This window comes from Acidovorax sp. GW821-FHT09B03 (assembly GCF_059418305.1).
This window is the reverse complement of the sequence record NZ_JBWKPP010000018.1, coordinates 1-54,091: the sequence shown is the minus strand read 5'-3', so window position 1 is coordinate 54,091 and position 54,091 is coordinate 1. Positions and strand designations below refer to the sequence as shown.

Sequence of the window (54,091 nt, the reverse complement as noted above, 5' to 3'; positions counted from 1 at the left end):
GGCGGTGAAGATGGCCATCGCCACCTCGATGGCGACCATCGTCTTCACCTCCATCTCCAGCGTGCGCGCCCACCACCAACGTGGCGCGGTGCGCTGGGACATCGTGCAGCGCCTGGCACCCGGCATCGTGATCGGCGGTTTCGCGGCCAGCCTGGGCATCTTCGCCCTGCTCAAGGGCTCGTCGCTGGCAATCTTCTTCGCGCTGTTCGTGAGCTTCTCGGCCAGCCAGATGCTGCTGGACAAGAAGCCTGCGCCCACGCGCCAGATGCCGGGCACCGCTGGGCAACTGGCCGCGGGCGGCGTGATCGGGTTTCTCTCGGGCCTGGTCGGCGCGGGCGGCGGCTTTGTCAGCGTGCCCTTCATGACCTGGTGCAACGTGGCCATCCACAACGCGGTGGCAACCAGCGCGGCGCTCGGATTCCCGATCGCGCTGGCCAATGTGGTGGGCTATGCCATCGGCGGACAGTCGGTGCAGAACCTGCCGCCGGCCTCGCTGGGCTACATCTGGTTGCCCGGCCTGGCGGTGATCGCCGTGTGCAGCGTGCTCACGGCGCCGCTGGGCGCCAAGGCAGCGCACAAGCTGCCGGTCAAGCAGCTCAAGCGCGTGTTCGCCAGCCTGCTGTTCTGCCTGGCGGCCTACATGCTCTACAAGGGCATCACCAGCATCTGATCTGGCCGCACCGCGCGCGCGGCAGATCGCTCAGTCTTCGGGATCCGACGCGCGCTTGGCAGCCAGCGGCTGCGGCGCCGGCACGCCGGGCGGCGCCGCGACCGGGCGGCCCAGCAGGCGGCGGAAGTCCTCGGCCGGCAGGCCGGGGGCGCGCAGAAAGCCCTGGTAGTGGTCGCACTGCATCTGCGCGAGCACGGCGCGCTGCACCTCGGTCTCCACCCCCTCGGCCACCACCTCGATGCGCATCGCATGGCCCATGCTGATGATGGCGCTGACGATGGCCCGGTCGCCATCGTCGTCGGGCAGGCCGCGCACGAAGGACTGGTCGATCTTGAGCTTGTGGATGGGCAGCTTCTTCAGGTAGGCCAGGCTCGAATAGCCGGTGCCGAAGTCGTCGATGGCCAGGCTCACGCCCAGCCGCGCCAGTTCGTGCAGGCGCTGCTCCATCTCGGTGGCGTCCTGCAGCAAGATGGTCTCGGTCAGCTCCAGCTCCAGCAGCGTGGGCGGCAACTGGTGCACGGCCAACAGGCGCGTGAGCCGCTCCACGAAGTCGGGCTGGCGGAACTCGAGCGCCGAGACGTTGACCGACACCACGATGGGGTGGCCACCATGGATCCAGGCCGCGGCCTCGCGCACAGCCTGCTCCATGACCCAGGCGCCTAGCGTGACGATGTAGCCCGACTCTTCGGCCAGCGGGATGAACATGCCGGGCGAGACCGGGCCGAACTCCGGGTCGGTCCAGCGGATCAGCGCCTCGGCACCGGTGATGGCGCCGGTCGCCATGCTCACCTGGGGCTGGTAGTGCACGGCCATGCGCTGCTCGCCCAGGGCCTGGCGCATGGCGTGCTCCAGCTTCATGCGCGAGAGCAGGTTGGCATTCATCTGCGGCTGGTAGAAGCCGTAGCTGCCACGGCCGCGCTCCTTGACCTGGTACATGGCCGTGTCGGCCTGCTTGATGAGCTCGTCCAGCGAACTGCCGTCCTGCGGGTACAGCGCCATGCCGATGCTGCACTGGATGGAGAAGCCCATGCTGTCGAGCGTGAAGGGGCGCAGCATCTCATCAAGGATGCGGCGCGCCACGCTCTCGGCCACCACGGAATCGCCGCCGTGCAGGTAGATCACAAACTCGTCGCCGCCCAGCCGGCACAGCATGTCGGTCTGGCGCAGGCAGGTCTGCAGGCGCTCGGCCACCAGCTGCAGCACGCGGTCACCGAAGGGGTGGCCCAGCGAGTCGTTGATGATCTTGAAGCGGTCCAGGTCCAGGAACAGGATGGCAAAACCGGTGTCGCTCTGGCGTGCGCCCTGGATCGCCGTGTCCACGCGCTGCGACAGCAGCAGCCGGTTGGGCAGGCCGGTGAGCACGTCGCTGTAGGCCAGCTCTTCGATGCGCTTTTGCGCGGCATGCTGCAAAGTGAGGTCGCGCATGAAGCCGATGCTCTGCACCAGCCGGTCCTCGTCGTCGCGCAGCGCCACCCACGACAGCTGCACGGCGCAGTAGGCATCGTTCTCGCGCGGCAGCCACAGCTCGCCCTCCCAGAAGCCCTCGCGCGCCCAGCCGGCCTCCACCTGGGCCATGAAGTCGGCATCGGGCCCGCCGCCGAACAGCGAGGCGGCCGCAGCGCCTTCGAAGGCGCGCGCGGTCTTGCCCACCAGGCGCTCGCAGCCGGGGTTCATGCGCATCAGGCGGTGGTGGCTGTCGGCGATGAAGATCGCGTCCATGCTCGACTCGAACACCCGTGCCGCCAGGCGCAGGCTGGCCTGTACCTCGTGCTGGCGCGTGATGTCGCGAAACGAGTACACCCTGCCCACGGCGCGCCCCTGGCTGAACTGGGGCACCGAGCGGCGCTCCAGGCTCATGCCGTTGCGCAAGCCGAGGATGTCGATGCTCTCCTGCATGGGCTCGGCCACGATGGCGGCCAGGCGCTCGACATAGGTGGGCACGTCGGCCACCTGGTCGGCCATGTGGGCGAACAGGGCTTCATCGTCGCGCCGCACCAGCAGCGGGGCCGGCACGTTCCACAGCTGGGCCAGCCGCTGGTTGAAGGCGCGCACGCGCCCGTCCAGGCTGCACACCAGCATGCCGTCGGCAGCCGAATCGAGTGTGGCGCGCAGTTCGGCCAGCAGGGTTTCGAGCTCGCGCTCGGTGGCCTGCTGGTGGCTGCGGTCCACCATGGTGACCAGGAAGGCCGTGCCCCCTTCGAGCCGGGGCACGCGCGTCACGCGCCGCTCCACCGCCACCAGGCTGCCGGTGGAGTGCAGCACGCTGGTGTGGGAGTGGATGCCGTCGGCCACCACGGCTGCGGGCTGGCTCCAGAAGACCTGGTCCTGCGGCGTGGCTGCCAGCAGTGTCACGGGCGTGCCCTGCATGTCGGCGATGGACAGGCCCGTCAGGTGCTCGGCCGCCTGGTTGGCGGCCAGGATGTGCAGCGTCTTTTCATCGACGAGCCAAACTGCCTCCAGCAAACCATCGATCCATGCCTGCGGCAGCGGCCGGATCACGCTCCACCCTCTTCGGGGACGGGGGCCACGGCGCGCTCGAAGAAGTAGCAGATGCGCTTGCGCGGCGACAGGTAGTCGAGCGCTTCGCGCGGCAGCTGGGCGGGCTTGAGGCTGCGGCGGATACCGAGCTCGGGCACCGTCTCCAGGTCGAGGATGGGTGCCTCGTCCTTGGGCACACGCGGGTCGTGCACGATCACCTTGGGCCGAAGCGGCCGCGAAGAGTTGACCGAGGCCACGATGGCATAGCGGTCGTTGACCAGCTGCACGATGGAGCCCGGCGGGTACACCCCCATCATGCGGATGAAGGCCCCCAGCACGACCGCGTCGAAACGCGCCTTGTGCTGGGCGAAGATGACCGACAGCGCCTCATGCGGCGTCAGCCCGCCCATGCCGCTTCCGGGGCTGCACAGGCGGTCGTAGTGGTTGACCAGCGCCAACACCTGGCCGGGACGCGAGAGGTCGTGCGCCGTGAGCCGCATGGGAAAACCGCTGCCATCCACCATTTCATGGTGCTGGGCAATGGCCAGCAGCACCGGCTTGCCCAGGCCCATGCGGCCTGCCAGCGCCACGGACTCGCGCACATGGCCTTCGTAGCGGGCACGGTCGGGTGGCGGCATGTGGGGCTGGGCGTTCTTGAACGCATCGGGCAGGCGCATCTTGCCCAGGTCGTGGATCAGGGCCGCCACGCCCAGGTCCTGCAGGTCCTCGGCCTTCATGCCCAGGGCCTTGCCCAGCAGCAGGCTGACGACCAGCACGTTCACGGGGTGCAGCGCGCCAGGCTCGCCCACGCCTTCGGAGAGCAGGCGGATCACCGAGTCGCCATTGTTGAGCAGGTCGGTCACGCAGCCGGCCACCAGCAGCTCGCCATCGGTGCGGGCGCGCTCGGGGAGCTCCACCACCACCTTCTCCAGCTCCACGTAGCGGCGCGTGGCCTCGCCAAAGCGCTGGTTGCACAGGGCCAGGGCGCGGTTCTGCGCCTCCAGCAGCTGGCGGCGGCGGGCAGCGGCCTCGTCCGCAGCGGGGTCCGATGGCGCGGCCAGCGGAGCGGGAGCCGTCGCCTCCCGCGCAGCGCCAGGGGCATCGGCGGGCAGTGTTTCCTCGGGGCTGCCCACCGGGGGCAATGCCAGCTCACGCAGGTCGGGGTCGCTCTTCTTGGGGACGTAGCGCACCTCGGTCAGCCCCAGTTCGCGCAAGGTGGCGATCTGTTCGGCCGACGCCACCCGGAAGCTGCTCACCGGAAACGGATGGTGCATCCAGCCCAGGTCGAGCTGGATGTACATGCCGATGCGCAACTGGCGGATATCGATGAGGATGGACGAATTCACTTCAAACGTACGTGAGGAAACACGGCGGCACTTCTGCCACCATTGGTTACACCCATTATCTCCACTTCTGAACGCTTGTCTTGCCCCGCAATGTCATAGGACATACCCGCCATCCCAAGGCCGGCGGGGGCTGCGCGGCAATTTACCTCCTGGTAAAAACCCTGGGGCAGGCCATGCAGCGCACGGCACGCCCTGCCGCCCGTGGAGCCCCTCGCATCCGTGCAAGCACGTAGGACACGCAAAACAACAGTCCGGCAGGCCCCACCCGCCCCGTGGCCGGTGTATCACCGGCACCACAGCGAAGGCTTGTAGACCAGGTCCATCCACAGCGCCCAGCCGGCCGCCGCGCACAGCAGCCCCCCGGCCACGCGGGTGCCCCAGTCGGCCCGGGCCTGGTTGATACGGCTGCGCAGGCGCGACCAGAGCCAGGGCCCGCCCACCAGCCACAGGCCGCTGCCCAGGGCAAACAGCGCCATGGTGGCACCGCCCTGCACCGGCCCGCCACTGAGCGCGGCCACCAGCAGGGCCGAGTACAGCAGGCCGCAGGGCATCAGCGCCCACAGCAGCCCGGCCACGCCCACGCCACCCGCCCCCGCCGTGAGGGGCTGTACGCGCCGCCAGACCGAGCGGCCCAGGCCTTCAACCCAGGCCGGCTGGCGTGCCTGCACCATGAGCAGCAGGCCCCAGGCCATCATGGCCAGGTGCGCAAAGGTCCAGGCGGGCTGCAGCGCGGCCGTGCGCTGGGTGAGCCAGGCCAGGCTGTCCATCGCGGTCGCAGCGGCCGCGCCCAGAACGGCATAGCCCGCCACCCGCCCACCATGGAAAGCGATGGATCGCGTCAAGGAGAAGGATGGAGCGACAGGGGCCGCGGCAAGCCCGCCCCCGCCAGGCCCGGCCCAGCGAACGGGTTGCCCCCCACCCTGCCCCACCAGCGCCGCACAGGGCGCGGCACACATGGCCAGGCAGTGTGGGCCGCCGGCCAGGCCCATGAGCAGCGCGGTCCAGCCCAGGGTGGCCAGCATGGTCAGATGATCCGGGAGAAGCGGGCGCGGTTGCGGTCCGCTTGAAGATAGCGGTCGAACACCATGGCGATGCCGCGCACGAAGAACCAGCCCATGGCCGAGACGAAGATGCCCTCGTCGGTCACGCTGACCAGGCCCTGCTCCTGCAGGCCCGCCAGTTGCTCCAGCTCGGCCGCGAAGGTGCGCCTGAAATCGATCAGCCAGCCCGCCTCGATGGACTCGAACAGCAGCTCGCCCTGGCACATCAGCGCCATGATGACGGCGCGGCGCACCAGGTCGTCGCGGTTCAGTGCCAGGCCGCGCACCACGGGCAGGCGGCCCTGGTCCAGCAGGTCGTAGTACTCGTCCAGGGTCTTGGCGTTCTGGCTGTAGGTGGCGCCCACCCGGCCGATGGCTGACACGCCCAGGGCGATCAGGTCGCAGTCGGGCTGCGTGCTGTAGCCCTGGAAGTTGCGGTGCAGCCGCCCCTGGCGCTTGGCCACGGCCAGCGCGTCGCTGGGCAGCGCGAAGTGGTCCATGCCCACGTACACATAGCCCGCGTCCATGAACTGCTGCAGCGAGCGCGAGAGCATGGCCACCTTGGAAGGCGCCGCCGGCAGCTCCGCCGGCACGATGCGCCGCTGCGGCTTGAAGCGCTCGGGCAGGTGCGCGTAGGCATACAGGGCGATGCGGTCGGGCCGCAGGGCCTTGACCTGCTCCAGCGTGCGGTCGAAGGACTCGGGCGTCTGCCGCGGCAGGCCGTAGATCAGGTCCACGTTGACCGACTCGAAACCCAGGCGGCGCGCCGCCTCGACCAGCGCGAACACCTGCCCCGACGGCTGCACGCGGTGCACGGCCTTCTGCACGTCGGCATCGAAGTCCTGCACGCCAAAGCTCAGGCGGTTGAAACCCAGCTCGGCCAGCACAGCCAGGCGCTCGGCCGTCACGGTGCGCGGGTCCACCTCGATCGAGTATTCGCCGCCCGGTGCAAACGTGAAGCTGCGCTTGAGCACCGCCATCAGTTCGCGCAGCTTGTCGTCCGACAAGAAAGTGGGCGTGCCCCCGCCCAGGTGCAGCTGGCTCACCACCTGGCCCGTGCCGCAGTGGGCCGTGTGCAGCTCCACCTCGCGCGCCAGGTAGCGCAGGTACACGTCGCCCCGGTCGTGGTGTTTGGTGATGATCTTGTTGCAGGCGCAGTAGTAGCACAGCGACTCGCAGAACGGAATGTGCACATACAGCGACAGCGGCAGCGCCTTGCCCGGCGTGCCCGCCTTGCGCTGGGCCAGGGCCAGCACATAGTCGCTTTCGCCAAAAGCCTCGACGAAACGGTCGGCCGTGGGGTAGGAGGTATAGCGGGGGCCCGGCACGTCGAAACGGGTCAGGAGTTCGGGCGTCACAGCGGTCATGGGGAGCGTTTCCTTGTTGGATATGCACTTTGCCGCAGGCCTACGCCCCCGTCCTTGACCTGGATCAAGTGTTGCGAGGCCCACAGGGCCCACAATTTGATGCATGTCAGCCACCACCACGCTCCTTTCGCCGGATGCGATCCGTTCGCAACCTCCAACAGCTGCTGCGCCCATGAACCCGCTCACCATCAAAGTCGCCTGCTCCAACTGCAACCTGCGCGAGCTGTGCATGCCCGTGGGCCTGAACGACGCCCAGTTGGAACGCATCGACGAGATCGTGGCCACGCGGCGCAAGGTCAAGCGCGGCGGCACGCTGTTTCGCAACGGCGAGACCTTCACCTCGCTGTACGCCATCCGCACCGGCTTCTTCAAGACCTGCGTGGCCACCGAGGATGGGCGCGACCAGGTGACGGGCTTTCAGATGGCGGGAGAGATCATCGGGCTGGACGGCATCGTCAACGACCACCACACCTGCGACGCCGTGGCGCTGGAGGATGCCGAGGTCTGCGTGATGCCCTTCGACCGCATCGAGGAACTCTCGCGCGAGGTCACGGCCCTGCAGCACCACGTGCACAAGATCATGAGCCGCGAGATCGTGCGCGAGCACGGCGTCATGCTGCTGCTGGGCAGCATGCGCGCCGAGGAGCGCCTGGCGGCCTTCCTGCTGAACCTGGTGCAACGCCTGCATGCACGCGGTTTCTCGCAGTCCGAGCTGGTGCTGCGCATGACGCGCGAGGAGATCGGCAGCTACCTGGGCCTCAAGCTCGAAACCGTGAGCCGCACCTTCTCGAAGTTCGCCGAGGACGGCATCGTCGAGGTCAAGCAGCGCCATGTGCGCATCCTGGATACGGACGCGCTCAAGCGCATCGTGAACTCGCAGACGTGTAGCTAAAACATCAGCCCTGGACCTGCAGGCGGGCCAGCACCTCGGTCTTGCCGCTGCGGTCGGCCCGCAGGATCAGCGCCTCGCCCGAGCTGGTGTTGGTGCTGGCCAGATCGGACAGCACGAACATGTGGGTGAACCAGGCCTCGAAGCCACCGCGCCGTGCCGACGCGGCCACCAGCGCCTGGCGCAGCTCGCGCAGATGGCTGGCACCGGTAGTCTCCGGCGCGCCGCGCGGCGAACCCAGCGCGGGCCACACCTGGGGCGCGGCAAATGCCAGAGTAGCACTGTCGATGCAGCGGCACCAGGGGCTCGAAAGCACCTTGGACGGCTGCAACTGGCGCTCCCTGAACCACACCCCGGTGCGCCGTGCCTGCTCGCGCCCTTCTTCGCTGAGGTTGCGCTGCGTGCCGCAATCGCCCAGGCGAAACCCCGGTGGATCGAAGGTGCCCGGTGCCAGCGCATGGCGGAACGCAGCCACCACCCCGCCCTTGCGCAGCAGGGCATCGGCGTCGGAGTCCTGGGCGGCCCAGGCATGCAGCGTGGTCCACGCCAGCCCTGCGCCCAGCAGGGCGCGCCGGCCAACGACCGCCTCAGGCTGCGGGCTGGAAGGCATAGCCATTGCCCGATGCAGCCATGCGCCCGAATGCCGGGAACGGGAAGTGGAAGCCCCCCAGCATGGCCCTGCTGGCAGTAATGCGCTGGAACACCTCGCGCCGCACCTTGCGCGCGGCCTCGGCATCCATGTCGAAGGTCACGGCCCAGTCGGGGTTGCGTGCGAACAGGGCCGGCACATTGGTCAGGTCGGCCACGTAAAAGAAGTTCTGGCCGGCGGACTTGAGCTCGAACAGGGTGTGGCCCGGCGTGTGCCCATAGGCCGCCACGGACTGGATGCCTGGCGCCACTTCGGTGCCCGCGCCGAACTGCACCAGCGTGTCGGCCGGCATGGTTGCAAAAGTGCGGCGCACGTTCTCGAAGGCGCCTTTCATGCCTGCAGGAGCGGCCGCCATGCGGGCATCGTCCATCCAGAAGGCATGCTCGGCAGCCGGCACCAGCACCTTGGCCTTGGGGAAGGTCAGCGCGCCCGCCTTGTTGCGAATGCCGTTGATGTGGTCGCCGTGGTAGTGGCTGATGAGCACGGTGTCGATGTCATCGGCCTTCAGGCCTGCAGCGGCCAGGCTCTCCAGCAGCTTGCCGGTGGTAGGCCCGCCAAACTCGCCCAGGCCCGTGTCGATCAGGATTTTGCGCCCGCCTGCCACCACCAGGAAGGGGGTGTAGGGCACGTCGATGTAGTCCGTGGGCAGGCCCTGCGAGGTGAGCAGCGCACGCACTTCGGCAAGCGGCGCGTTCTTCACGAACTCCTCACCCAGCGGGCGGCGCGTGATGCCATCGACCAGCGCCACCACCTCCACATCGCCCACCTTCATGCGCCGGAAGCCGGGGTTGGGCAGGGTGGGCGTACCAAAGTTGGGCGCGTTCTGCGCCCACACGGGCACGAACGAGCCCGCCGCGTAAATGGCAGGGGCGGCAAGCCCAGCACCCAGAAAATGGCGACGTGACAGCATGAAACTCTCCGGTATTGAGTTGAACTGATGGGTTTTCAACTGTAACGGGGAGTGGCACGATGGCACCAGGCCCGGTGCAAACCAGTAGGGGCCATGGGGTCTTGCCAGGAGCGGGGTTCAGTCCAGGGTGATGCGCTGCGCCTTGATCAGCTTGTGCCACCGGTCCGTCTCGGTGCGGATCAGGTCTGCATACTGGGCCGGCGTGCTGGCCACGGGCTCGATGCCGAAGTCCACCAGCTTTTGCTTGACCGCGGGCTGGTTGATGGCGGCAGCCACCTGCTTTTGCAGTGCAGCCACCACGTCCGCAGGCGTGCCTGCGGGGGCGACGATGCCCACCTGGGCAGACGCCTCGACGTTCTTGAAGCCCAGTTCGGCAAAGGTCGGCACATCGGGCAGCTGCAGAAGCCGCTTGGCGCTGGCCACGGCCAGGGGGCGCACCTTGCCGGCCTTGATGAAGGCGCCGCCGGCGGCCAGGTCGACCATCATCGCGGGGATCTGGCCGCCGGCCAGGTCGGTCAGCGCGGGCGCAGCGCCGCGGTAGGGGATATGGGTCATGAACAGGCCGGCATCGACCTTCAATAGCTCCATCGCCAGGTGGTGCGGGCTGCCCGCGCCGGCCGAGCCGAAGCTCATGGCGCCGGGCTTGGCCTTGGCCTTGGCAACGAAGTCCTTGGCGTCCTTGAAGTCGGCGCCTGGGTTGACCACCAGGATCATCGGGAACCTGCCCATCAGCGTCACAGGCAGCAGGTCCTTGCTGGGGTTGTAGCTGAGCTTGCTGTACAGCGCGGGGTTGAACACCATGGTGCCGTTGTCGGCCGACAGGATGGTGTAGCCGTCAGGCGCGGCGCGGCCGGTCTCGGCGGCGGCAATCGCCGTGTTGCCCCCGGGCTTGTTGTCGATCAGCACCGGTTGGCCGATCTGCGTCGAGAGCTGCTGGCCCACCGTGCGCGCGAGAAAATCGGAACCGCCGCCCGCCGGGTACGGCACCAGCCAGCGGATGGCCTTGGCCGGGTAGGTTTGCGCGCTGGCCGGGGCGGCCCATGCCAGCAATGCCGGCAGGGCGAGCATTCCAGCCAACAAGCGTCGATTCTTCAACATGTCTGCACCTCAGGGGATTAATATCTGCGTGATGTTACTCCGCTATGCGTAATAAACCTGGGCAGCGTTTACCCTAGGTCCATCACCAAAACACCATGAGCACATCCCCTTCCACGGCCCGGGTGGCCGACCGCCGGCAACGGGTCCAGTCCGCCGAAATGGGGCTCAGCGTCCTCAAGGCGCTGACCCGCCTGGGCGGCGCGGCCAGCCTCACCGCCACGGCCGCCGAAGTCGATGAAAGCCCCGCCAAGGTGCACCGCTACTTGGCCAGCCTGTGCCAGCAGGGCTTTGTCGAACAATCGCCCACCAACCAGCACTACTACCTGGCCCAGGAGTCGATTGCCATCGGCCTGGCGGCCCTGCGCCAGTGCGATCCCATCCGCCTGGGCGAGGCCTCCCTGCAAAGGCTGCGCCAGGCACTGGAAGTCACCGCCTTCCTGGCCGTGATGGGCAACAAGGGGGCCACCGTGCTGCGCATGGAAGAGCCCACCCTGCCCGTCACGGTGAACATCCGCGCGGGCTCGGTGCTCTCCACGCTGTGGTCGGCCACGGGCCGGGTGTTCCTGGGTTTCTCCAACGACCGGCTGGTGATCGACATGGCCGAGCAGGAGCTGGCCGAGGCCTCTGCCGAGCGGCGCTCGCAGCTCGACGGCACCCGGCCGGTGGAGCAGTTGCGCCAGCAGGTGCGCGCGCGGGGCTGGGCCATGGCCAATGACTCGCTGCTCAAGGGCATCAGCGCCCTCGCCGCGCCGGTCTTCGACGCCACTGGCAATGTGTGCGCCTGCCTGACCACCCTGGGCGCCACGGGCGGCTTCGACCTGCGGCCCGATGGCGCCATCTGCCCCGCCTTGCTGCAGGAGGCGCGTCTCATCAGCCGGGCCATGGGCTACCAAGGCAACCCAGGGTAAACCCGAATCTTTGCAATCATATTGCGTAATACATTTACGCAAAAGGAGATTCACGATGACTGCCCCCGCCAACGCCTCCCGTTGCCCGGTCGACCATGCGGCGATGGCCGCCGCCCTCCAAAGCCCCACGGGCTGCCCCGTGAGCGCGCGCGCCGCGGCGTTCGACCCGTTCGCCCCCAGCTACCAGCAGAACCCGGCCGAGGTGGTGCGCTGGGCACGCGAGGAGGAGCCGGTCTTCTACAGCCCCGAGCTGGGCTACTGGGTGGTGACGCGCTACGAGGACGTGAAGGCGGTGTTCCGCGATAACCTCCTGTTCTCGCCCTCGGTCGCGCTGGAGAAGATCACGCCCGCGACGGACGAGGTGCTGGCCATCCTGAAAAGCTATGGCTTCGCGATGAACCGCACCATGGTCAACGAGGACGAGCCCGACCACATGGCGCGCCGGCGCCTGCTGATGGACGCCTTCATGCCCGAGCGCCTGATGGACTACGAGCAGCCCATCCGCGAGCTGGCGCGCAAGTACATGGACCGCTTTGTGGACAAGGGCCGTGCCGACCTCGTGGCGGAGATGTTCTACGAGATCCCGCTGACCATTGCGCTGCACTTCCTGGGCGTGCCCGACGAAGGGGCCGAGCAGCTGCGCCACTTTGCCGTGGCCCACACCCTGAACACCTGGGGCCGGCCCACAGCGCAGGAGCAACTGGAGATTGCCCACAACGTGGGCCGCTTCTGGCAGACGGCCCAGGGCATCCTGGATACCATGATGGCCAGCCCCGACGGCGAGGGCTGGATGTACGACTCCATCCGCCAGCACCACGCGCACCCGGACATCGTGACCGAGTCCTACCTGCGCTCGATGATGATGGCCATCCTGGCCGCCGCGCACGAGACCACGTCGAACGCCACGGCCAATGCCTTCATGACCCTGCTGTCGCACCGCGATGCCTGGGAGGAGATCTGCGCACAGCCCGCGCTGATCCCCAACGCGGTGGAGGAATGCCTGCGCGTGGCGGGCTCCATCATCGCCTGGCGGCGCATGGCCACACGCGACACCGTGGTCGGCGGCGTGGATATCCCCAAGGGCGGCAAGCTGCTGCTGTTCCAGGCCTCGGCCAATGCGGACGCCAGCCACTTCGAGGACCCGGACCGGGTGGACCTGCACCGCGAGAATGCGGTGGAGCACCTGACCTTCGGCTACGGCGCACACCAGTGCATGGGCAAGAACATCGGGCGCATGCAGATGCGCATCTTCCTCGAAGAGTTCGTGCGCCGCCTGCCGCACATCGCACTCGTCGAAGGGCAGCAATTCGAGTTCCTGTCGAACACCTCGTTCCGCGGCCCCTCGGCGCTGTGGGTGCAGTGGGATCCGCTGCAGAACCCTGAACGCCAGGCCGACAAAGCACCTGCAGTCCTCGCCAAGTTCCAGATCGGCCCGCCGCCCAAGGACGGCATCGCCCGCGCCGTTGTCGTGAAGGACAAGATCGCCGAGGGCGATGGCCTCTACCGCTTCGTCATCGCCGCCGCAGGCAGCACGCCCTTGCCCACCTGGACCGCAGGCTCGCACATCGACCTGATCGCCGGGGGCCACCGCCGCAAGTACTCGCTGTGCGGCGCGGGCGCGCACCCGGGCTGCTACGAGATCGTGGTGCAGCGCGAGGAAGGCGGGCGCGGCGGCTCGCGGCACTTCTGCGACACCCTGCAGCCGGGCGACGAAATCCAGCTGGCCGGGCCCAAGAATCTGTTCCGCATCGACGAAGCAGGTGCTCACCACGTGCTGCTGGCCGCGGGCATCGGCATCACGCCCATCCTGGCCATGGCGGACCGGCTCAAGGCCTTGGGCCTGTCGTACGAGCTGCACTACGCGGGCCGCTCGCGCCAGAACATGGCCTTGCTGAGCCGCGTGCTCAAGGACCACGCCGGCCATGCCACCCTGCACATCAAGGCCGAGGGCCGGCGCATGGACCTCCCCGCGCTGCTGCGGCACGTGGACGGCGCCACCCGCGTCTACGCCTGCGGGCCGGACCGGCTGATCGCCGAACTCGAAACCCTGGCCGAGCACTGGCCCGAGGGCGTGCTGCGCTTCGAGCACTTCAGCACCGACAACGCGGCGCTGGACCCGAGCAAGGAGCACGCGTTCACCGCCGAGCTCAAGGACTCGGGCCTCACCATCGAAGTGCCGCGCCACCAGACCCTGCTGCAGGCGCTGCAGGCTGCGGGCGTGGATGTGCCCTGCGACTGCGGCGAGGGCCTGTGCGGCGCCTGCGAGGTGCAGGTGGCCGGCGGCGACATCGACCACCGCGACAAGGTGCTCACCAAGACCGAGCGCCAGGCCAACCAGCGCATGATGGCCTGCTGCTCGCGGGCAGCGGGGGAGCGGGTCATCCTGTTCCTTTGAGGGGAGGCGCGACCCCGTTGGGAGTCCGCCTCCTCAATCCTGGGGATACCGCACGCGGGGCACCGCCGATAACCTGAAGGCTCCATGTCATCGACCTTCAGGAGCGCCTTCATGAGCCACCCCTCGCCCGAGCCCCGCCGCCAATTTCTGCAACACGCTGGTGCGCTGGCCGGCACCCTCAGCGCCCCGGTCTGGCTGGCCGCGTGCGCAAGCACGGCCTCCACGCCGTCGGACCCCACCCAGCTGACCTCTGCCCAGGCCATTGCGCAGATCAAGGGCGGCCAGATCAAGGCCGTGGACTATGTGGCCGCGCTGGTGGCGCGTGCCAGGGCGCTTCAGTCGCTCAACGCCCTCATCACGCTCGACGAAGCCGGCGCCCTGGCCGCCGCGCGGCGCATCGACGCGGCACGCGCCTCGGGCGCCGCGCTCGGCCCGCTGGCGGGCCTGGTGATCGTGGTCAAGGACAACATCAACACGGCCGACCTGCCCACCACCGGTGGCACGCCTGCGCTGCAGGGCTTCAAGCCACCGCGCACGGCGCCCTCGCTGCAAAAGCTCATCGACGCGGGTGTGATCGTGCTGGGCAAGGCCAACCTGCACGAGCTGGCCTTCGGCATCACCAGCACCAACTTCGCGCCGTTTGCGGGGCCGGTGGGCAACCCCTATGACCCGGCGCGCATCCCCGGCGGCTCGTCGGGCGGCACGGCGGCGGCCATTGCCGCGCGCATGGTGGCGGCCGGCCTGGGCACGGACACGGGCGGCTCCACCCGCGTGCCGGCCGCCCTGTGCGGCATCGTGGGGCTGCGCCCCTCGGTGGGCAATGGCGGGACCGAGCGCCGCTACCACGACCCGCTGGCCGTGGTGCCCATCAGCCACACGCGCGACACCGTGGGCCCCATGGGCCGCACCGTGGCCGACGTGGCCTTGCTCGACGCGGTGATCACCGGCGATGCCAGCCTGCCGGCCCTGCCGCTGGCGCGCGTGCGCCTAGGCCTGCCGCGGCCGCTGTGGGCGGGGCTCGATGCATCGCTGGCCACGGTGGTGAACGCTGCGCTGGACAAGCTGCGCGCGGCCGGCGCCACGCTGGTGGAGGTGGACATGGCGCAGCTGCTGCCGCTCAACGAGAAGATGTCGTTCCAGATCGCGCTGCACGAGCCCGTGGCCGATCTGCCCGCCTACCTGGCGGCCAACAATGCGCCTGTGAAAACGGTGGCCGAGGTCGCGGCCCAGGTCGCCAGTCCCGATGTGCAGGGCGCCTTCGGTGCGATCAAGGCCGATGCCTTCGGCCCGAACTACCCCGAGGCCATGGCCGTGCACCGGCCGCAGTTGCAGGCGCTGTATGCCAGCACCTTTGCGCAGGGCCGCCTCGATGCCCTGCTGTTCCCCACCACGCCGCTGCCCGCCGTGCCCATGGACAAGGCCAAGGGCTCGTCCACCGTCAAGGTCAATGGCGGGGCGGATGCGGACACGTTCGCCACCTTCATCCGCAACACCGACCCCGGCAGCAATGCCGGCATCCCGGGCCTGTCGGTGCCCGCAGGCCTGACCAGCGCGGGCCTGCCCGTGGGGCTGGAGCTCGACGGCCCGGTGGGCAGCGACCGCCGGTTGCTGGCCATTGGCCTGGAGATCGAGAAGCTGCTAGGCAGCCTGCCGGCGCCCAGGATCTAGTCCTGCGCTGGCGAGAGGACCGCTGCTTCGCCCGCCTGCTCCGCCACTGCGCTGACGAACAGAGCGCGCAGCCAACGGTGGCCGGCATCCTCCTGCGCGCGGGCATGCCAGGCCATGGCCAGGTTGAAGGGCGGTATCTCGAACGGTGCGGGCAGGATTTCGAGGATCTGCGCGTAACGGCGCAGCAGGTGGCTGGGCAGGGTGGCCACGCAATCGGTGTGCGTGAGCACCAGGGCCACCTGGTTGTAGCTGGGCACGGTGACGACCACACGCCGGCTGCGCGACAGGGCCGCCAGCAGCTCGTCGATCTGGCTGTGCGGGTGGCCCACCTGCGAGACCAGCACATGCGACAGGCCGCAGTACTCGTCGAGCGTGGCGGCCACCTTGCCGCGCGGGTGGCCGATGCGCTGCGCCATCTCGAAGCGGTCGCCCATCAGGTAGCGCGACTTGAGCGGGCCGGGCACCTTGCCCACATCGCCCAGGTACAGGTCGACCTCGCCACGCTCCATGCGCTCCACCAGCCCGGAGTCGGCCGCGGGCACGAAGCTCACGCGCAGATCGGGATTGCCGATGCCCACGATGCGGCCCAGCGCCGCCAGGCCGAGGATGCTGAACACGCTGTCGTTGGCAGCGATCACGAAGGCGCGGCGCGCGCTGCCAGGGTCGAAGCTTTCGCCCAGCTCCACCGCCCCGCGCAGCTGGTTGAGCGCCTCGCTGAGCCGGGGTTTCAACTCCAGTGCGCGGTGCGTGGGCACCATGCCGCGGCCGTTCTCGGCGGGCACGAGCAGCGGGTCTTCGAACAGGTCACGCAGCTTGGCCAACTGGCCCGACAAGCTGGGCTGGCTGATGTTCAGGCGCCGCGCTGCGCGCGTGACGTTGAGCTCATCGAGCAGCGCATCGAGCGAGATCAACAGCGGCAGATCGGAACGCCGGATATCCATGGTGCCTATACCTCCTATCGGCAATTCCGACTCACGCTGCAGTGCCTGTGCGGCCTATCGTTGCGCCCTCACTTCACCGCACTCTTCGCGAGCTTTCAGATGATCCAATTTTATTACCACCCCACCCCCAACCCGCGCAAGGTCGCGCTGCTGCTGGAGGAACTGGGCCTGCCCTACCAGATGGTGCCCATCGATACATCGAAGGGCGAGCAGCACACCGCCGCCTACCGCGCCATCAACCCCAACGGCAAGGTGCCGGCCCTGGTCGATGGCGACGCGGTGGTCTTCGACAGCGCGGCCATCCTGCTGCACCTGGCCGAGAAGGCCGGGCAATTTCTGGGCGCACCCGGCGCAGCGGGCCGCGCCGACATGCTCTCGTGGCTGATGCTGGCCGCCACGGGCCTGGGCCCCTTCACCGGCCAGGCCGTGCACTTCACCCACTACGCACCCGAGCCCAAAGAGTATGCGCTGCACCGCTACCTCTTCGAGGCCGAGCGCCACTGGGCCCTGTTCGACGCACGGCTGGCCACACGCCGCTACGTACTGGGCGATGAGCACTACAGCATCGTCGACATGTCGCTCTGGGGCTGGTGTGGCGGCCTGGCCTACCTGATGGGTGATGCGGCGTGGGCGAAGTTCCCGAACGTCAAGCGCCACTTCGACGAACTCAATGCCCGCCCCGCGGCCATCGCAGCCAGCGCGCTGGCCAGCAAGCACGCCTTCAAGGCCGAGCTCGATGCCGATGCCAAGGCACAGCTGTTTCCGCATGGCCGTGTGGCCTGAGACCGCAGCCGTTCACCACCGATCCGCCCACCCACTTCATTCCCTTCAAGACATGACATCGACACGCCGCTCCCTCCTCTCCCTGGCCGTCGCCGCATCGCTGTTCGGCCCCGTTCTGGCCCTCGCCCAGGCCGCTGCGCCTGCAGCCCCGGCCAGCGTTCCCCCCGCCACCCAACAGGCCGGCTTCTACCGCTTCAGTGTGGGCGGCGTGCAGGTGGTGGCCCTGTCCGATGGCACGGTGCCACAGGACCTGCACACCCTGCTGCACATGAAGCCCGCACAGACCGACCAGTTGCTCCAACGCGGCTTTGTCGCCAACCCGGTGGAGGCCTCGATCAACGCCTACCTGGTCTACGCGGGTGACCGGCTGGCGCTGGTCGACACCGGTGCGGGCGCCTTCTTCGGCCCGGGTGCGGGCAGCCAGTTGGTGGCCAGCCTCAAGGCCGTGGGCGTGGAGCCCGCGCAGATCAACGACGTGCTGATCACCCACATCCACACCGACCACAGCGGCGGGCTGGTCGATGCACGGGGCGAGCGCGTGTTCCCCAACGCCACCATCCACGTGGGCAAGGCCGATCTGGACTTCTTTCTCGCACCCGGCAACCAGCAAGGCGTGCGCGGCTACGACAAGGCCTACTTCCAGCAAGGCACCACCGCCCTCGGGCCCTACGTGAAGTCAGGCCAGGTGCGCCCCTTCACCGGCGCGGTGGAGATCGTGCCCGGCATCCGCTCGCGCCCCACCCCGGGCCACACGCCCGGCCACGCCTTCTTCGTGCTGCAAGGCAAGGGCGGCGAAGCACTGGAGTTCATCGGCGACATCCTGCATGTGCAATCGGTGCAGATGCCCCGGCCGGATGTGACCATCGTCTACGACGTGGTGCCCCACGACGCCAAGGCGCAACGCAAGCAGCAGTTCGCGCGGCTGGCCAAGGAGCGGCGCATGGTGGCTGCGGCGCATATTCCGTACCCCGGGGTAGGCTACCTGCGCGATGAGGGCAAGGGGAAGTACGCGTTCGTGCCGGTGGACTACCGGTATCGGGCAGGGGAGTAAAAAAAGGCGATGTCGCAGGGATTGAGTGCTGTGCTCGCGCTGGCAAGGCTTGCGGAGAAAGCCCCCCGTTAGAGGGATACCACAGACCTTGGTCATGGCTCTAACATGGCACTTTGCAAACAGCGGGTGGGACATGACAACCTACTCGCTCCAATGGGGTGTCCATGTCCAATTTTCGTTGGGGCTTAATCATCGCGTTGGCCCCTATTGCCGTTCCATTTGTCCTGTGGCCCCTATGGTGGCTGGCCGGCTGTGAACCATCAGCGCATGCGGTGAACTGCAAGAACGCAATGTGGTATGGCCCCATCGCCATGGCCATACTCAGCATTCCGTGGCTTGCTTTTCTATCGATACCGGCCGGATTCATCGTAATGATGTTCGGCCCTATCCCGTCTGGGGCGCAAGCACTCCACGACCCGTCCGCAATGCCACGCCAGGAAGCGGCACGTGACAAAGAGAAGGACACTGCTGATTAACCTTCCACAGCCAATTCCGCCGATGGGTCGGCGGCCGGGGTAATGCGCAAGGTCTCGAAGGGCGAGAAACGCAGGACTTGGCCAGAGTCGCTTCAGTGCGGCCGCCCCGCCCCCAACAGGCGCCGCACCAACTCCGTCCGGTTATGCACCCCGAACCGCTCGAACAGCGCATCCACATGCGTGCGGACCGTCGAGTAGCCAATACCCAGCTCGGCCGCGATCTTCTTGTCGGGCCAGCCGGCGCACAGGGCCTGGGCGATTTCGCGGGCGCGGCCGTTGAGGCCTTGCCAGGGGTCGGGTGAAGCGGGTGCAGGTGCAACCCGCGCCGCTTCCACCGGCCGCTCGCGCAGCCGCCGCAGCGCGCCGGTAAACGCCGGCTGCACCAGGCGAAGCAAATCCAGCGTGTCGCGGTCGAACGGCCCGCGCTGGCGGCTGCGCCAGATGCGCAGGTCACCGAGGTTGCGCTCGCCGTCCCAGGCAAACAGGTTCACGCCGTGGTGCAGTCCGTCGCGGGCCAGGAAGTCGTTGAAGAACTCGGTCTTCATGAGTTCCTGCTGGGGCAGGATCTGCGTGACCAGGGTCGGCTCGCGGCGCTGGCGCAGCTGGTGGGTAATGGGGTCGCGGTACTGGTAGTAGGTTTCGTAGGCCTGCAGGTTGGCGTCGTCCATGTGGATGGAGGCGCGGTCGCCAAAGCGCTGGGCGGCACCGTCCCAGGCGTAGGAGGCGAAATGGTCGGCCTGCAGCAGGTCCAGCAGGTCCTGGCCCACGGCCAGCCGCAGCGGGGCACTGGCGGGCAAGTCGGCAGCCTCCAGCCTGCCCATCAGGCGGGACAGTTTCTCGACACGGGCGTGGCTCAGGTACATGGCAGGCGAAAGAGGTGCAAGGCGCGGGCACAGCAATGGTGCCGGCCTGCACGCTACTGTAGGGACATCACCGCCCGCATTCAAGAGCCGTGCCAGCCCGTGCCCTCCCGGTTTTCCCTGCCCTGCCCGATTACTGGGTGTTCAGGGCTGTTGATGTCGGGCACAGTCCGCTGGCCGCTCGGTCACCGGCACCGGGCAGCGGTTGACCTCGAACGGCGACATGGCCAGCAGTGTGGTGAGCGCGCTCGATGCCATCGTGACCAGCCAGAATGCAAAGAAGGCGACGGTGTAGACACCCTCGCGGGACAAGGCCAGGGGTTGGTCGCCGAACCAGTGCATGTCCTGCGGGTCCACGAAGGCGAAGACCAGCATCTCCAGCACACCCGCCATCAGAAAGGCGGGCCAGGCAATCCACATCAAGCGCTGCAGTCTCATGGGTTTGTCTCCTTCACTTGGATGCTTTGACGCAGTCAGCGCGGTTTGTCCTGCTCGGGTGTGGCCGCATGGTTGCGGGCCTTCATGGCGGGGGCCAGGCTGCTGGGGTTGTCCTCGAGCGTCTTGTTGATCTCGATGCCCTGGCGGTAGTAGTCCTCGGCCACCACGGGGTCGGGGCGGGCGATGGCCAGCCACAAGGTGGCAAAGCCCGCGACGACGACGATGGCCGGGCCGGAGATGACCAGCCAGACATGGCCGAACTTCCACCAGGGGGCGGACGGGACGGCCACGGACGATGCGGCGACGGAGGGGGATGGCATGTGATGGCTCCTGAAAAAATGGGGTCGTCGGGCTGGAAGGCCCGGTCAGCGTGGCACCAGGAACACCGACTTCTCGGTGACATGGCCCCCGCCGCCCAGGGCCTCGATCTCGAACTGCACGGGGTGCGATCCGGGCGGGGCCGCGCCATAGGGGATCTGCAGGCGAACCGCGACCCAGCGCGACTCGGCGGCGCCAATGTCGACTTCGGCCTCAGACGCCACCTGCAGCCCATCGAGCCCGTGGGCACCGATGCGGTAGCGCTGGCCGGCCTCGGTGGCGTTCATGATCTGCAGGCGGTAGATGTTCTCCAGCTGGCCGCCCGCGACGATGCGCGAGAGCGCGGCGCGGTCGCGCACCACATCGACCTTGAAGGCGGTGCGCAGGGCCAGGCTGGCCGTGAGACCCACGCACAGCGCGAGCAAAATCGCGCTGTAGATGAGCACGCGGGGCCGCAGCACGCGCCGCAGCATCTGCGCGCCGCTCCAGCGGGCCGCCACGGCGTTCTCGGTGGCATAGCGGATGAGGCCGCGCGGGTAGTGCATCTTGTCCATCACGGTGTTGCAGGCGTCCACGCACAGGCCGCAGCCGATGCATTCGTACTGCAGGCCGTTGCGGATGTCGATGCCCACCGGGCAGACCTGCACGCACAGGGTGCAGTCGATGCAGTCGCCCAGGCCCTTGGCCTTGTAGTCCACGGTCTTGTTGCGCGGGCCCCTGGGTTCGCCACGCCCCAGGTCGTAGCTGACGATCAGGGTGTCCTTGTCGAACATGGCGCTCTGGAACCGTGCATACGGGCACATGTACTTGCACACCTGCTCGCGCATGTAGCCCGCGTTGCCATAGGTGGCAAAGCCGTAGAACAGCACCCAGAAGATCTGCCAGCTGCCCTGCAGCGCCAGCAGCTCGCCGCCCAGCGCGCGGATGGGCACGAAGTAGCCCACGAAGGTGAAGCCCGTCCACAGCGCGACGCTGATCCACAGGAACTGCTTGAGCGCCTTCTTGCGGATCTTCTCCCAGGTCCAGGCTCCGGCGTCCAGCCGCAGGCGTGCGCTGCGCTCGCCCTCCACCTTGTGCTCGATCCACATGAACATCTCGGTGTACACCGTCTGCGGGCAGGCAAAGCCGCACCACAGGCGCCCCGCCACTGCAGTGAACAGGAACAGCGACATCGCGCTGACGATGAGCAGGCCGGTGAGGTAAATGAAATCCTGCGGGTACAGCACGAACCCGAACAGATAAAAGCGCCGCGCTCCCAGGTCGAACAGCACCATCTGCCGCTCGCCCCACTGCAGCCAGGGCACGGCATAGAACACCAGTTGGGTGAGGGCCACCATGGCCCAGCGCCAGCGCGCGAAGGTGCCGCTGATGGAGCGCGGGTAGATCTTCTTTTGCGCTTCGTACAGCGACACCACTTCGGCCGCTGCATCGGTGGTGCCACCGCCGGGGGCTGCGGCTACCGGGGTGATGGGAATGACCTTGCGGGCAGGCCCGCTGGGTGGCTTCATGGCAGTTCTCGAAAGTTCTGGCCTTCGGCAATGCCGGTTCGGGGCATTGCGGTGGGCCTGGTGCGCCCCTGCCCCTGCCGTGGAGGCGGGGCCAGGAGCGCCGGGTTCAGCTCATCGCGCGGCGGCTGCAGCGCCGTTGCTGGAAAGGCTCCACACGTACGAGGCCAGCACATTGATCTGAGCCTCGGTCAGCTTCTCGGCCTGGGCCGGCATCTGGTTGGTCTTGCCGTTGTTTATCATGGCGGTGATGGCGGCCTCGCCCCAGCCATGCAGCCACACGTCGTCGGTGAGGTTGGGGGCGCCCAGGGCCTGGTTGCCCTTGCCGTCCATGCCATGGCAGGCGGCGCAGGCACTGAACTTGGACTTGCCCAGCGATGCGCGCAGCGAGTCGTGCGGGCTCTTCGAAAGACTCAGCACGTAGTGCGAGAGATTGCGCACGTCTTCCGGCGAGCCCACGGCCGCCGCCATCGGCGGCATCACGCCGGTGCGGCCCTGCGCGATGGTCTCGCGGATCTTGTCGGGTGTGCCGCCGTGCAGCCAGTCGCCGTCGGCCAGGTTGGGAAAGCCCTTGCTGCCGCGTGCATCCGAGCCGTGGCACTGCGCGCAGTTGTTCATGAACAGGCGTTCGCCGATGGCATGGGCCTGCGGGTCGCGCGCCATGTCCTCGGGCTTCATGTCGGCAAAGCGGGCGTACAGGGGCGCCAGCTCTGCCTTGGCCTTGTCCATCTCGGCCTGGTACTCGCCCAGCTGGGTCCAGCCGAGCTTGCCGGCGAAGGTGCCCAGGCCCGGGTAGGCAGCCAGGTAGGCCAGGCCGAAGACGATGGTGATCACGAACATCCACACCCACCAGCGCGGCAGGGGGTTGTTCATCTCGACCAGGTCTTCGTCCCAGACGTGGCCCGTGGTGTTGTCGCTGGTGGCCATGACCTTCTTGCGGCCGGCCATCCACAGCAGCAGGCCGCAGGCGACGATGCCGCCCAGGGTCACGGCGGTCACGAAGACCGACCAGAAATTGCTGGTGAAGTCACTCATGGGGTGCTCTCTTGTTCATATGGTTGTCGTTGTTCTTGAGGCGGGCACGGTCACTCGTGCTCGAAGGGCACGCGGCCCGCTTCGTCGAAGCGATCCTTGTTGCTGCCCAGGTAGGCCCAGACCCAGATGCCGATGAAGCAAACCAGCGAGGCCAGCGTGGCAACGATGCGCATGGTGGTGATGTCCATTGCTATCTCCCAAAATGTGGTGTTACTTAGAGCGGGGAAAAAACTCAGCGAAGCGGTTCTGGCTAGGCGCTGCGTCGCAGGCAGTACGAGTAGTACGACAAGACGCAGCAACGACGCCAGAAGAGTTTTTTAGCCGCTCTTACTTGAGCGCGCGGCCCATGACCTGCAGGTAGGCAACCAGGGCATCCATCTCGGTCTTGCCCTTGAGCTCGGCAGCCGCGTCGGCGATCTGCGCGTCGGTGTAGGGCACGCCCACGGTGCGCAGCGCCTTCATGCGGGGTGCGGCCACGGCGGGGTCGACGGCCGTCTTCTCCAGCCAGGGGTAGGCGGGCATGTTCGACTCGGGCACCACGTCGCGCGCGTTGGTCAGGTGGATGCGGTGCCACTCGTCGCTGTACTTGCCGCCCACGCGGTGCAGGTCGGGGCCGGTGCGCTTGCTGCCCCACTGGAAGGGGTGGTCGTAGACGAACTCGCCGGCCACCGAGTAGTGGCCGTAGCGCAGCGTCTCGGCGCGGAAGGGGCGGATCATCTGCGAGTGGCAGTTGTAGCAGCCCTCGCGGATGTAGATATCGCGCCCGATGAGCTGCGTGGCGGTATAGGGCTCCACGCCCTTGACGGCCTCGGTGGTGGACTTCTGGAAGAACAGCGGCACGATCTCCACCAGGCCGCCAATGGCGATCACCAGCAGGATCAGCACGATCATCAGGAAGTTGTTGGTCTCCACCTTCTCGTGGCTGAAACCGGTGGTGGTGGTCGCGGGGGTCTTGTTGTCAGACATGATTGAAAAAGCTCTCCGTACGTGCTGCTCAGGCGTGGGCAGCGTGCACTGCGGGGATGGCGACCTTGGCCGAGCGGCCGGCGATGGCGGTGGCCCACACGTTCCAGGCCATGACCAGCATGCCGCCCAGGTACAGCAGGCCGCCCAGCAGGCGCACCACGTAGAAGGGGTAAGTGGCCTTGACGCTCTCGACGAAGGTGTAGGTGAGCGTGCCGTCGGGGTTGATGGCGCGCCACATCAGGCCCTGCATGACGCCGGCGATCCACATCGCGGCGATGTACAGGACGATGCCCACGGTGGCCATCCAGAAGTGCAGCTCGATGGCCGGCACGGAATGCATCTTCTCGCGGCCGAACAGGCGGGGGATCAGGTAGTACAGCGAGCCCATGGAGATCAGGCCCACCCAGCCCAGGGCACCCGAGTGCACGTGGCCCACGGTCCAGTCGGTGTAATGGCTCAGGGCGTTGACGGTCTTGATGGACATCATCGGGCCCTCGAAGGTGGACATGCCGTAGAACGACAACGACACGATCAGAAAGCGCAGGATGGGGTCGTCACGCAGCTTGTGCCAGGCGCCCGACAGCGTCATCACGCCGTTGATCATGCCGCCCCAGCTGGGGGCCAAGAGGATCAGCGAGAACACCATGCCCACCGATTGCGTCCAGTCGGGCAGCGCGGTGTAGTGCAGGTGGTGCGGGCCGGCCCACATGTAGGTGAAGATCAGCGCCCAGAAATGCACGATGGACAGGCGGTAGCTGTACACCGGGCGGCCGGCCTGCTTGGGGATGAAGTAGTACATCATCCCCAGGAAGCCCGCGGTCAGGAAGAAGCCCACCGCGTTGTGGCCGTACCACCACTGCACCATCGCGTCCTGCACGCCGGCGTAGGCCGAGTAGCTCTTCATCCAGCCGGCGGGCACCGCTGCACTGTTGACCAGGTGCAGGATGGCGACGGCCAGGATGAAGGCGCCGAAGAACCAGTTGGCCACGTAGATGTGGCGCACCTTGCGCATGCCCACGGTGCCGAAGAACACGATGGCGTAGGACACCCAGACCAGCGTGATCAAGATGTCGATCGGCCATTCGAGCTCGGCGTACTCCTTGCCCGAGGTGTAGCCCAGCGGCAGGCTGATGGCCGCCGCCACGATGACGAGCTGCCAGCCCCAGAAGGTGAAGGCCGCCAGCGGCCCCGCGAACAGCCGCACCTGGCAGGTGCGCTGCACCACGTAGTAGCTGGTGGCGAACAGCGCGCAGCCGCCAAAGGCGAAGATGACGGCATTGGTGTGCAGCGGCCGCAGGCGGCCGTAGCTGAGCCAGGGAATGCCGAGGTTGAGTTCAGGCCAGGCGAGCTGGGCGGCGATGATGACGCCCACCAGCATGCCCACCCCCCCCCATACCACTGCCATGATAGAAAACTGCCGCACGACGGTGTCGTTGTAGTGCGCTGCAGCTGTGTTGTGAGTTGAATCCATCGGGCACCTCTTTGTGTTGCAATGAGTTTCTTGCAGCACGGCCCGGCGGGTATTGACGCATGTCAATCGTTGCGGAGAATGCGCTCGCCTTCCTGCTCCACGCTCTCGAACTGGCCGCGGTACACGGCCCACCACAGGCCTGCCAGGATCAGCAGGACCAGCACCACGGACAGGGGGATCAGCAGGTACAGGATGTCCATCACACGGTCTCCAGCGTGGCCTGGGCAAGGGCTGGTGGCTGAGCGGGCACGGCCCGCTGTTCGCCGACCAGGCGGGCCAGGCGCGAGGCATTGAGCACCACCAGCAGCGAGCTCAAGGCCATGCCCAGCCCCGCCAGCCAGGCCGGCATGTGGCCCAGTACCGCCAGCGGCACACACAGTGCGTTGTAGGCAGCCGCCCACCACAGGTTCTGGCGCACCACGCGCAGCGTCTTGCGCGCCAGCAGCAGCGCCTGCAGCACCAGCTGCAGGCTGCCGCCCAGCACCACGAAGTCAGCGCGCGAGCGCGCCAACGGCACGGCGCTGCCGAAAGCGAAGGACACGTTGGCACCCGCGAGCACGGGCCCATCGTTGAGCCCATCACCCACCATGGCCACATGGTGCCCTTCGGACTGCAGCATCTGCAGCGCGGCCAGCTTGCCGCCCGGCGTGCAATCGCCCCGGGCCTGTTCGATGCCGGCCTGCAAGGCCACGCGCCGCACCGATGCCATGCGGTCGCCCGAGAGCATGTGCACGGCAACGCCTTCGCGCTGCAGTGCCTGTACCACGCTACGGGCCTCGGGCCGCAGGTCCTCGGCCAGGGTGAAGCGGGCCAGCTCCACGCTGGCGCCGTTCTCGCCCGTCTCTTCGGACAGCACCACCTGCAGGGCCGCGCTGTCGTCGGCGCCCTGCCCCGCATCCACACCGGCATGGCGCGCCGATCCCAGGCGCAGGCGGCGCGGTGCAAGCACGCCGCTGGCATCCAGCATGCGGGCGGTCAGGCCCTGGCCAGCCTGCTCCACCACGTCCGTGGCGATCCACCGCGGCTGCACGCTGCCATCCGCCGCCGCGCACAGCGCGCGCGATGCCGGGTGCATGGACTGGCGCGCCAGCGCGGCGGCCAGCGCCAGCGCGTCGCTGTGCGGCAGGCCCGCGATGGTGTGCACCCGCTGCAGCGCCATGCCGTCGCGCGTGAGCGTACCGGTCTTGTCGAAGACGATAGTGTCCACCGCGGCCAGGGCTTCGAGCCCCTGCAGGTTGCGCACCAGCAGGCCATGGCGCGCCAGGGTGCCCGCGGCCGTGAGCATGGCCACCGGTGTGGCCAGCGACAGCGCGCACGGGCAGGTGACGATGAGCACCGCCACCGCCACCATGAGCGCATGGCCCGGACTGCTGGGCCACCAGTATGCTGCTGCCACCACGGCGGCCAGCAGCACGGCCATGAGAAAGGGGCGTGCCACGCGGTCGGCCAGTTGCGCCAGGCGGGGCTTTTGCAGCGAAGCGCTTTCCATCAGCGCCACGATCTGCGCAAAGCGCGTGGCACTGCCCGTACCTTCCACACGCACCTGCACCGCCGCCTGCAGGTTGTAGCTGCCGGCCACCACCGTGCTGCCCAGCGGGCGCGCCACGGGCGTGGATTCGCCGGTGAGCAGGGCCTCGTCGGCCTGCGTGCTGCCTTCTGTGATGCAGCCATCGGCCGGAAAGGCCTCGCCGGGCAAGACGCGGATCACATCGCCCACCGCCAGGCTGCGCGTGGCCACGCGGGTGAAGGTGCAGCCATCGGCACCGCGCCGCTCCACGCTGTCGGGCAGGCGGTTCATCACCGCCTCCAGCGCGCCGGCCGTGCTGTCGCGCAGGCGCAGCTCCAGCCAGCGGCCGGTGAGCAAAAAGAAGACGAACATGGTGAGCGAGTCGAAGTACACCTCCTTGCCGAAGAGGCCCGCCGGGTCGAAGGTGCCCGCCGTGCTCACGGCAAAGGTGATGGCCATGCCCAGCGCCACGGGCAGGTCCATGCCCACGCGGCGCAGCCGCACATCGCGCAGCGCACTCGCGAAGAACGGCCCACAGGCAAAGCACACCACCGGCAGCGTGATGACCCACGAGGCCCAGCGCAGCAGCGTCTCCATCTCCTGCGACAGGTCGCCCGGCTGCGCCACGTAGGCGGGCCATGCGTACATCATCACCTGCATCATGCAAAAGCCGGCCACCAGCCAGCGCCACAGCGCGCGCCGGCTCTCCTGCTGGCGCGCCGTGCGCGCAAACGCGTCCACCGCTGGCAGCGCCTGGTAGCCGGCCCGGGCCACAGCCGCCATCCAGCCCGAGGGCCGCACCTGCGTGGGCTGCCACACGATGCGCGCGCGGTGGGTGGTGGCACTCACATCGGCCTGCAGCACGCCGCGCACGCTGCGCAACGCCTCTTCGATGGTGAGGGCGCAGGCCGCGCAGTGCATGCCCGAGAGCACCACATGCGACTCCCAGGCCGGCGCATCCTGCGGGACTGCGCCCGGGGGCCATTCGACCGGTGCGCCACCTGCGGCGCAAGGACGGCCGAACGACGCCCACTCCTGCGGGTCGTCGAGCAGCGCGGCATGGGGGTCCTGCCGCTGCTGCCGGGGGGCCCCCGGCACGTCTGGCTCTGCGGAGATGGGGGCGGCATTTGACATGGCTCAAGCCTATCGCCGCAGCAGGGTTGGCGGGTTGACCTGGATCAAGGCAAGGAACATCATGGTCCGTACGCTTGCGGTATCTACAAGGAGACCACCATGTACTACCAACGCATCCTGATCGCCACCGACGGCTCCACCCTGTCCGAGAAGGCCGTGGACCATGGCTTGGCACTGGCGGAGCTGTCCGGCGCCACCGCCGTCGCCCTCAAGGTGGTGCCGCGTTACCCACGCAGCTATTTCGAGGGCGGCATGCCCGTGGAGCTGGCCGATGTGAAACGCATCGAACAGCAATGGAACGACGCCGCCCAGGCCCTGGTCGATGCCGTCAAGGCACGCGGCAGCGCGCGCGGCATCACGGTGAAGGCCGTGGTGAGCAAGTCAGACCTGGTGGCCGAGGCCATCATCGCTGCGGCGAAGAAGCACAAGGCGGATTTGATCGTGATGGCGTCGCATGGGCGCAAGGGAGTGAAGCGAATGTTGATGGGGAGTGAGACGCAGCATGTGCTGACCCATTCGCACATTCCGGTGTTGGTGTTGAGGTAGCTCTTGGCGTCTTGTGCGGTGCTTGTGGCAAGTGGTGGCTGCATGCTTTGATGGAGGGCGGGAGCCGGGGTGTGCGCCCGGCGGCGCACCTACCTTCTTTTGCTTCGCCAAAAGAACGTAGGCCAAGAAAAGGCGACCCCGCTGCCCGTGTCCCCCTCGCCTGGGGCGAGGGGGCAGCCTGCGATGCTCCAAGCTGGGGTGCGCCTCGGAACTCGCTGCGTTCTTCGAACTCCGCTCAGACATCTGCGGCGAGTCAGATGACGAAGCGCGTGTGTCCTTCGGCACACGCGCCACCCCAGCTCCTGCGCTTCTCGGCACGGTCAGAAGGGGGTGGACACCAACACGGGCCATTGCTTCGCTCGGCCTGGTGGTCCTTCGCTGCGCTCGGCTCGCCAGGGCGATCGCGCCCACGCGTCGGCAGCGCGCAGCGCGAACCGACACCCGGCGCAGCTGCGAAGCAGCAGTCGTGTTTGACCCCGCTCCCCACCCCTTCTGGCTGCGCCGAGAAGCGCAGGAGCTGGGGTGGGCGTGTGTGCCGAAGGACACACACGCTTCGTCATCTAGCTTGCCGATGCTGTCTGAGCGGAGCTCACCCGCAGGGGGAACGCAGCGAGTTCATCGGCACCACCCCAGCTCCAAGCATCGCAGGCTGCCCCCGTTCGCCCGACAGGGCGAGCGGGGGACGCAGACTGGGGGTCGCCTTCTCTTTGGTGACTTTCTCTTGGCGACGCAAGAGAAAGTTACTGCGCCGCCGGGCGCACATCCCGGCCTCCGCCCTCAACAAAGGCAAGGCGCTCAAAAAACCGCATTCACCCAAAAATCACTCACTCACGAAACTCAGCTCCTGCCGCAAGCCCAGCGGCACAGGTCCAGATCCCTCGTCATCCATCGGCGGCGGCGGCACGGCATTCGCCAGCTGGCGCGGAGCCAGGCACATCTGCAGGTACAGGTGGTCGCGCAGCACCGCCCGGCCGGGCCCGTGCAGCACCGCCGGGGGCCTTTCGTCCCCGGGCTCGAAGACCACGTCGATCTCGACCTTGGCGCCCCGGGGCGGGTTCAGAAACTCCTGCGCGGCGGCGATGGCCTCGATCCAGACGAAGGCGCCGGCGATCTCGGCCGTGGCGAAGGCCGAGGAGGGCAGGTTCAGGCCGGAGTGGACCAGGGAGTAGTCGTGCCAGGCCATGTAAGGGTGCACGTGCGCGGCCACGCAGATCTCGAGCGCGGCCTGCTCGGCCATGGCGGCCTTGTCTGCGCTGTCGGCGTCCTCGGGGTAGGCAAGCACTAATCGCATGGGGTGCTCCGGGTCATCGAAACATCGTAGCGTTCCCTCCTGGGGGAGCGCAATCAAACAATTGCACAACAACACCGGGCCGGGGCCTTGCCTCCCTTGCCTTGCTTTCCTACACCGGCTCCGGCGTGGGGTGCGGCCCCACGGGTTCGGGCGGCAAGGGGTTGCCGGGCCGGGGCTCGGGCACGGGGTCCACCGGCCCCATGGGGTGGGTGGCACTGGACAGCCACTGCCGCAGCAGCATCAGCATCTGCAGGGGCGGCAGCGCGGGAAAGGAGATCGGCATGGTGGTGGCTTTCGGGGAGGGGCTGGAAAGACAGGACTCAACGGGGCGGCAGGGCGTGGTGGCAGGCAAGTTACCGCGATGGTCGCGCGAAAGGGGCGCGTGCGCTGTCAGACAGGCCCGCATGGCGTTGCCGGACCGGAGAACAGCGGGGCCATGCGCAGTGCAGCACAGGCTGCCGTTTCTTTTTGTGTAATACGTTGCGAATTGCATTGCGTGGCCCCACAATGGCTCGCGTCACCAGGGAGCCCTTGATGCCGATGGAGTTCATGCTCGAGCTGTCGCAAGTCGAACTGCCCCGAACGGTGGATGACGCCCGGAGCATCGACTGCCTGCGCGTGCTGGCTGCGGCGAACCTGGTGCAGGCAGTGCTGCCCGAGGTGGGGGGCACGCTGCAAAGCGCCCAGGTGCTGGCCATCACGGCCGAAGGGCGCGCGGCGCTGCGCAAGGCCTACCCGGAGCGGGATTTCCACTTTCTGCCGACATCGCTGTTTCCGCGCTGGCTGTCCACGCCGCAGGCGCGCGGCGGGCCGCCTCGGCAGCACGATGCCACCGACAGCGGGTTCGGACCGCTGTGAGCGGTGCCGGGGCGCTCCAGGCACGGTGAATGGCTCCGCACAGGGGCCATTTTTTCGTCGGCGAAGGCGGCAGCAGGTGCCAACGCCCGGCAATCAACAAAGCAACAAGGAAAAGAAGAACCCGGGCCTGCCCACGGCATGGTCGAAAAGGGGGCTGATGCCCTGGCCCCGCGTGGCACTTGGCTGCTGTGCGCTGGATGGAGGGTTCCGAGCGCGGCGCGCCTTGATTGGCACGGCGGGGTAGGGTGGTGCCTTGCATGGGTCGCCAGGCCTGTCGATGCGTGAGGCCTCCGGCGCCGCTGCTGCTGCAATGCCACCGTGCATTCCCTGGTCGACGGTGCGGTGGACAGGCCCGGGTTGCAAACCGCCGACGCCTGTCTGTCTACCCGGTGATCAGTCCTTGGTCTTGCCCGAGGGCGCCGTGCTGCCTGCGCCGGGTGTGCCCGCATTGTTGCTGCTGCCCGGCTGGTTCTTGCCACTGGCCGACGTGGTCTGGTCGGACTGGTTGGAGCCGCGCAGGCCTTCGTTGCGGCTGCGTGTGCTGCGCCAGGTGTTGAACTCGTCGGAGAACTTCTGGTAGCGCTCGGTGCGCCACGACTCGTAGTCTTCGTCGAGCAGGCGCAACTGCTCCTGGCGCCAGGCGGCGTAGTCGGGGTCGTGGCGTTGCTGGCTGCGGTACTGCTGCGGGTAGGCGTTGCTCTGGTAGCGGTCGTCGTTGCCATAGCCTGCAGGCCCATAGCCCTCCTGCCGGTGATCCCACCGCGATGGGGGGCCGCCATCGGGCCGGCCGTCGTAGCCGTAACCGTAGCTGCGGCCCTGGCGGCTGCCATATGCATGCGCGCCGCCGCCCTGCTGGTCACGGTCGTAGGCGCCATAGCCCTCGCGGGCCCAGCCTTCGGGGCGGGTCAGGCGGGAACGCTCGTCCGGCCCGTAGTAGCCACCGCCATGCTGCTGTTGCTGGCGGTGGCGTTGTTCCGACCCGTAGGGGTCGTAGCCGCCGATGTCGGGGGCGCGTGCGCCGTAGCCGTATCCGGTGTCGTGTTCGCTGCGGTAGCTGCCCTGGCCCTGCGCGTAGCGGTCACGGCCTTCCCAGCTGCGCGGGCCCGGGTAACCTGATGGGCCATCGCGGCGGCTGCCGGGGGCTGGTTCGTTGCTGCGGCCCGCGCGCAAGGCGTCTGCGGGGATGGAATGGCTGGTGCGCAGGTCTTCGTCGCGGTCCAGGTCGGGGTGGTCGTAGCCTGCGCGGTAGGGGCGTTGCGATGCATGCTGCAGCGCATCGGGGTGGTCGTTGTCGCGGTTCATGCCGTGGCGCGAAAAGCCACTGTCGTCACTGTCTCGGTATCCCATTGTCTTGCTCCTTGGGGAGTGCAGGGTGGGGCGGGCGGCGGGTGCCGCAGCGGTGCTCGGGAACTGCGGCCCGCACGCCGCTGCGCACCGGGAGGGCGTGATGGCGCCCCTCCTGTGCTGGACTGGTGCGGGCCGCAGAAACTGGGCTTTAGTGTTGGGTCTTTGGGGGCCGCTGGTTCGACGACTCACCCTGCTGGCGGCTGGCCTCGTTGCTCTGCTGGCCTGGCTGGCCCTGCTGGCGGCTGCCCGAACTGCCGGTGCTTTGCTCCTGCTGGCGTTCGCCCGCAGGTTTGCGCTGCAGGCTATTGTTGTTGTCGTCCTGGTTCGGGTGGTTGCTGCTGCCTTGAGGGTTGTTCTTTGGCATACACGTTCTCCTGTTGAGGTGAAAACATTGCACACGACGACCGTGTGTGGGTCCATTCTTGGGCGCCACGGGGCGCTGCCCTGTAGGTCTTGTCCTATGCGCCGGTCGGAAAAACACCCACCCCGGTAAGCAGATGCACAGGCTGTTTCCAGGGGGTGCGCCGGCATGCGAAATGTAAGCAGGCGCAAGGGTTTGCAGCATGCTGCGGGCCGCGAAACGGGCGCAAAAAGCTTGGGGTTCCGTCCTACATGCGTGGCCACCGGCGGCCCACTACGATGGCTGCGCCGTGAGGGGTGCTGTGGACCCCGGATCGGCGTCTCTCCCTCGTGACCATCGCGAGTTGGGCCCGCCGCCGAGCGGGCCCTTTTTTGGGCGGGGCGCCTGTTACCAATGGCTTACTCTTCGCGCAGGCATTGTTGGACACCCGGCCAGCCGGGTGTTGCTACCATGGGGCCATCTGGGCATCGCTCAGAGCAGAAGATCCAGGGACCCAGCCCCTTATGCCAATGTCGTCAGCCGTCTTCAGATTCACGCGCGATGGGCGCGAATCGCACAGCACCATGATCAGCGCGACCACGGACGCGATGAGCGTCGTGCTCGTCTGGCAGGCCCTGGGCGCAGGGCGCAAGCACGAGGTGCTGGACGACAGCGGCGAGGAGTTCCTGGTGGTGCGCCTGAACTACCCGACCGAGCAGGCCGCCCAGGCCATGGACGACCTGGAGGAGCAGTGCGACACCCATGGGGTGCTGCGCGAGGAAGTCGCGGGGCACTAGCGGAACGTGCGGCCATGTTGCGGCCAGGACAACCGGGTGCGCCCGGGCTAGCCCGCCATGTGCGCGGCAGCGAACTCCGGCCGTGCACGCCAGGTCAGCACCCCATGCGCCACGGCCGCCACGAAGGTGGCGCCGATCAGTGCGATGGAGACCGGCAGGTGGAACTGGTCGAACCCGGCCAGCGCAAACCCCGCGTGGATGGGCAGCACCGACGCGCACAGCGCCGCAATGGCCAGGGAGCAACGCCAGCCCGCAGGCCTGCGCTGGATCACCGGAATGAACAGGGCCAGCACCAGCACGAACACCAGCACGTTGAACGCGTTGAACAGCTGTATGCCGCCGGGCAGGCCGAACATCTCCCACTCATGCCAGTAGGCCGCGTCGCCCTGGTGGGCAAAGACCAGGGCGATGTCGAGAACGGCGATGCGGTTGAGGGTGATCATCAGCAGGGGGTGGGGTGAGAAGCCGCAGGGCAGGCCTTGCACGGTGGCAAGGGTGGCCTGCATTCTCACGCATCGGCCGTGGTACCGCTCCTATTGCCGCCACGCAAAGGGCAGGGTCCGCAGTTCATGCTCGTTCCATGCCGACACGGTGCCCGTGATCTCGCGCCCGGCGGGGGTTTCCCTGGCCTGGATCAGGCTCAGGTGGTACTGGTAGCCATCGCCGTTGGCGGCGCGGGCTTCGCGGATGGCGCGCGCCGCCGCATCGGTGTGCTGCAGCGCGGTGCCCATGGCGGCCAGCAGCAGCGCGATGCCCACGCCCATGGCGATGGGCCAGCGTGTGTTGCGCACCTTGAGGCCGGCTGCGGCGATGGCCGCCCGCACCGGGGGCGCGCCCAGTTCGCGTGCCAGCCACGCCATCAGCGCCACGGTGAAGACCATCAGCACGCCTCCGAGTGCGGCCAGCCCGGCATGGGCTTTGACCATGGCCAGCGTGAGCCCCGGAGGCTGCAGCAGCGGCGAGACCAGCACCACGGCGGCCAGCAGCGCCAGCATCGACATCGCCATGCGCCGCACGATGGAAGCTGCGCGCAGGCTGCCGCGCAACAGGAAGATGCCACCGGCAACCGAGAAGATGTTGAAGCTCGACACATACGGCACGTCAAACGCCAGGCAGATGAGCCAGGCGGCGATGTCGATGCCACCCACGATGAGCAGGGCCAGGCCGGTGCGGCGCAGGTGGGGGCGGTAGGGGGCGTCTGTGGGCATGGGGCTGCCCGCAATATATCGCCTGTGCGCCACCTCCCAGCCAGGAAATGAGGGGCGCAGGCTATATTGCCATCGACCTTGACCAACCGCTTTTTGCTTGCAGGCAGCATGGAATACACACTGGCAGTCACCGATGTCGCCAACGAAGACATCCGAAAATCCATCCTCGTACCGCTCGTGGCCTACAACGACAGCCAGGCGGGGCCGAGCCAGGGGCGGCCCCTGGTCATCCAGGTGAATGACGGCGCGGGCGCCGTCATTGGTGGCCTGTGGGGCTACACGGCCTATGGCTGGCTGTTCACGCAGCTGCTCGTGGTACCTGAGCCACTGCGCGGCCAGGGCTTGGGAAGCAGGCTCCTGCAGATGGCCGAGGAAGAGTCCCTGGCCCGCGGCTGCCATGGCGCCTGGCTGGACACCTTCGAGTTCCAGGCCCGGGCGTTCTATGAACGCCTGGGCTACGTGTGCTTTGGCGAGCTTCCCGATTTTCCGACAGGGTTCTCGCGCTTTTTCATGAAGAAGACGCTGGTCTGATTTTTTCGCTGCTGCTCAGGCCTTGCGTGCACGGCGGCGCTGGGGCGCACCCGCAGGCGCTGCCAGAGCTGCCGGGCCCGCCTTCTGGTGCGGCAGCATCGGTGGCGGCTGCCCGGTGCCGATCCACTCGTCGTAGAAGGCGATCTTGCCGTCGATGAGCTCCAGCGCCTGCAGCCACTCGGCGATGGTGGCCTGGGCGCGCACGTGGTGCGCCAGCAGCAGGTCCTTGCGCTGGCGCAGGCTGGTGCGCCCCTGGCGGACCAGGTCCGTGTACTCGCGCATCTCGGCGATCGACATGCCGGTGCGGCGCAGCCGGTCCATGAGTTGCAGCCAGTCCAGGTGCCGAGCATGGTAGACGCGCCGGCCCGCGGCATCGCGCGCGACGTTGGGCATCAATCCCTGGGTTTCGTACCAGCGGATGGCGTGCACGCTGTGGCCGCTCAATGCCGCCAGCTCGCCGATGCGCAACAGGCCGCCATGGCCTGGCTTGCGGCTGCCCTGGCTGTCGCCGCCGCTCATGTGCCCGGCCTCGCGGGGGGCGCCAGCACGGCCTCGGCCAGCGCGGTGTCCATGTACTCGGTGAGCTCCTTGAGCTGGCCATTCTCAAGGCGGCACACGTAGCAGTACTGGTTGTGGTACGGCTGGCCGGCCTTGGTGGTGACGCGGCCCTGGCATTCGATCACCACGTGGTCCCCCTCGGCGATGAAACGCTGGGCGGTGTTGGTGTAGCGGTCGGCGAACTGCGCCATGAGCGGCCCGAGCAGTTCCTCGCGCACCGCCAGCTTGCCGCGGTAGCTGCCGCGCCAGGGGCCTTCGCTTTTGAAGGTCCAGCAGAAATCGTCGGCCATGGCATCGACCAGCGGGCGGCCGTTGCCCTGTGCCAGTTCGGAAAAGATGGCTTGCATGAGTGCCTTGTTTGCTTGCATGGTGCGGCTCCAGAACGATGGAAAAGTGGTTGGAGCCGTGATTGGGCGAGCTAGAGTGCACTCTATGTCAAGTGGAGGGGTTGCGCTGCACCGACTGCCGGCGTGCCCCGCGCCCGCAGTCGGGGCCATGGGGGTGGTCCGCCGAGTCCGGCCGGCGCAGGCGGCACATGCGGGCCTGCAGCGCGGCGAAGTCCTCGCGCGGGCCCAGCGCGTGCTGCACGAAATGGGCGATGGCCTGCCCCTCACGTTGCGCCATGGCTTCGGCCGTCTCGCCGTTTTGCCCGTAGTTCCAGACGGTCCACAGGGCGCCCAGGTCACCATCGATGCGCACCACCGCATGGTGGGACTGGTCCTCGCGCCCGCCGTAAACCATGGCGTTGCACAGCAGCACGGCCTGACCGGGTTCGGTGGGCAGGGCCCGGGGCGGCGGCGTGCCGTTGCGGCACTCGGCCTGGCGGCCTGCACCCGTGGTGCGCAGGCGGCTGAGGTCCAGCAGGCGCAGGCGGTTGTAAGGCAAGGCCTGCCGCGTGGAGGCCCAGGGGTTGTCGCAGACGGCGCGCGCCCACTCGCGGGTCAGCAGCGCACACAGCGGCGGTTGGCCCAGCTCGGAATGGTTCCAGCCATAGGTGTCCACCACCACGGACAGGCTGTCCAGCGGCAGGGGCTGGCCGGGGTTGGCCGAATCGCGCAGGAACTGCTGGCGCGCTTCGGCCGCGCGCCGGCGATCGCCCTGGCGGTCGAGCGAGAAGGACATTCCCTGGCGGGCGTGCTCCTCCAGCGCCACGAAAGGCAGCACCAGGGGGCGCTGCGCGATGGAGACATGGATGTCGCTGGCCAGCAGGCCCACCTCGACCCCTGTGCGCGCCTTGCTCGTCAGGGCCTCGTCATCTACCTGCCCGCAGGCGGTGAGTGCGGACACCAGGATGCACAGCACCCCGGCCAGCGCGCAGCTTGCGGGGCGCCATGCGGGGGGGGTGGCTGCGGGTGGCAGTACGGGAGGTTGCTAGGTTCAAGGGGTGTTGCTCTCATGCGGGGACAGGCCGTGCAGTGCCCGGCTTGCTGGTCCTGAAGAGGCCGCGGTGGGGCCTTGCATGGAGTGTTGCGAACCTGTGTGAGGTGAGGATGAAGTCCCCGCGCCGACGCGCATGTCCGTGCCGGCGGCTTGTCGGCGGCCGCGCCCGGAATGGGCAGCACTGCCCAGCCCGCAGCCTGGCCTGCAGGCCGCCAGGGTGCTCGGCTACCATCGCTGGCAACGCACGATCCTGCTGCACTTTTCCTGGCCCACCAACCGACATGCTCGCCACCCTGTACTACGCGCTGATGCTCTTGCTCGGGTACGCCGCCTACCGCTACGGGCAGAAGCTGCTCGCCCAGGGCCTGCGCGACGAGAACGACGAGATCGCCAAGCCGCCCCTGGGGCCCGTGGGTTTTGTGGTGTGCGCGGCCATCACCTGCTTTCTGGGCTTTGGCCTGCTGCGTGCGCTGTTCCAGGGGCAGATCGAGTGCGTCGGCAAGGGCTGCCGGGGGCAGGTCTATACCCTGGCCGAGCAGGCCGGCCAGTACTGGGGCAACGTGTTCTTTTTGGCGTGGATGGTGCTGTTCCTGGCGTACGCGCTGTACGTGTCGTTCAGGATCTGGTTTCGGGATTGAGGGCCGGCAGGCCTGCGCTCAGCGCGCAACCGCATGGCGCCGGGGGTGGACGAGGGCCGCGAACACGCCGTACTGCACGGCGCCCAGCGCCATCCACGTGCCCCAGCGTGGCGCCCCCATGCCCTGCAGCAGGTAAGCGGCGCACAGCCCGATCGCGCCGCTCTGGATCACGTAGGCCAGCAACTGGCCCAGGTCAGGGCCGTCCTTCTTGCGGCCCCAGAAGTAGGCAAAGATGAAGGGCAGGGGCACCAGGATCAGCACCGCCAGGCCGGCGCTCTGGCAATCCCCGCGGCACCGGTCGCGGGCATGGGCGGCGGACCCCAGGAGGTTCCAGAGGACAAAGGCAAGGGTCAGGGCGTGGCGGCGCACGGTGGTGTTTCCAGAAGTGGGCAAGGAGGCAGGGTTGTGTCGGGATTGGCTTGCGGCCAACGCCATTGTGGGCCGGGACGGCTTCCCGCATTGCCGGGTGAAACACCGAGGAAGCAGGCCTTCTTTGCGCGATGGGCGCGGAACTTTTCGGCGGCCTTCCCGGCACCAGCCGGGTGGCTGGAAGGGGGCGCCCTGGCTGTTACACCAGCCGAGTCATCGGCCGTTTGCGCCACACGGCGTAGAAGTAGGTGCCCTGCAGCACCAGCGCGCACAGGTAGGTCAGCGGGTAGCTGGCCCATATGCCCTGCAGGCCCAGCTGCTGCTGCAACGCATGGGCCAAGGGCACCAGCAAGAATGCCAGGCACGACAGCGAGATGGTGGTGGGCACCCGCACCGTGCCGGCCGAGCGCATGACGCCGGTTAACACGCTGGCCATGCCGAAGGCAAGGCTGCCCCACACCGTAATGCGCAGCACGCTGGCGGCCAGGCCCACCACGGCCGGGTCGCTGGTGAACAAGAGGGTGGCCAGCGGCGAGGCGATGGCCACGATGAGGGCCAGGCCGCCGGTCAGGGCGAGGTTCATCCACAGCCCCACGCGCGTCACGCGGCGCACCTCTTCGGGGTTGTTGGTGCCAATCGCCTGCGCCGCAAAAACCGAGGCCGCGATGGCGATCGACATGGCCGGCAGCTGCACATAGGCCATCACCTGGTTCACCGTGCCCCAGGCCGCTGTGGCCTGCCAGCCGTAGCCGTTGACCAGGCGCAGCAGCATCACATCGGCCAGCGAGCTGGTGATGAAGAACAGGCCGGTGGGCACGCCCAGCCGCACCACGGTGCCGAGCAGGGGTACGTCCCAGCGCAGGTGTGGGCGCAGGTGGCTGAAGGCGAGCAGGTGGTCCTTGCGCTGCAGGTGCCATGCGAGCCAGGCCACGGCCACGCCATTGCCGATCAGGCTGGCCCAGCCCGCGCTGGCCGTGCCCAGTTGGGGCAGCCCCAGCCCGCCCAGGATGAAGGCCGGCGTGAGCAGCATCCACAGGCCCGAGGCCAGCACCAGGACGCGTAAGGGCGTGGCAGTGTCGCCCAGCCCGCGCAGCAGGGCTGCGGCCAACTGGTGGATAAACAGCACCGGCATCGCCAGGAACAACACGCGCGCATAGGCAATGGCCTCGGGCAGCACATCGTCTGCTGTGCCCAGCAGGCGCAGCAGCTCGCCAATGACCGTGGCGCCCAGCACCGCCACCCCGCAGCCCAGGGCCAGGCCGCCGACCAGCACTGCGCCGGCCACGCGCCGCACCTTGTCAGGGTCGCGCGCGCCCCAGGCCTGGCCCACCAGCACCGACGAGCCCGCGCCCAACCCGATCACGAAGGCGATGCAGCACATGAACAGCGGGAAGAAGCTGACCGCCGCCGCCAGGGCCCGCGCGCCCAGCAGCTGGCCCAGGCAGATGGTGACCACCGTGCCGCCCAGGGCCTGCAGCAGGTTGGTGGCGACCAGGGGGCCGAGGAAGTGCAGGAAGCGGCGGGGCAGGGTGGGGGGCGTCGTTGGGATGGCGCTGGTGTCTGCTGGCATGGGAGGGCCATGGTAGGCGGGGCCCCGGGTGTCCGGCAAGCAGTGGCACGGAAAAGCAACAAGGGCTACTGGGCATACCTCGATCCGTGGGTGATGCGGTGCCAGGCATCCACGGTGAATGGAGGGGTCAGGACTTGGCCCCGGTCGAATCCTCCGCAGCCTGCGCCGCCCGTTGCAGGCGCCGCAAGAACACCTGCATTTCCTTGTACGCCTGGTGGTCCCCATTGCGCTGGGCCACTTCCATGCCCTGGGTCCATGCCTGCTGCGCGGCATCGGGCTGGTCGTGCAGGGCGTGGGCTTTGCCCAGCAGCTTCCACGCGGCGGAGTAGTCGGGGGACTGTTCAACGCACCGCTGCAAATGTTCGGCCGCGGTGCCAGGCTCGTTCATCTTCAGGTAGTGGGACCCCAGCGCGAAGCGGAGCAAAGCGTTGTCGACCCCGCGTTGGAGCAGGGCTTCGAGGGGTTGTATGTCCATGGTGCAGGGGCAGGGGAGAGTTGCGTTGGCCCCGTTTTTAAAACATCAACTGCACTTGAGGTCAAGCGCTTGTCAGACTTCGGACCGGTCCAGGAGTACGAGTCGGGACTCTCTACCAACATGAATTGCCATGCCTCTTGCATGCGAGTTTGGAGGGCCTGTGTGGGCTGAGAATGAAGTCTGTGAGGGTCATGCGATCTGCTGGCGCAATGCAGCCATGCATGCTCCCATCGCAAAGTAAAAAAGAGGCGCAGACACCCGTCCACGCCCCTTCTCTTTTGCGTCACCGGGCATGCATCCAGCCCGGCACGTTCGACTCAGCCCACCAGCTCTGCCGCCTGGGCCGCAGGCACCACCCCATAGTGGTCCAGCTGCATCGAGTACTGCGCACGGCCTGAAGACAGCGCACGCAAACTACCGATGTAGCCGAACATCTCCTTGAGCGGTACCTGGGCCTCGACCGTGGCGGCATTGCCGCGTTGGCCTTGGCCGCGCACCAGCCCGCGGCGGCGGTTCAAATCACCGATGGCGTCGCCCAGGTAGTCCGCCGGGGTGATGACCTCGACGGCCATCACGGGCTCCAGCACCTGGGGCGCTGCCTTCGCAAAGCCTTCGCGGAAGGCGGCCATGGCCGCCAGCTCGAAGGCCAGCGTGGACGAGTCGCGCTCATGGAAGCTGCCATCCACCAGCGTGGCGGCAAAGTCCACGGCGGGGAAGCCGGCCACCACGCCTGCCAGGGCGGCGCGGCGGATGCCGGCCTCCACGGCGGGGATGAACTCGCGCGGCACGGCGCCACCGACGATGCGGTTGTCAAAGCGGATGCCTTCGCCCCGGGGCAGGGGTTCGAGCAGCAGCCTCACCTCGGCGAACTGGCCGGGGCCGCCCGATTGCTTCTTGTGCACATGGTGGACCTCCACACTCCGTGAAATGGTTTCGCGGTAGGCCACCTGGGGGCGGCCGACCGACACGTTGACGCCGTGGCGTGCGCGCAGCTTCTCGACTGAGACTTCGAGCTGCAGCTCGCCCATGCCGGACAGAATGGTCTGGCCGGATTCGGCATCGTGCTGCAGCCTGAGGCTCGGGTCCTCGCGCAGCAGCGACTGCAGGGCCTTGGACAGGCCTTGCTGGTCCGCGCTCGCCTTGGGCTCGATGGCCACATGGATCACCGGCTCGGGCACGCTGATCTGCTCCAGCACCACGGGGTGGGCCGGGTCGCTCAGCGTGTGCCCCGTCAGCGTGTCCTTGAGGCCCACGACGGCGGCGATGTCGCCCGCCACCAGCTCGTCGCGCTCGATGTGCTTGTCGGCATGCACTTCGTACAGGCGCGACACGCGCTCGGTCTTGCCCGTGCTGGTGTTGAGCACCAGGTCGCCCCGGCCCAGACGGCCGCTGTAGACGCGCACGAACACCTTAGCGCCATGGTCGTCGGTGACGACCTTGAACGCCAGGGCCGCGAACGGGTCGGCGGCCGAAGCGGGCTGGCCCTCACTGCCTTCGCGCACGATGTCGTCCGGCGAGGGCAGGTAGTCCACCACAGCGTCGAGCAAGGGCTCCACACCGCGGTTCTTGAAGGCCGAGCCGGCCAGCGCGGGCACGAAGGCGCCTGCCAGCACGCCCTTGCGGAGGGCGGCACGCAGCACGTCCACAGCGATCTCGTCACCGTTCACGTAGGCCTGCAGCGCGGCTTCGTCCTGCTCCACGGCAGCCTCGACCAGGCGGGCGCGGCTGCGCAACGCTTGCTCACGCAGCTCGGCGGGCACGTCGGCTTCGCGGTAGGGCGCACTCGCATCGTCCTTGTCCCAGATGCGGGCGCGCAGGCTCAGCAAGTCCACCACGCCGCGGAAGTCGCCTTCCGCACCGATGGGGACCTGCAGCGGCACCACGCGCACGCCCAGGCGTTCTTCCATCATGGCCACCACGCGGTGGAAGTCGGCGCCCACGCGGTCGAGCTTGTTGATGAAAGCGATGCGCGGCACGCGGTACTTGTCGGCCAGGCGCCAGTTGGTCTCGGTCTGCGGCTCCACGCCGGCCACGCCGTCGAACACGACGACCGCACCGTCAAGCACGCGCAGCGAGCGGTTCACCTCGATGTTGAAGTCGATGTGGCCGGGCGTGTCGATCAGGTTGAGCTGCGTGCCCTTCCAGTGCACGGTGACGGCCGCACTGTTGATGGTGATGCCGCGCTTTTGCTCCTGCGGGTCGAAGTCCATGTGCGCCGTGCCGTTGTGCACTTCGCCGATGCGGTGGCTTTCGCCCGTGTAGAACAGGATGCGTTCGGTGGTCGTGGTCTTGCCCGCGTCGACGTGGGCGATGACGCCGAGGTTGCGCAGATGGGCGTTGCTGGTATGGCGTGAATTCTTGGTCATGGCGAATCTTTCAATCATCTTTCTTGCGGCTGCACTCGGCTCTGCGAGCAGCTGCCGCCTGGTTGGCTTTGCGCCAGCCCAGGCGAGATGAAAATTCGCCTGGTCGCTAGCGTCTGGGATGTGTGCTGTCGCCGGAGCCCGGGCGCACGGGGCTCATGCTCCGGCGGTCGGGAATCGTGGCGATCAACTTGTCGTAGGTACGCATGGGTTGAGAAGTGGCTGGTCAGAAAGCAAAAAACCCCGGAGGAGGAGCCTGCCGGGGTTTGGAGGTCCGGAAGGCGCACGGCCCTCCGACACGCGATCGAGGGGCGCAACTAGGTGGCGAACGATGCCTTGATCACGTTGGTGAGGATTTTCATAATGGTGTGGATTATCCGCGCGGCGCAGAACGCTGGCAAGCGGGCCTTGCTATCGCTGCGATAGCCAAAGGCCTGATGCTTGAATTGGCAGATGGTGCCGTTCTACCCTGCCACAAGGGCCCAGCGCTCATGGTCGCGCCAGCGGCCGCCGATCTTGAGGTACTTCGGCGAGTACCCCTCTTGCGTGAACCCGCAGGATCGCACCAGCGCCAGCGAGGCCGCATTGCCGGGTTGGATGTTGGCCTCCAGCCGGTGCAGCTTGAGCGTGCGAAAGGCAAGTCGCACGGCCTGCGTGAGACCCTCGCGCATCAGTCCCTGGCGCTCGAAGCCTGCAAAGGCGTAGTAGCCGAGGTAGGCGCTGCAGAACGGCCCCATGACCATGTTGGTGATGTTGACCACGCCCACCAGTTCCAGCGAATCGGCATCGCCTTGCCGCACGACGAGCAGGCCGCAATGGCCGGGGGACTGCATGCGCTCGGCATAGGCCGTGAACTGCTCGGGCGTGGCCGGTGGTGACACCCAGGGCCGGTGCAGCGCCCGGCTGGCGCGCACGGCGGCGAGGAAAGGTTGCTGGTGCCCGGCATGCAGGGGCAGAAGCTGAACGCGGGTGGCGGTGGTCGGTTGGCGGCGTGTGGTCACGGGCGCGATTCTGGCGCATGGGCACAAAGCCTGCGGCAGGCAGGATGCGTTTTGGTCCGCATTTACTTAAGATGCCTGGCCAGTCAGTCGATCAACCCCGCCAACCCGGTGCTCGCCATGAACTACCTGCAAACCCTCGTTTCGGACCCTGCCGCCTGGGTGGCCTTGCTCACCTTGATTGCCATGGAGGTGGTGCTGGGTATCGACAACCTGATCTTCATCTCCATCCTCACCAACAAGCTGCCCGAGAAGGACCGCGCCCGGGCGCGCAGCATCGGCATCGGTGCGGCGCTGGTGATGCGGCTGGCCTTGCTGGGCACGATCGCCTTCATCGTCGGGCTGACGGCCACGGTGTTCACGGTGTTCGGCAAGGGCTTTTCGTGGCGCGACATCATCCTCATCGCGGGCGGGCTGTTCCTGGTGTGGAAGGCGACCAAGGAAATCCACCACAGCGTGGACCCGGATCCGGGGCCGGATGTCTTCACCCCGCAGGGGGCCGGGCTGAGCGTTGGCGCCGCCATCGGGCAGATCCTGTTGCTGGACCTGGTGTTTTCCATCGACAGCATCATCACGGCGGTGGGCATGACGGAGCACATTCCCATCATGGTGGTGGCGGTGCTCGTCACCGTGGGGGTGATGCTGTTCGCGGCCACGCCGCTGGCCAACTTCATCCAGGCCAACCCGACCATCGTGATGCTGGCGCTGGGCTTTCTGCTGCTGATCGGCACCACGCTGATCGCCGAGGGCTTTGGCGCTGCCATCCCCAAGGGCTACATCTACGCGGCGATGGCGTTCTCGGCGCTGGTGGAGCTGCTCAACATGTTCTCGCGCCGGGCCCGGCAGCGCAAGGCGTCGCAGCAGTGATGGGAAAGGGCTTCCTTCGGGTGGCGCGGCTGCGGGGTCACGCGCCCTCGATGACTTCCTTGACGCGCCGGGCGAGCGCATCCATCTCGAAGGGCTTGGTCATGACGTGCATGCCGGCCTCCAGGCGCCCCTCGTCGAAGGCGGTCTGCGCGTAGCCGGTGACGAACAGCACCTTGAGGGCCGGGCGCTCGCCGCGTGCGGCATCGGCCACCTGGCGGCCGTTCATGCCGCCGGGCAGGCCCACGTCGGTGATGAGCAGGTCGATGGCGCGGTCCGAGCGCAGCCAGCGCATGGCCTCGGCGCCGTTGCCGGCCTCCAGGGTGGCGTAGCCCAGGTCCTGCATCACTTCCACCATCAGCATGCGCAGAGATGCCTCGTCGTCCACGACCAGCACGGTCTCGCCCTGGTCAGCACGCGGCGCGGCGGCCGGGCCTGGCTCGGCCAGGCTCTGCTCGGGTGTGCGCTCGCTGCGCGGCAGCTCGATGCACACCGAGGTGCCCGCGCCGACCTGGGACTGGATGCTGACCCGGCCGCCCGACTGCTTGGCAAAGCCATACACCATGGACAGCCCCAGCCCCGTGCCCATGCCCAGGGGCTTGGTGGTGAAGAAGGGATCGAAGGCCATGGCCGCGACCTCGGGCGGCATGCCCACGCCGTTGTCGCGCACGCACATGCAGACATAGGCACCGGGCCTGAGGTCGGCGGCCTGGGCCGCGCGTGCGTCGAGGGTGCGGTTGGAGGTCTCGATGGTGATGCGCCCGCCCCGGGGCAGGGCGTCGCGGGCGTTGATGCACAGGTTGAGCAGGGCGCTTTCGATCTGGCTGGCGTCCACGTGCACGTTCCACAGGCCGGGCGCAGCGATGATCTCGATGGCGATCTCAGGGCCCACGGTGCGGCGCAGCAGCTCTTCCATGCCGTGCACGAGCTCGTTGAGCGCCAGGGTCTTGGGCTCCAGCGTCTGCCGGCGCGAGAAGGCCAACAGCCGGTGGGTGAGCGCGGCGGCACGCTTGGCCGCGCCCTGGGCCACGCCGATGTAGCGCTCCATGTCCGTCGTGATGTGGGCGCCGCCGCGGCGGCGCAGCAGTTCGAGCGAGCCGGTGATCGACGCCAGCAGGTTGTTGAAGTCGTGCGCCAGGCCGCCCGTGAGCTGGCCCACGGCTTCGAGCTTCTGGCTCTGGCGCAGCTGCTCCTTGGCGGCCTCGAGCTCGGCCGCGCGTTCCTCGACCTGCCGCTCCAGCGACGCGGCAAGGGCCTGCAATGCCTGCTGGGCCTCCCGGCGGCCCAGGATGGAGCGCAGGCGGTCGCCGACGTCGCGCACGAAGTCCACCTCGTCCGCGGTCCAGGCGCGGGGCTGGCTGTGGTTGAGGTACAGCAGGCCGACGAGGTTGCCCTGCTCGCTCAGCGGCATGTTGAGCACGGCGCGGGCCGATATGGCCTCCAGCGCATGCGCCGTGGCCTGGGTGCGCGGGTCTTCGCGGGCATCGGCAAAGGCCACGGTGATGCCGCGCGACAGGTCGTCGATGTAGGAGCCGTAGTCGCGAAACTGCAGCACGCCTGCCAGGCTCTGCACGCCGGGGGCGTTCCAGTCGCGCTCGATGGTGATGGTCTCGGCGGCCTTGTCCACCACGCCGTAGCCCGCGCGGTCGACGTTGAACTGGCTGGCCAGGGTTTCTGCCGCGGTGTAGCTGATCTCGACCACGTCGTCCATGTCGCGGATGCGGTCCGAGAGCTCCACCAGCGCCAGCCGGCGGGCCTGCGCCTGCACGATGGCCGCGTCGGCCTGGCGCAGGCGGTGCTCGGCCGCGCCCAGGGTGCGGCGGCTGGCGGCTTCGGACAGGGCGCGGTCCAGCACCACGGGCAGGCGGGCGAGCCGGTTCTTGCTGACGTAGTCGGTCGCGCCGCGCTTGAGCAGCTCGACGGCGTTGTCCTCGCCGATGACGCCGGAGACGAAAATGAAGGGCACTTCGGGCGCGTGCTTGCGCGCCGTTTCCAGCGCCGCGCCGCCGGAAAACGCCGGCAGCTCGAAGTCGGACAGGATCACGTCGAAGCGCTGCTCCGTGAGCGCCTTCAGGTAGCTGGGCTCGTCGCGCACGAGGGTGGTGTGGGCGCCTGGGCGTGCGTCCTGCAGTGCCTCGACCAGCAGCTCGGCGTCGAAGCGCGAGTCTTCGAGTATCAGCACCCGCAGCGGCACGGGTGCCGGTGCCGCTGCCGTGGGGGCCATTGCCAGTGCGTGCTCAAGGTTGCTCGTCATGGCGGTGGGCCTTGTAGGAGCCTGGTGGCGGCTCGTTGAGCACGGCCCAGAACACGCCCAGGTCGCCGATGGCGGACACGAAGCGGTCGAAGGCGACCGGCTTGACGACATAGGCGTTCACGCCCAGTTCGTAGCTCTTGACCACGTCGTTCTCTTCCTGGGAAGAGGTGAGCATCACCACGGGCAGGCTGCGCAGCAGCGGGTCGGCGCGCACGGCCTGCAGCACCTCCAGGCCGTTGACCTTGGGCAGCTTGAGGTCCAGCAGGATCACGGCCGGGTTGCCTGCATCCCGGCCCGCAAACTCCCCGTCGCGCCGCAGGTAGTCGAGCGCCTGTGCGCCGTCGCGCACCACCACGACCTCGTTGGCCAGTTGGCTGCGCTCCAGCGCGATCAGGGTCAGTTCCAGGTCGCGCTTGTCGTCTTCGACGAGCAAAATCGGCTTGAGCATCAGGGGCTCCGGGGAGGGGTGGTTGCAGGGAGGGGGTCCGCGGTGGCGCTGGGCTCTACACGCGGCAGGGTGAAGCCGAAGCGCGCACCCTGGTCCGGCGTGCCTGACGCCCAGACGCTGCCGCCATGGCGCTCGACGATGCGCTTGACGATGGCCAGGCCGATGCCCGTGCCCTCGAAATCTTCGGCCTGGTGCAGGCGCTGGAACACGCCGAACAGCTTGCCCACGTATTCCATCTTGAAGCCCACGCCGTTGTCCTCGACTTCGATGCCGTCGCCTTCGGGCCGGCGGATGGCGCGCACGGCGATGCGGGTGGGGTCGCGGCCGCGCGCGTACTTGAGGGCGTTGGTCAGGAAGTTGCGCGTGGCCACCTGCAGCAGCAGGGGGTCGGCAAAGACCTCGGGGTAGCTGTCGTCCAGCGCCCATTCCACGCGCCGCTGGGGCTCCTGGCGCGAGAGCTCGCGCACGAGGTCTTGCACCAGCACCCGCATGTCGACCGGGCGCCGCTTGAGGGCCGCCCGGCCCATGCGCGAGAAGTCGAGCAGCGCATCGACCAGTTGGCCGGCGTAGGCGGCGGCATCCTTCACGTTGCCCAGGTAGCGCAGGGCGCGCTCGGACAGTGCCTTCTTTTCGAGGTCGACCACCAGGTCCACATAGCCGGCGATGTGGCGCATGGGGGCGCGCAGGTCGTGCGAGACAGTGTACGAGAACGCTTCGAGCTCCTTGTTCACGCGCGCGAGTTCGTGGGCCACTTCGGCAAACTCTTCTGCGCGGCGCAGCACGATGCCGGTGAGGGCCTGGCGCAGCTCGCCGGCCACGGCGATCTCGGCCGGTGACCAGGCCAGCGAGGTGCCACGGATGCGCTCCTGCCAGCTCTCGAAGCTCAGGCGCGGATGGATGCGGCCATCGGCGGCCAGCAGGTTCTTGCGTGGGTTGCCGGCCCAGGTCACGGTCTTCACGATCTCGGGCCGGAACCAGAGGATGAGGTGGCGGTGCACCTGCGAGATCGACACGGCCAGCAAGCCGGCCGCCGTGCCCTGCAAGCCCTGCGCCAGCGCGCAGTGCGCGGCCAGCTGGTGGGTATGGAACACCTCGACCCCCTGGCCGGCCACCCAGGCGGCCAGTGCCTGGATATCGGGCACGGGCGGGACCTCGCCCACGCTCCAGACCTCGTCATCGCGCACCACGGCCGCGCCGCTGGCACGGGCAAAGCGCAGCAAACCGGGCACCTTGGGCAGCAGGGAGAGGGTTTCGTCGCTGTCGGCCAGGTGTGCCACCATGTCGAGCGTGAGCTGGCGCAGCGCGAGCCGGTCGGCGACCTGGCTGTTGGCCTCCTTGGACTGGATCTGCAGCGCGAGCAGCTGGCCCAGGTGCTCGCAGGCCAGCCGGGTTGCCACGCCGATGAAGCGTGGCGCGTGGTTGTGGCAGGAGACCAGGCCCCACAGCTTGCCCTCGATGACGATGGACACCGACATGGACGCCAGCGTGCCCATGTTGCGCATGTACTCCAGGTGCACCGGCGAGACGCTGCGCAGCTGGGCCTGCGACAGGTCGATGCCCGTGGGCGCCAGCGCACGGTCTTCGCTGCGCAGGGGCACCGGGGTGTAGTGGGCGTCGGCGATCAGGCGAAAGTGGTTGAGCAGGTACAGCGCGCGCGCCTGCTGCGGAATGTCGTCCGCCGGGAAGTGGTGGCCGGCGTAACTGTCGTAGCCCGGGTCCAGGTCTTCCGCCAGCACCTGCCCGTGGCCGGCTTCGTCGAAGCGGTAGACCAGGCAGCGGCCAAAGCCCGACAGGCGCTTCATCTCAGTGGCGGCCAGTTGGGCCAATTGCTCGATCGCGCTGGCGTCCTGCAGGCGCGGCAGGAAGACGCGGGTGAGGGAGTAGATCGGTGCCTCGTTGCCATCGGCGGGCGAGGCGGGCTCGAACTCGACCAGCAGGTGCTGGTCGGTGCGGTGGGCCGACACGTCCCAGGGCTCGCCGCCGAGATCCCATGCGCCCAGCGATGCCGGGGCTGCGCCGGGCGCCAGCGTGGCCAGCGTACCTGTTTTCAGCCGGCTGAGCGCTGCCTGGAGCTTTGGGGGTTGCCAATTGTCGCTGTAGGCGCGCAACTGCAGGTCCGACGGGTCGAGCACCAGCAGGCGCCCATGCGGCTGGATGGCCCCGGGCACGCGGATGGGCTCCGCGTGGCAGGACGACAGGTCAGGATCAAGGGCTTGGGACAAGCCGGGGATGGATGTCATGAACGAAGATGGAGCGACCCCCCGACCGACCGGAGTATCAAAAGGCCATCATGCCTTCAAACCGGCGCGGTTTGTGTCGGAGCGTTCCTACGCCGCCTGCAGGCGCGCAGGCTAGGAGACGGGCAGGGGCTGGAACGCAGCGGTATGCGGTCGGGCCCGCACGCGCTCAGAAGAACTCTTTTTCTGCCAGCCGCAGCGCGGGCAATTTGCCCTGCGGCTCCTTGTACAGCGCCACCGTGAGGGGGGGCGCCTCGCCGGTGGCGGCGGGCTGGGGCGCCTGGCCTCCATCGGGCAGGGCCTGCGGTGCCGCGGCGGCGGTCACGGTCACGGCGGGGGTGCGGGCCAGGGCGCCGCTGGCCAGGTTGCGGTAGCGCAGGTCGTACCGGCCCGGGGCCAGGCGGTCCACCGTGAAGCGCTGGTAGGCGGGCACGTAGATGTGGCGCACCACCTGGGGCTGGCCGTCGCCTTGCGATACCAGCTTGACGAAGGCGTCCGAGTCGTTGCTGCCGTTGTCCACGGTGAGGCTGCCATCGCCCTCGCTGTTGAGCAGCGGGTAGCCGTCCACATAGCCGGCGCTGGCCGGCCAGGGCTGGCCATTGGGTGCGGTGGCGGGGCGGGTGTAGCGGGGCGGGGCAAAGAACACGGGCACGGAAAAGCCGCGCAGCGGGCCGGAAGATGCCGCCGCGCTGCCCGCATCATCGTCCAGAAAGGGTTTGGGCGCTGCGGTGACCAGTGCCAGGCAGGCCACCACGGCACCCAGGGCGTACAGGCTCCAGTTGCGCTGCAGGTGCGAACTGGCGGGGGCTGCGGGGTGCACCGGCGGCAGGATGGAGCGGCGATGGCGCCGCACCGCGCGCTCTGGCGCATGCGGCAAGGGCAGCGGCCGTGATTGGTGGTAGTGCTGCGGTGCCTCGCTGTGCATCCACAGCGGGGGGATGGTCAATGGCGGGGGGCGGCGCAGCGCGGCCGCCGTGTCCTCGTCATCGTTCTGGGCCACCCACAGGTCGTGCAGCGCGCGCTGGTGCGGGTTGGACAGCACGGCGTACGAGGTGTCGACGATGGCCATCTTGCGCGCCGCCTGGGGATCGCCCGGGTGCTTGTCCGGGCCGAACCTGCGCACCATGGCCTGGTAGGCAGCGTCGATCGCTGCCGGCGACGCATCGCGCGCCACCTTCAGGTTGTCGTAATGGGTGTGCAGCGTAGTCACGCGGGTGGCCATGGGGTGAAGAGTTCGCCGACCGTACCGGGGTGGTGATATGAAACCACATGTTACATCGTCTGCTGGCTGTAATTTGTAGGACAGGCCTTACAAATGCGGGTGGTGGTGATTTGCATCACGCGCAAGCAGTGGGTGGCGTATGCGCGTGCGTGCATAGGTGCGGGGCCGCTTTGCCCCTGAGACTGTGGGCCGGCGCGGTGGGTCAGAGCGCCTCGAGCTTTTCCTTGCCGACCAGGACCAGCAGCCGCACCAGGTACCAACGGCCACCCTGCGCCTTTTCGAAGTGGTATTCGTACTGGCTGGAGATGTCTGCACCCGACGCTGACTGGGCCAGGCGGGTGCGCACCACGCTGCTGCGGCCCTTGGTGTCCACGCCCAGGATCTTCTCGTCGGCGGTGCGGTGCATGGCGTCGCTGCCGAAGGAGATGCCCTGGTGCCGGTAGCCCGGTGGGCAGTATGTGCCGATGAGCGGGGCGTAGGCCCGCTCGGCTGCTTCCATGGCGTCCTGCGCGGCCTTGGACCGCAGGGGGGCTTTGTCGGACTGGCGCTGTGCCGTGTCGTTCCAGGCTTCGTAGTCGGCAATGAAGCTGTGCACGAGGGCGCGAAGGGCCTCATCGTCGGGGGTAGTAGCGGCCACGGCATGGCCCAGGCCCAGGGAGGCCAGAAGAATCAGCAAGGGTCGGCGCATGGGGGGAGGGTTCGGTGGATGGAGTGGAGGCATGAGGCAAGGCCTACGGTGCATCCTCATCGAAGATGCGGGTGTAGTCCGCAAACTTCTTGCTGCCCGCCAGGTCGTCGGCGATCACCTTGCGGGCGGTTTCGAAATCGACCACGAAGCAGCATACCTCCATGGTGCCGCTGCCGATGCTGCCGCCATCGCAATGGCCCAATCCCGTCCATCCCAAAGTCTCGTTCAGGCGGTCTTCGAGGTCGTGGCGCTTCTTGATGTCGGCCTTGGTGCCCATGCCCTCGATGGCGTACTCGACCAGCAGCGTCACATGGTCGTCCAGGTCGATCTCGGCAAAGCCCTGGGCCTGCATGGCCTGGGCCTCGGCCTCGATAACATCCTTGGCCTTGTCGGTGCCCTTGGTCTTGACGGTCTTGAACTCGCCGCGCGTACCCAGCTCGCCCCAGTGAACGAGGTGCTCGCCCTTGCCTTCCTTCCAGGTTTCCCAGTATTCCTTTCGGGCATCGGAGAAGCGGTAGAGCTTGAGCATGGGGTGGGGTCCTGGGCGGTTGCGATGGGGCCGTATTGTGGCGCCGTCCGGGTGGCCTGGGCTTGCAGGATTGACAGTTGCGCAAGCGGCTCCTGCGTGCATGCACGCGGAGCAGGTGCTCAGGCCTACGGCCTCGGATTGCGGTGCGCCAGTGCCAGGACCACCGGCACCACCAGCTCGGGCACCAGGTAGCCGATCCAGGTCATGGCCGGCTCGGGCAGGCCCACCTGGCTCATCGAGACCAGGCGGCCCACGGCGGCCATGGCCACGCCCAGCGCGATCAGGTAGACCAGCGTGCCCTGCTGGCGCACGGTGACGGCGGCCCAGGCCGCGATGAAGCCCATCGACAGGTACACGCCCGCCATGAAGCGGTGCACGTTGTCCAGCCGGGGCGTGGTGTCCGGCTGGCCCAGGAACATCTGCAGGCTGCCGCCAAAGACGGCGATGGCAGCGACCAGGAAGAGGCAGACCTGCACTGCGCGCTGGCGCACGGTGATCGGTGGCTGTGGGTTGGACGGCATGGTGGCTCTCCTGCGGTTGGGTGCCGGCCGCCATGGGCCTGGGCGCTGCATGCTAACGCCGGGGATGCGTCTGTGGCAACGGTTGTTTGGCGCAGCACGGCAGGGCGCGGGGCGCCTTGGCCCGGCGTGCATTCAGCGTTTGCAAGCTATTTTCAAAATTGTATAAGTACAATTTCATTGAAAATGTACAATTTTGATCCTGGCGCCGATCCACGGCGCAGGAGGTTCCGTCTTGGATGCAATGACGACAGGCGCTGGCTGGCAGGTGCGTGCCCTTGGGGGATTCATCGCCCATGCCGGGCCGCTGTGGGCGCGGCGCGAAGGGGAGGGCTGGGCCTATGGCTTCGCCATCGGGCCGCAGCACCTGAACCCGGCGGGCGTGGTGCATGGCGGTGCCCTGCTCACGCTGGTGGACCACGCGATGAGCACGGTGGCCTGGGAGGCCGCCGGCCGGGTGCCCTGCGTGACCTTGCAGCTCGATTCGCATTTCGCGGCGCCGGTGGAGGCGGGGCAGTTCGTGGAGGCCCGGGCCCAGGTGGTGCGGCGCACGGGCTCGCTGGTGTTCATGCGTGGCGAGCTGCAGGTGGGCGGCAGCCTGGTGCTGGCTGCCCAGGCCCTGATGAAGCCCTTGGCGAAGTCCTGATGGATAGACAGACGAGGAGACGCCCGTGGACAGAAGCAGCAACCACCTTATCCCCGCACAGCACAGCCTGATGGCCATGTATGGCATGGCGGGGCAGGCACCGCCCGAAGTGGCTGGCGCAAATGGGGTTACCCTTGCCGGGTTGCAGCAGCCCCCGCAGAAAAAGCGCTACTCCCGCATGGCCACCCGATCCAAGCCCGCCCCCACCAGCACCACCATGCCCGCAGCGGCCAAGCCCGCGCGCGGCGTGCGCGTGCGCCCCGTTCCGGCGGTGACGCGCTCCATCGCGATCCTGCGGCTGCTGGGCGAGCAAAAGCAGCCGCTGACCCTGAAGAGCGTGGCCCAGGCGCTGGACCTGGTGCCCAGCACCTGCCTGCACATCCTGCGCGTGCTGGTCTCGGAGGACCTGGTCACGGTGGACCCCGATACCAAGCGCTATGCGCTGGGCACGGGCATGATCAGCCTGGCGCGCAGCGTGCTGGAGGGCGGCGGCTTCACGCAGCTGGTGCAGCCCGTGCTGGACCGCATGGCCGCGCAGTTCGGCGTGACCGCCATGGGGGTGGAGATCACCACCCGGCAGACGGTGCTGGTGCTGGCCATCTCGCAGTCGAACCAGCCGTTTCGGGTGCATACCGACGTGGGCAGCCAGTTCGACACGCTGGTCAGCGCCACCGGGCGGCTGATCGCGGCCTACGGCGGCGAGGGCTGGCCGGTGCTCAAGGAGAAATTCTCCCAGGTGGTGTGGGACAAGGCGCCCAGCTACACCGCCTGGAAAAAGGAGGTGGAGCTGACCCGCGCGCGCGGCTGGGCGCTGGACCGGGACCACTTCATGGCAGGCATCACCGTGGTGGCCGTGCCGGTGTTCTCCTCGGGCGGCCGGCTGGTCAACACGCTGGTGGCCGTGGGGCTCACGAGCCAGCTGGGCGCACCGCTGGTGCAGCAGATGGCGCAGGGCATGCAGCGCGAGGCGGCCGAGCTGTCAGCGCTGCTGGGCTAGGCGAAACAGGGAGATGGCGATGCTGGATGATGCAGGCTGGCATACGCTGCTCAAGACCATGACCATGCCCGCAGACATCGATGCCAGCGGCCAGGTGCCCACGGGCTGGCTGCTGGCGAAGATGGACCTGGCGGGTGCCGTGCTGCCGGGGCGGCACTTCGGCGGCCCGGTGCAGCTGGCGGGGCTGGCGGACGTGGTGGTGAGCGGGCGGCCCCGGTTGGGGCAGTGCATCACCTTGCGCGGGCGGTGGGTTGCGGGGGATGCGGAGCGGGTGCTGCTGGACGTCGAGGCGTTCAGTGAGGAGCGAGGGCTGGCCGGGGAGGCGAAGCTGCTCAGCGCGCAGTTGCGCTATGTGCGGGCTGTGGTGGAGGTTCCGGTGAATATTTTTCCTGGTAGTTTTTGAGTCGTTTGTCTCGTTGTGGCTTCTGTTTTTTGTTGAGGGCGGAGGCCGGGATGTGCGCCCGGCGGCGCACCTACTTTCTTTTGCGTCGCCAAAAGAAAGTAGGCAAAGAAAAG

General features: G+C 68.1%; 55 protein-coding genes (1 of these 55 cut by a window edge). 16 read left to right on the top strand and 39 right to left on the bottom strand.

Annotated elements, in window-relative coordinates:
- Nucleotides 1-670, top strand: partial view of a sulfite exporter TauE/SafE family protein gene (locus tag AC07PA_RS25675; protein WP_494610188.1) — the 3' portion only. 146 nt of this gene lie to the left of the window's left edge; 670 of the gene's 816 nt are visible here — the last part of the coding sequence; its start codon lies beyond the left edge, outside the window; it ends in the stop codon at nt 668-670.
- A gap of 30 nt (nt 671-700) precedes the next feature.
- Here the strand turns inward: AC07PA_RS25675 and AC07PA_RS25670 are convergent, their stop codons facing one another.
- From AC07PA_RS25670 to hemN, 4 genes are all read right to left on the bottom strand, one after another.
- Nucleotides 701-3,169, bottom strand: a complete 2,469-nt coding sequence (locus AC07PA_RS25670; RefSeq protein WP_494610187.1) for a putative bifunctional diguanylate cyclase/phosphodiesterase — start codon at nt 3,167-3,169, stop codon at nt 701-703.
- The gene (locus AC07PA_RS25665) at nt 3,166-4,494 is read right to left on the bottom strand and encodes a cyclic di-GMP phosphodiesterase (protein WP_494610186.1); all 1,329 of its coding nucleotides are present in this window, start codon (nt 4,492-4,494) and stop codon (nt 3,166-3,168) included. Before AC07PA_RS25665 ends, AC07PA_RS25670 begins: the two co-directional genes overlap by 4 nt.
- Before the next feature lie 284 nt (nt 4,495-4,778).
- A complete protein-coding gene (locus tag AC07PA_RS25660) occupies nt 4,779-5,516 on the bottom strand; it encodes a sulfite exporter TauE/SafE family protein (protein ID WP_494610185.1) in 738 nt (245 codons plus the stop codon).
- 2 nt (nt 5,517-5,518) lie between these two features.
- Nucleotides 5,519-6,901 (bottom strand): oxygen-independent coproporphyrinogen III oxidase, encoded by a 1,383-nt coding sequence (gene hemN / locus AC07PA_RS25655; RefSeq protein WP_145696190.1) that lies wholly within the window; start codon nt 6,899-6,901, stop codon nt 5,519-5,521.
- Between the two features lie 172 nt (nt 6,902-7,073).
- Between hemN and fnr the strand changes: the two genes are divergently transcribed.
- Entirely contained in the window at nt 7,074-7,793 is a 720-nt protein-coding gene (gene fnr, locus AC07PA_RS25650; protein ID WP_007858550.1) for a fumarate/nitrate reduction transcriptional regulator Fnr, read from the top strand.
- A gap of 4 nt (nt 7,794-7,797) precedes the next feature.
- On the opposite strand, the gene AC07PA_RS25645 is transcribed toward fnr, so the two are convergent.
- The 3 genes from AC07PA_RS25645 to AC07PA_RS25635 all read right to left on the bottom strand — a co-directional run bounded on the left by AC07PA_RS25645 (nt 7,798) and on the right by AC07PA_RS25635 (nt 10,447).
- Nucleotides 7,798-8,406 carry a histidine phosphatase family protein gene (locus AC07PA_RS25645; RefSeq protein ID WP_007858549.1) on the bottom strand — a complete coding sequence of 203 codons (609 nt, stop codon included), beginning with the start codon at nt 8,404-8,406 and terminating at the stop codon, nt 7,798-7,800.
- Complete coding sequence (locus tag AC07PA_RS25640; RefSeq protein ID WP_494610184.1) at nt 8,378-9,349, bottom strand: MBL fold metallo-hydrolase; 972 nt, start codon at nt 9,347-9,349, stop codon at nt 8,378-8,380. Before AC07PA_RS25640 ends, AC07PA_RS25645 begins: the two co-directional genes overlap by 29 nt.
- 117 nt (nt 9,350-9,466) lie before the next feature.
- Nucleotides 9,467-10,447 (bottom strand): Bug family tripartite tricarboxylate transporter substrate binding protein, encoded by a 981-nt coding sequence (locus AC07PA_RS25635; protein ID WP_494610183.1) that lies wholly within the window; start codon nt 10,445-10,447, stop codon nt 9,467-9,469.
- Nucleotides 10,448-10,542: 95 nt separating this feature from the next.
- On the opposite strand from AC07PA_RS25635, the gene AC07PA_RS25630 reads away from it, so the two are divergent.
- From AC07PA_RS25630 to iaaH, 3 genes are all read left to right on the top strand, one after another.
- Nucleotides 10,543-11,355 (top strand): IclR family transcriptional regulator, encoded by an 813-nt coding sequence (locus AC07PA_RS25630; RefSeq protein WP_494610182.1) that lies wholly within the window; start codon nt 10,543-10,545, stop codon nt 11,353-11,355.
- A gap of 55 nt (nt 11,356-11,410) precedes the next feature.
- Nucleotides 11,411-13,750, top strand: coding sequence for a cytochrome P450/oxidoreductase (locus AC07PA_RS25625; protein ID WP_494610181.1), 2,340 nt, complete (start codon nt 11,411-11,413; stop codon nt 13,748-13,750).
- Nucleotides 13,751-13,861: 111 nt separating this feature from the next.
- Nucleotides 13,862-15,418: an indoleacetamide hydrolase gene (iaaH, locus tag AC07PA_RS25620; protein WP_494610180.1), complete on the top strand. Its 1,557-nt coding sequence runs from the start codon at nt 13,862-13,864 to the stop codon at nt 15,416-15,418.
- Here the strand turns inward: iaaH and AC07PA_RS25615 are convergent.
- Complete coding sequence (locus AC07PA_RS25615) at nt 15,415-16,359, bottom strand: LysR family transcriptional regulator (protein ID WP_494610179.1); 945 nt, start codon at nt 16,357-16,359, stop codon at nt 15,415-15,417. The two genes, iaaH and AC07PA_RS25615, sit on opposite strands and share 4 nt — an antisense overlap.
- A 99-nt stretch (nt 16,360-16,458) precedes the next feature.
- Between AC07PA_RS25615 and AC07PA_RS25610 the strand changes: the two genes are divergently transcribed.
- Together AC07PA_RS25610 and AC07PA_RS25605 are read left to right on the top strand one after the other, a co-directional pair.
- Nucleotides 16,459-17,142 (top strand): glutathione S-transferase family protein, encoded by a 684-nt coding sequence (locus AC07PA_RS25610; protein ID WP_494610178.1) that lies wholly within the window; start codon nt 16,459-16,461, stop codon nt 17,140-17,142.
- Nucleotides 17,143-17,194: 52 nt separating this feature from the next.
- On the top strand, nt 17,195-18,193 hold the full coding sequence (locus AC07PA_RS25605) for an MBL fold metallo-hydrolase (protein ID WP_494610177.1): 999 nt from the start codon (nt 17,195-17,197) through the stop codon (nt 18,191-18,193).
- 568 nt (nt 18,194-18,761) lie between these two features.
- On the opposite strand, the gene AC07PA_RS25600 is transcribed toward AC07PA_RS25605, so the two are convergent.
- The 10 genes from AC07PA_RS25600 to AC07PA_RS25555 form a co-directional block, all read right to left on the bottom strand.
- A complete protein-coding gene (locus AC07PA_RS25600; protein WP_494610176.1) occupies nt 18,762-19,532 on the bottom strand; it encodes a helix-turn-helix transcriptional regulator in 771 nt (256 codons plus the stop codon).
- 141 nt (nt 19,533-19,673) lie between these two features.
- The gene (locus tag AC07PA_RS25595; protein WP_145696181.1) at nt 19,674-19,967 is read right to left on the bottom strand and encodes a hypothetical protein; all 294 of its coding nucleotides are present in this window, start codon (nt 19,965-19,967) and stop codon (nt 19,674-19,676) included.
- A 35-nt stretch (nt 19,968-20,002) separates the two neighbouring features.
- The gene (locus AC07PA_RS25590; protein ID WP_145696180.1) at nt 20,003-20,287 is read right to left on the bottom strand and encodes a FixH family protein; all 285 of its coding nucleotides are present in this window, start codon (nt 20,285-20,287) and stop codon (nt 20,003-20,005) included.
- Nucleotides 20,288-20,332: 45 nt separating this feature from the next.
- Nucleotides 20,333-21,793 carry a cytochrome c oxidase accessory protein CcoG gene (ccoG, locus tag AC07PA_RS25585; RefSeq protein WP_145696179.1) on the bottom strand — a complete coding sequence of 487 codons (1,461 nt, stop codon included), beginning with the start codon at nt 21,791-21,793 and terminating at the stop codon, nt 20,333-20,335.
- A 111-nt stretch (nt 21,794-21,904) separates the two neighbouring features.
- Nucleotides 21,905-22,825, bottom strand: coding sequence for a cytochrome-c oxidase, cbb3-type subunit III (gene ccoP, locus AC07PA_RS25580; protein ID WP_108016516.1), 921 nt, complete (start codon nt 22,823-22,825; stop codon nt 21,905-21,907).
- Between the two features lie 50 nt (nt 22,826-22,875).
- On the bottom strand, nt 22,876-23,013 hold the full coding sequence (locus AC07PA_RS25575) for a cbb3-type cytochrome oxidase subunit 3 (RefSeq protein WP_184864295.1): 138 nt from the start codon (nt 23,011-23,013) through the stop codon (nt 22,876-22,878).
- Nucleotides 23,014-23,152: 139 nt separating this feature from the next.
- A complete protein-coding gene (gene ccoO / locus AC07PA_RS25570; RefSeq protein ID WP_494610175.1) occupies nt 23,153-23,791 on the bottom strand; it encodes a cytochrome-c oxidase, cbb3-type subunit II in 639 nt (212 codons plus the stop codon).
- A 28-nt stretch (nt 23,792-23,819) separates the two neighbouring features.
- Nucleotides 23,820-25,262 carry a cytochrome-c oxidase, cbb3-type subunit I gene (gene ccoN, locus AC07PA_RS25565; protein ID WP_494610174.1) on the bottom strand — a complete coding sequence of 481 codons (1,443 nt, stop codon included), beginning with the start codon at nt 25,260-25,262 and terminating at the stop codon, nt 23,820-23,822.
- A gap of 62 nt (nt 25,263-25,324) precedes the next feature.
- Nucleotides 25,325-25,462: a cbb3-type cytochrome oxidase assembly protein CcoS gene (ccoS, locus tag AC07PA_RS25560; protein ID WP_007860012.1), complete on the bottom strand. Its 138-nt coding sequence runs from the start codon at nt 25,460-25,462 to the stop codon at nt 25,325-25,327.
- Nucleotides 25,462-27,903 carry a heavy metal translocating P-type ATPase gene (locus AC07PA_RS25555; RefSeq protein ID WP_494610173.1) on the bottom strand — a complete coding sequence of 814 codons (2,442 nt, stop codon included), beginning with the start codon at nt 27,901-27,903 and terminating at the stop codon, nt 25,462-25,464. The genes ccoS and AC07PA_RS25555 overlap by 1 nt, the downstream gene beginning before the upstream one ends.
- Before the next feature lie 99 nt (nt 27,904-28,002).
- Here AC07PA_RS25555 and AC07PA_RS25550 point away from each other — a divergent pair, with 99 nt between their 5' ends.
- A complete protein-coding gene (locus AC07PA_RS25550) occupies nt 28,003-28,449 on the top strand; it encodes a universal stress protein (RefSeq protein ID WP_007860018.1) in 447 nt (148 codons plus the stop codon).
- An 820-nt stretch (nt 28,450-29,269) separates the two neighbouring features.
- Here the strand turns inward: AC07PA_RS25550 and AC07PA_RS25545 are convergent.
- Together AC07PA_RS25545 and AC07PA_RS25540 are read right to left on the bottom strand one after the other, a co-directional pair.
- A complete protein-coding gene (locus AC07PA_RS25545) occupies nt 29,270-29,740 on the bottom strand; it encodes a hypothetical protein (RefSeq protein ID WP_494610298.1) in 471 nt (156 codons plus the stop codon).
- A gap of 109 nt (nt 29,741-29,849) precedes the next feature.
- On the bottom strand, nt 29,850-30,023 hold the full coding sequence (locus AC07PA_RS25540) for a hypothetical protein (RefSeq protein ID WP_494610297.1): 174 nt from the start codon (nt 30,021-30,023) through the stop codon (nt 29,850-29,852).
- A 251-nt stretch (nt 30,024-30,274) separates the two neighbouring features.
- Between AC07PA_RS25540 and AC07PA_RS25535 the strand changes: the two genes are divergently transcribed.
- Nucleotides 30,275-30,598 (top strand): hypothetical protein, encoded by a 324-nt coding sequence (locus AC07PA_RS25535; RefSeq protein ID WP_494610296.1) that lies wholly within the window; start codon nt 30,275-30,277, stop codon nt 30,596-30,598.
- Nucleotides 30,599-30,991: 393 nt separating this feature from the next.
- Here AC07PA_RS25535 and AC07PA_RS25530 read toward each other — a convergent pair whose 3' ends face one another.
- Both AC07PA_RS25530 and AC07PA_RS25525 read right to left on the bottom strand, forming a co-directional pair.
- Nucleotides 30,992-31,945 (bottom strand): hypothetical protein, encoded by a 954-nt coding sequence (locus tag AC07PA_RS25530; protein WP_494610295.1) that lies wholly within the window; start codon nt 31,943-31,945, stop codon nt 30,992-30,994.
- Between the two features lie 148 nt (nt 31,946-32,093).
- Entirely contained in the window at nt 32,094-32,309 is a 216-nt protein-coding gene (locus AC07PA_RS25525) for a hypothetical protein (RefSeq protein ID WP_007859280.1), read from the bottom strand.
- Nucleotides 32,310-32,869: 560 nt separating this feature from the next.
- Between AC07PA_RS25525 and AC07PA_RS25520 the strand changes: the two genes are divergently transcribed.
- The gene (locus AC07PA_RS25520; protein WP_145698164.1) at nt 32,870-33,082 is read left to right on the top strand and encodes a hypothetical protein; all 213 of its coding nucleotides are present in this window, start codon (nt 32,870-32,872) and stop codon (nt 33,080-33,082) included.
- Nucleotides 33,083-33,129: 47 nt separating this feature from the next.
- Here AC07PA_RS25520 and AC07PA_RS25515 read toward each other — a convergent pair whose 3' ends face one another.
- Nucleotides 33,130-33,588, bottom strand: a complete 459-nt coding sequence (locus tag AC07PA_RS25515; protein ID WP_494610294.1) for a DUF6713 family protein — start codon at nt 33,586-33,588, stop codon at nt 33,130-33,132.
- Nucleotides 33,589-33,615: 27 nt separating this feature from the next.
- Entirely contained in the window at nt 33,616-34,290 is a 675-nt protein-coding gene (locus AC07PA_RS25510) for a hypothetical protein (protein ID WP_494610293.1), read from the bottom strand.
- A 108-nt stretch (nt 34,291-34,398) separates the two neighbouring features.
- On the opposite strand from AC07PA_RS25510, the gene AC07PA_RS25505 reads away from it, so the two are divergent.
- Nucleotides 34,399-34,821 (top strand): GNAT family N-acetyltransferase, encoded by a 423-nt coding sequence (locus AC07PA_RS25505; protein ID WP_007859273.1) that lies wholly within the window; start codon nt 34,399-34,401, stop codon nt 34,819-34,821.
- Nucleotides 34,822-34,836: 15 nt separating this feature from the next.
- On the opposite strand, the gene AC07PA_RS25500 is transcribed toward AC07PA_RS25505, so the two are convergent.
- The 3 genes from AC07PA_RS25500 to AC07PA_RS25490 form a co-directional block, all read right to left on the bottom strand.
- Nucleotides 34,837-35,340 (bottom strand): MerR family transcriptional regulator, encoded by a 504-nt coding sequence (locus AC07PA_RS25500; RefSeq protein WP_494610292.1) that lies wholly within the window; start codon nt 35,338-35,340, stop codon nt 34,837-34,839.
- Nucleotides 35,337-35,747, bottom strand: a complete 411-nt coding sequence (locus AC07PA_RS25495; protein ID WP_494610291.1) for a nuclear transport factor 2 family protein — start codon at nt 35,745-35,747, stop codon at nt 35,337-35,339. Before AC07PA_RS25495 ends, AC07PA_RS25500 begins: the two co-directional genes overlap by 4 nt.
- A gap of 67 nt (nt 35,748-35,814) precedes the next feature.
- On the bottom strand, nt 35,815-36,666 hold the full coding sequence (locus tag AC07PA_RS25490) for a hypothetical protein (protein WP_494610290.1): 852 nt from the start codon (nt 36,664-36,666) through the stop codon (nt 35,815-35,817).
- Nucleotides 36,667-37,040: 374 nt separating this feature from the next.
- On the opposite strand from AC07PA_RS25490, the gene AC07PA_RS25485 reads away from it, so the two are divergent.
- On the top strand, nt 37,041-37,397 hold the full coding sequence (locus AC07PA_RS25485; protein WP_494610289.1) for a hypothetical protein: 357 nt from the start codon (nt 37,041-37,043) through the stop codon (nt 37,395-37,397).
- Between the two features lie 18 nt (nt 37,398-37,415).
- On the opposite strand, the gene AC07PA_RS25480 is transcribed toward AC07PA_RS25485, so the two are convergent.
- The 5 genes from AC07PA_RS25480 to AC07PA_RS25460 form a co-directional block, all read right to left on the bottom strand.
- On the bottom strand, nt 37,416-37,790 hold the full coding sequence (locus AC07PA_RS25480) for a hypothetical protein (protein ID WP_146187982.1): 375 nt from the start codon (nt 37,788-37,790) through the stop codon (nt 37,416-37,418).
- A gap of 175 nt (nt 37,791-37,965) precedes the next feature.
- Nucleotides 37,966-39,336, bottom strand: coding sequence for an MATE family efflux transporter (locus AC07PA_RS25475; protein WP_494610288.1), 1,371 nt, complete (start codon nt 39,334-39,336; stop codon nt 37,966-37,968).
- A gap of 127 nt (nt 39,337-39,463) precedes the next feature.
- Complete coding sequence (locus tag AC07PA_RS25470) at nt 39,464-39,811, bottom strand: tetratricopeptide repeat protein (protein ID WP_007859260.1); 348 nt, start codon at nt 39,809-39,811, stop codon at nt 39,464-39,466.
- A 317-nt stretch (nt 39,812-40,128) separates the two neighbouring features.
- Nucleotides 40,129-42,177 carry an elongation factor G gene (gene fusA / locus AC07PA_RS25465; RefSeq protein WP_494610287.1) on the bottom strand — a complete coding sequence of 683 codons (2,049 nt, stop codon included), beginning with the start codon at nt 42,175-42,177 and terminating at the stop codon, nt 40,129-40,131.
- A 461-nt stretch (nt 42,178-42,638) separates the two neighbouring features.
- The gene (locus tag AC07PA_RS25460) at nt 42,639-43,175 is read right to left on the bottom strand and encodes a GNAT family N-acetyltransferase (protein WP_494610286.1); all 537 of its coding nucleotides are present in this window, start codon (nt 43,173-43,175) and stop codon (nt 42,639-42,641) included.
- A 117-nt stretch (nt 43,176-43,292) separates the two neighbouring features.
- Here AC07PA_RS25460 and AC07PA_RS25455 point away from each other — a divergent pair, with 117 nt between their 5' ends.
- The gene (locus AC07PA_RS25455) at nt 43,293-44,039 is read left to right on the top strand and encodes a TerC family protein (protein ID WP_494610285.1); all 747 of its coding nucleotides are present in this window, start codon (nt 43,293-43,295) and stop codon (nt 44,037-44,039) included.
- 37 nt (nt 44,040-44,076) lie between these two features.
- Here AC07PA_RS25455 and AC07PA_RS25450 read toward each other — a convergent pair whose 3' ends face one another.
- The 7 genes from AC07PA_RS25450 to AC07PA_RS25420 form a co-directional block, all read right to left on the bottom strand.
- The gene (locus tag AC07PA_RS25450) at nt 44,077-46,290 is read right to left on the bottom strand and encodes a response regulator (RefSeq protein WP_494610284.1); all 2,214 of its coding nucleotides are present in this window, start codon (nt 46,288-46,290) and stop codon (nt 44,077-44,079) included.
- Complete coding sequence (locus AC07PA_RS25445) at nt 46,274-46,738, bottom strand: response regulator (protein ID WP_007859250.1); 465 nt, start codon at nt 46,736-46,738, stop codon at nt 46,274-46,276. The genes AC07PA_RS25450 and AC07PA_RS25445 overlap by 17 nt, the downstream gene beginning before the upstream one ends.
- Complete coding sequence (locus AC07PA_RS25440) at nt 46,738-48,960, bottom strand: ATP-binding protein (RefSeq protein ID WP_494610283.1); 2,223 nt, start codon at nt 48,958-48,960, stop codon at nt 46,738-46,740. The genes AC07PA_RS25445 and AC07PA_RS25440 overlap by 1 nt, the downstream gene beginning before the upstream one ends.
- A 184-nt stretch (nt 48,961-49,144) precedes the next feature.
- Entirely contained in the window at nt 49,145-50,197 is a 1,053-nt protein-coding gene (locus AC07PA_RS25435; RefSeq protein ID WP_494610282.1) for a J domain-containing protein, read from the bottom strand.
- A 202-nt stretch (nt 50,198-50,399) separates the two neighbouring features.
- On the bottom strand, nt 50,400-50,885 hold the full coding sequence (locus tag AC07PA_RS25430; RefSeq protein WP_494610281.1) for a hypothetical protein: 486 nt from the start codon (nt 50,883-50,885) through the stop codon (nt 50,400-50,402).
- A gap of 43 nt (nt 50,886-50,928) precedes the next feature.
- Nucleotides 50,929-51,414 carry a hypothetical protein gene (locus AC07PA_RS25425; RefSeq protein WP_494610280.1) on the bottom strand — a complete coding sequence of 162 codons (486 nt, stop codon included), beginning with the start codon at nt 51,412-51,414 and terminating at the stop codon, nt 50,929-50,931.
- Nucleotides 51,415-51,539: 125 nt separating this feature from the next.
- Nucleotides 51,540-51,935 carry a DUF4345 domain-containing protein gene (locus AC07PA_RS25420; protein WP_007859237.1) on the bottom strand — a complete coding sequence of 132 codons (396 nt, stop codon included), beginning with the start codon at nt 51,933-51,935 and terminating at the stop codon, nt 51,540-51,542.
- 241 nt (nt 51,936-52,176) lie between these two features.
- On the opposite strand from AC07PA_RS25420, the gene AC07PA_RS25415 reads away from it, so the two are divergent.
- Genes AC07PA_RS25415 through AC07PA_RS25405 form a run of 3 tightly spaced genes read left to right on the top strand, consistent with a single transcriptional unit; the run spans nt 52,177 to nt 53,978 of the window.
- Nucleotides 52,177-52,578, top strand: a complete 402-nt coding sequence (locus AC07PA_RS25415; RefSeq protein WP_494610279.1) for a PaaI family thioesterase — start codon at nt 52,177-52,179, stop codon at nt 52,576-52,578.
- Nucleotides 52,579-52,603: 25 nt separating this feature from the next.
- Nucleotides 52,604-53,575, top strand: coding sequence for an IclR family transcriptional regulator (locus AC07PA_RS25410; RefSeq protein ID WP_494655396.1), 972 nt, complete (start codon nt 52,604-52,606; stop codon nt 53,573-53,575).
- Nucleotides 53,576-53,594: 19 nt separating this feature from the next.
- Nucleotides 53,595-53,978 (top strand): hotdog family protein, encoded by a 384-nt coding sequence (locus AC07PA_RS25405; protein WP_186457986.1) that lies wholly within the window; start codon nt 53,595-53,597, stop codon nt 53,976-53,978.
- Nucleotides 53,979-54,091: the final 113 nt, after the last annotated feature.

Excerpts from the sequence above, each read along its gene's own strand:
- AC07PA_RS25525 (WP_007859280.1), bottom strand. The coding sequence starts at position 32,309 with ATGCCAAAGAACAACCCTCAAGGCAGCAGCAACCACCCGAACCAGGAC.
- AC07PA_RS25575 (WP_184864295.1), bottom strand. The coding sequence starts at position 23,013 with ATGGACATCACCACCATGCGCATCGTTGCCACGCTGGCCTCGCTGGTT.
- AC07PA_RS25590 (WP_145696180.1), bottom strand. The coding sequence starts at position 20,287 with ATGCCATCCCCCTCCGTCGCCGCATCGTCCGTGGCCGTCCCGTCCGCC.
- iaaH (WP_494610180.1), top strand. The coding sequence starts at position 13,862 with ATGAGCCACCCCTCGCCCGAGCCCCGCCGCCAATTTCTGCAACACGCT.
- AC07PA_RS25645 (WP_007858549.1), bottom strand. The coding sequence starts at position 8,406 with ATGGCTATGCCTTCCAGCCCGCAGCCTGAGGCGGTCGTTGGCCGGCGC.
- AC07PA_RS25435 (WP_494610282.1), bottom strand. The coding sequence starts at position 50,197 with ATGGCCACCCGCGTGACTACGCTGCACACCCATTACGACAACCTGAAG.
- AC07PA_RS25555 (WP_494610173.1), bottom strand. The coding sequence starts at position 27,903 with ATGTCAAATGCCGCCCCCATCTCCGCAGAGCCAGACGTGCCGGGGGCC.
- AC07PA_RS25595 (WP_145696181.1), bottom strand. The coding sequence starts at position 19,967 with ATGAGACTGCAGCGCTTGATGTGGATTGCCTGGCCCGCCTTTCTGATG.
- AC07PA_RS25540 (WP_494610297.1), bottom strand. The coding sequence starts at position 30,023 with ATGCCGATCTCCTTTCCCGCGCTGCCGCCCCTGCAGATGCTGATGCTG.
- ccoP (WP_108016516.1), bottom strand. The coding sequence starts at position 22,825 with ATGAGTGACTTCACCAGCAATTTCTGGTCGGTCTTCGTGACCGCCGTG.
- AC07PA_RS25515 (WP_494610294.1), bottom strand. The coding sequence starts at position 33,588 with ATGCAGGCCACCCTTGCCACCGTGCAAGGCCTGCCCTGCGGCTTCTCA.
- ccoG (WP_145696179.1), bottom strand. The coding sequence starts at position 21,793 with ATGAAGCCACCCAGCGGGCCTGCCCGCAAGGTCATTCCCATCACCCCG.
- AC07PA_RS25600 (WP_494610176.1), bottom strand. The coding sequence starts at position 19,532 with ATGTACCTGAGCCACGCCCGTGTCGAGAAACTGTCCCGCCTGATGGGC.
- fnr (WP_007858550.1), top strand. The coding sequence starts at position 7,074 with ATGAACCCGCTCACCATCAAAGTCGCCTGCTCCAACTGCAACCTGCGC.
- AC07PA_RS25495 (WP_494610291.1), bottom strand. The coding sequence starts at position 35,747 with ATGCAAGCAAACAAGGCACTCATGCAAGCCATCTTTTCCGAACTGGCA.
- AC07PA_RS25615 (WP_494610179.1), bottom strand. The coding sequence starts at position 16,359 with ATGGATATCCGGCGTTCCGATCTGCCGCTGTTGATCTCGCTCGATGCG.
- AC07PA_RS25630 (WP_494610182.1), top strand. The coding sequence starts at position 10,543 with ATGAGCACATCCCCTTCCACGGCCCGGGTGGCCGACCGCCGGCAACGG.
- AC07PA_RS25415 (WP_494610279.1), top strand. The coding sequence starts at position 52,177 with ATGACGACAGGCGCTGGCTGGCAGGTGCGTGCCCTTGGGGGATTCATC.
- ccoS (WP_007860012.1), bottom strand. The coding sequence starts at position 25,462 with ATGGACATCCTGTACCTGCTGATCCCCCTGTCCGTGGTGCTGGTCCTG.
- AC07PA_RS25640 (WP_494610184.1), bottom strand. The coding sequence starts at position 9,349 with ATGCTGTCACGTCGCCATTTTCTGGGTGCTGGGCTTGCCGCCCCTGCC.
- AC07PA_RS25425 (WP_494610280.1), bottom strand. The coding sequence starts at position 51,414 with ATGCTCAAGCTCTACCGCTTCTCCGATGCCCGAAAGGAATACTGGGAA.
- AC07PA_RS25625 (WP_494610181.1), top strand. The coding sequence starts at position 11,411 with ATGACTGCCCCCGCCAACGCCTCCCGTTGCCCGGTCGACCATGCGGCG.
- AC07PA_RS25475 (WP_494610288.1), bottom strand. The coding sequence starts at position 39,336 with ATGCCAGCAGACACCAGCGCCATCCCAACGACGCCCCCCACCCTGCCC.
- ccoO (WP_494610175.1), bottom strand. The coding sequence starts at position 23,791 with ATGTCTGACAACAAGACCCCCGCGACCACCACCACCGGTTTCAGCCAC.
- ccoN (WP_494610174.1), bottom strand. The coding sequence starts at position 25,262 with ATGGATTCAACTCACAACACAGCTGCAGCGCACTACAACGACACCGTC.
- AC07PA_RS25510 (WP_494610293.1), bottom strand. The coding sequence starts at position 34,290 with ATGCCCACAGACGCCCCCTACCGCCCCCACCTGCGCCGCACCGGCCTG.
- AC07PA_RS25420 (WP_007859237.1), bottom strand. The coding sequence starts at position 51,935 with ATGCCGTCCAACCCACAGCCACCGATCACCGTGCGCCAGCGCGCAGTG.
- AC07PA_RS25405 (WP_186457986.1), top strand. The coding sequence starts at position 53,595 with ATGCTGGATGATGCAGGCTGGCATACGCTGCTCAAGACCATGACCATG.
- AC07PA_RS25550 (WP_007860018.1), top strand. The coding sequence starts at position 28,003 with ATGTACTACCAACGCATCCTGATCGCCACCGACGGCTCCACCCTGTCC.
- fusA (WP_494610287.1), bottom strand. The coding sequence starts at position 42,177 with ATGACCAAGAATTCACGCCATACCAGCAACGCCCATCTGCGCAACCTC.
- AC07PA_RS25505 (WP_007859273.1), top strand. The coding sequence starts at position 34,399 with ATGGAATACACACTGGCAGTCACCGATGTCGCCAACGAAGACATCCGA.
- AC07PA_RS25520 (WP_145698164.1), top strand. The coding sequence starts at position 32,870 with ATGATCAGCGCGACCACGGACGCGATGAGCGTCGTGCTCGTCTGGCAG.
- AC07PA_RS25450 (WP_494610284.1), bottom strand. The coding sequence starts at position 46,290 with ATGACGAGCAACCTTGAGCACGCACTGGCAATGGCCCCCACGGCAGCG.
- AC07PA_RS25470 (WP_007859260.1), bottom strand. The coding sequence starts at position 39,811 with ATGGACATACAACCCCTCGAAGCCCTGCTCCAACGCGGGGTCGACAAC.
- AC07PA_RS25500 (WP_494610292.1), bottom strand. The coding sequence starts at position 35,340 with ATGAGCGGCGGCGACAGCCAGGGCAGCCGCAAGCCAGGCCATGGCGGC.
- AC07PA_RS25530 (WP_494610295.1), bottom strand. The coding sequence starts at position 31,945 with ATGGGATACCGAGACAGTGACGACAGTGGCTTTTCGCGCCACGGCATG.
- AC07PA_RS25455 (WP_494610285.1), top strand. The coding sequence starts at position 43,293 with ATGAACTACCTGCAAACCCTCGTTTCGGACCCTGCCGCCTGGGTGGCC.
- AC07PA_RS25430 (WP_494610281.1), bottom strand. The coding sequence starts at position 50,885 with ATGCGCCGACCCTTGCTGATTCTTCTGGCCTCCCTGGGCCTGGGCCAT.
- AC07PA_RS25445 (WP_007859250.1), bottom strand. The coding sequence starts at position 46,738 with ATGCTCAAGCCGATTTTGCTCGTCGAAGACGACAAGCGCGACCTGGAA.
- AC07PA_RS25635 (WP_494610183.1), bottom strand. The coding sequence starts at position 10,447 with ATGTTGAAGAATCGACGCTTGTTGGCTGGAATGCTCGCCCTGCCGGCA.
- AC07PA_RS25485 (WP_494610289.1), top strand. The coding sequence starts at position 37,041 with ATGCTCGCCACCCTGTACTACGCGCTGATGCTCTTGCTCGGGTACGCC.
- hemN (WP_145696190.1), bottom strand. The coding sequence starts at position 6,901 with ATGACCGCTGTGACGCCCGAACTCCTGACCCGTTTCGACGTGCCGGGC.
- AC07PA_RS25535 (WP_494610296.1), top strand. The coding sequence starts at position 30,275 with ATGCCGATGGAGTTCATGCTCGAGCTGTCGCAAGTCGAACTGCCCCGA.
- AC07PA_RS25605 (WP_494610177.1), top strand. The coding sequence starts at position 17,195 with ATGACATCGACACGCCGCTCCCTCCTCTCCCTGGCCGTCGCCGCATCG.
- AC07PA_RS25545 (WP_494610298.1), bottom strand. The coding sequence starts at position 29,740 with ATGCGATTAGTGCTTGCCTACCCCGAGGACGCCGACAGCGCAGACAAG.
- AC07PA_RS25660 (WP_494610185.1), bottom strand. The coding sequence starts at position 5,516 with ATGCTGGCCACCCTGGGCTGGACCGCGCTGCTCATGGGCCTGGCCGGC.
- AC07PA_RS25610 (WP_494610178.1), top strand. The coding sequence starts at position 16,459 with ATGATCCAATTTTATTACCACCCCACCCCCAACCCGCGCAAGGTCGCG.